This window comes from Kinneretia sp. DJ1R-11 (assembly GCF_025717595.1).
GTDB lineage: Bacteria > Pseudomonadota > Gammaproteobacteria > Burkholderiales > Burkholderiaceae_C > Paucibacter_A.
This window is the reverse complement of the sequence record NZ_JAJIRR010000008.1, coordinates 113,370-170,785: the sequence shown is the minus strand read 5'-3', so window position 1 is coordinate 170,785 and position 57,416 is coordinate 113,370. Positions and strand designations below refer to the sequence as shown.

Sequence of the window (57,416 nt, the reverse complement as noted above, 5' to 3'; positions counted from 1 at the left end):
CAGCTCGTCGGAGCTGCACAGCGCTTGCGCAGGGATCGGGGTCTTCGGGTCAGTCATATCGGGCCCAGGCTTTCGATTCAGGCGGTTGCAAGCAGCCACTGCTGCAAATCGGCCACGTCATGAGCGATATGCAGGGGCTTGAACTCGGCAAAACTGTGGTGATGATGCGCGCCGTAGCTGACGCCCACACTGGCGCAGCCGGCGTTCAGCGCCAGCTGCAGGTCATGGCTGGTGTCGCCGATCATCAAGGTGCGCTCGGGCTCAGCCCCGAACTCGCGCATCAACTCCAGCAACATCTGCGGGTGCGGCTTGCCTTGGGTTTCGTCAGCCGTGCGGCTGCCGTCAAACACCCGGTCCAAGCCTACGGCTTGCAAAGCTTCGTCCAGGCCGCGCCGGCTCTTGCCGGTGGCGACCGTCAGCCAGTGATGGCGGGCCTTGAGGGCAGCCAGCATCTCGACCACGCCAGCAAACAGAATCACCTCATGCTGGGCTGCCAGGTAATGGTGACGAAAGCGCTCGCCCATCTCGGCAAAGCGCGCCTCGGGCAGCGCCGGCACGGCATGGGCCATGGCGGCTTGCAAGCCCATGCCGATCACATAACTGGCTTGCGCCTCACTGGGCCGCGGAAGGCCCAAGTCCACCGCTGCGTTCTGGATGCTTCGCGTGATCAGCGCTGTGGAATCGAACAAGGTGCCGTCCCAGTCAAAAGCGATCAAATCGAAACGCTGAGGACGGCTCATTTTGAGCCCTTGCTTGGCTGCAAGGCCGCGACCAGGCGCTGGCATTCCTCGGGCAGAGGTGCCAGCAGTTCGATCTCCTCGCCCTCACGCGCCGGGTGCGCAAAGCGCAGGCGCTGGGCATGGAGGAACATGCGCTCGAAGCGGTGCTCGCCACGCGCCAAGGCACGGTTGGCTTCGAAATCGCCGTACTTGGGGTCGCCGACGATGGCGTGGCCGCCATGGGCCAGGTGCACACGGATCTGGTGCGTGCGCCCGGTCTTGATGGTCACGTCCAACAGGCTGTAGCCATTCAAGGCCTGCGCCACCTTGACCAGGCTGATCGAACGTTTGGCCTGCTCGGCCTGAGGATCATGCGAATTCGTCACCACCCTCACCCAACGCTCGCCGTCGCTGCCGACGAACTTGAGCAGCGGCACATCGATCACCTTCAAATTGGCCGGCCAGACCCCAGCCACCAGGGCGGCGTAGGTCTTGCCGGTCTCACGTTCGCGGAACTGGTCCTGCAGCGCGACCAAGGCGCTGCGCTTCTTGGCGATCAGCAGCAGGCCCGAGGTTTCCCGGTCCAGGCGATGCACCAGCTCCAGGAACTTGGCCTGCGGCCGAGCTTGGCGCAACTGCTCGATGACACCGAAGCTGACGCCCGACCCGCCATGCACGGCCACACCGGCCGGCTTGTTGATGGCCAGGAGGTGATCGTCTTCGTAGACGATGGGGAACTCGCGCGCGGGCACATATTCGGTACTGCTTTGGGCCCGCTCAGGCAGGCGCACCGGTGGAATGCGCACCTCGTCGCCCAGTTCCAGGCGCGTGTCGGCCTGCGCCCTGCCCTTGTTGACCCGCACCTCACCGGCGCGAATGACGCGGTAAACATGGGTCTTGGGCACGCCTTTGAGTTCGCGCAGCAAGAAGTTGTCCAAGCGCTGCCCTTCGGAGCCTTCGTCCACCAGGACGCGACGAACCTGGGCTGTTGCTGCCTCTGCGGGGGCCGAAGGCGCAGCTGGCACCGCGGCGGTTCGCGCCAACGGGCGACTCTTGGCCGGCGCAACAGGCACCCGCTCGCCCAGCAAGGGCCCTTTGTGACGCCCTGGCCGGGCCGGCTGGCCGCTGGCCTTGGCCCCCGGTCGCCCTGCAGCCTTGACAGGCGAACGGGCGCCCGATTTGGGGCCTGACTTCCGGGTTTCTGTGGCGGCCGGTGCTCTGGCTTTAGCCCTTATAATGTTGCTCACCACGTTACTGCCGTAAGTATTTGATTTTTCTGATTTTACCTGGGCTCAGGCCCACGCAGGATCGGGCAGGAATCAAGGCCAGACAAAGGTCATGCCGGCGGCAGCAAGGTGGCGATGGGGCTTGATGCCCGTCAAGCACGAAGCCTTGAACCCCATCAAACAACCGGTGATGCAACACAAACGCCCGGCGGCGGGCCCTGTCCCCAAGTGACACGGCGGCCACTGTGTGTGTGTGGCAGAGCGATGTAGAACGAACCACGCCGAATGCGCGCCATCCATGCCTTGTGCAAGGAGCTGCATTGGGTAGCAGACAAGGTATTCCACGGCGGTAGGCCGGTCGACCCATGGTCTGACCGCCTGCTGCCCGCGTCCAACAGTCCTCGCGGATGATTTCCCTCACTCCCCCCACCCCCCACCGCTTTGCATGCAGCCCCGGCCCCGCGCCGGTGAGGCTGGCGCGCCGCCGTGGCCGGGCCGCGCAGCACCCTCGGGCCTTTGCCGCCCGCGCTGCGCGTTCATGGGAGCGGGCCTCCGCGCCGCCTGTTGCGCCGCACGCGCCAACGCTGGCCAGCTGAGCGCCCACCCCTCCAGGTGGCGCAAACACTGACAGTCCAGGGCGATTCCTTCCTCGGTTCCTCCGCATTGCCCGTGCATCGATGAGTCGCCGCCCGGCCAGGGTCTTCAAGACCCCGGCTGTCGCAGCGACGTGATGTGTGTGCGCACGGGCCGCTCGGGCCAGAAACCCGACGACCGCGCGCGAGGAGTGATGTCAATGAAACGCATGCTGATCAATGCGACGCAGCCGGAAGAGCGGCGCCTCGCCATCGTCGACGGCCAGAAGCTGCTCGACTTCGAGACCGAGATCGAAGGCCGCGAACAGCGCAAGGGCAATATCTACAAGGCCGTCGTGACCCGAGTCGAGCCTTCGCTCGAGGCCTGCTTTGTCGACTACGGCGAAGACCGCCACGGTTTCCTGCCCTTCAAGGAAATCGCCCGCCAGTATTTCCGTGAAGGCGTGGACGTGCGCTCGGCGCGCATCCAGGACTGCATCAAGGAAGGCCAGGAACTGCTGGTCCAGGTCGAAAAAGAAGAGCGCGGCAACAAGGGCGCTGCCCTGACCACCTTCGTATCGCTGGCCGGCCGCTACCTGGTGCTGATGCCCAACAACCCGCGCGGCGGTGGCGTGAGCCGCCGCATCGAGGGCGAAGACCGCGAAGAGCTCAAGGAAAACCTCGACCAGCTCGAGTACCCCAAGGGCATGAGCCTGATCGCCCGCACCGCCGGCATCGGCCGTTCCGCCGCCGAGCTGCAGTGGGACCTGAACTACATGCTCAAGCTCTGGACCGCCATCGACGATGCGGCCAAGGGTGGCAAGGGCGCCTACCTGATCTACCAGGAATCCAGCCTGGTGATCCGCGCGATCCGCGATTACTTCACCGCCGATGTCGGTGAAATCCTGATCGACACCGACGACCTGTTCGAACAGGCGCACCAGTTCATGAACCACGTGATGCCCGACCAGGGCCATCGCGTGAAGCGCTACCGCGACGACGCGCCGCTGTTCAGCCGTTTCCAGATCGAGCACCAGATCGAAACCGCCCACAGCCGCACGGTCAACCTGCCCTCGGGCGGCGCCATCGTGATCGACCACACCGAAGCGCTGGTGTCGGTGGACGTCAACTCGGCCCGCTCGACCCGCGGCGGCGACATCGAAGAGACCGCCACCCGCACCAACCTCGAAGCCGCCGATGAAATCGCGCGCCAGATGCGTCTGCGCGACCTGGGCGGCCTGATCGTGGTCGACTTCATCGACATGGAAGAGTCGAAGAACCGCCGCGAAGTCGAGCAGCGTCTGCGCGACGCCCTGCGCAATGACCGCGCTCGCGTGCAGTTCGCCTCGATCAGCAAGTTCGGCCTGCTGGAAATGAGCCGCCAGCGCCTGCGCCCGGCACTCAGCGAAGGCAACCACATCACCTGCCCGCGCTGCAATGGCACCGGCCACATCCGCGACACCGAGTCCTCGGCGCTGCAGATCCTGCGCATGGTCCAGGAAGAGGCGATGAAGGACAACACCGCCGCCGTGCACGTGCAAGTGCCGGTGGAAGTGACCTCCTTCCTGCTGAACGAGAAGCGCACCGAGATCACCAAGATCGAACTGAAGCAGCGCGTCACCGTGCTGCTGGTGCCCAATAAGCACCTCGACACGCCCAACTACAAGCTGGAACGCCTGCGCCACGACGACCCACGTCTGGAAAACTTGCAAGCCAGCTACACCATGATCGAGGAACCGACCGACGAGGTGGGCATCACCCGTCGTGGCGACAGCGACAAGGGCCGCAGCAAGCAAGAGCCGGTGATCAAGGGCATCCTGCCCGAGCAACCCGCGCCCATGCCCACGGCACCGGCCCCCAAGGCCGAACCGGCTGGACGCACGGCCTCGGCCGCTGCCGCACCGGTGGCAGCAGCCCCGGCCGCTGGCGGTGGTTTCTTCGGCTGGATCAAGAGCCTGTTCGGTGGCCCGGTGGAAGCCCCGGCACCCGCACCGGCAGCCGCCAAACCGGCCGCGGCCGGCGGTGAACGCAAGCGTGAAGGTGGACGCGAAGGCGGCCGCGAAGGTGGCCGTGACGGCGCTCGCGGTGGCCGTGGTGGCCGTGCCGAGCGTGGTGGCGAGCGCGCCGAACGCGGCTCTGAACGCAATGGCAGCAAGCGCGAAGGCGCCGGCCGCGGGGAAGCACGTGGAGAAGCACGTGGCGAGGGCCGCAATGAAGCACGCACCGAAGGTCGCCCAGAGCGTGCCGAGCGCCCGGAACGCGCCCGTCGCCCGGAACGCGCCGAAGGTGGCGAAGCCCGCAGCGAGCGTGCAGAGCGTCCGGAACGCGCCGAGCGCCCTGAGCGCAGTGCCGATCGCCCGGAGCGCAGCGAGCGCCCCGAAGGTGGCCGTCGCCCGCGCGGTGAACGTGGTGAGCCGCGTGCCGACCGTGGTGAGCGCAACGAGCGCAGCGAGCGCAACGGCGAACAAGCCGCAGCCGCCCTGCCCGCCAGCCTGAACGAGCAGCAAGACTTCGTCGACACCCAGCCGGAAGGCGTGGCAGCGATCGGCCAGGTGCAAGGCGAAGCTTCGGCCGATGGCGAGCAAGGCCAGGGTAGCGAAGAGCGCCAAGGTCGCGGCCGTCGCCGCCGCCGCGGTGGTCGTGACCGTGAAGACGGTCGCAGCACCGAAGCCGGCGACAACGCCAGCGCCGCCGAAGGCAGCAGCGAAGCCAAGGACAGCGCCAGCGCCAGCGACAACGCAGCCGAGGCCACTGGCACTGCACCGGCCGAAGGTGCCGAGCCCAACGAAGGTGGCGAAGGCCGCCGTCGCCGTGGTGGCCGTGACCGCGTCCGCCGTGAACGCCGCGATGACGCCGGCGAGGCAGGAAGCAGCATTAGCAACGAAGCCAGTGCCGAAGGCGCCGCAACTGAAGGCGTGAGCGAGGCCACAGCCGCGCCCACCGCCGTGGCGTCCGAAGCTCCGGCAGCGCCTGTGCAGCTGGATCTGGCCGCCGAGGCTGTTACCAGCGCGCCGGTTCCGGCAGCAGTACCCGCCGCAGCACCTGCTGTTGCGGTTGCCGCACCGGTAGCCGCTTTGCCCGCCTTCGAGCTGCCCATGGACGACCTGCAGGCGCTTGCCGCCTCCAGCGGTCTGCAATGGGTGAACTCGGATGCCGACAAGATCCGTGCCGTCCAGGAAGCCATCGCCGCCGAGCCGAAGCCGGTCCATGTGCCGCGTGAACGCGCGCCGGTGGTCAGCATCGACGAAGGCCCGCTGGTGCTGGTCGAGACCCGCAAGGACCTCTCGCAGTTCAAGCTGCCTTTCGAGCAGTAAGAAGCCGACTTGGGGCCGCCGGCCCCGGTCGGGCGCTCTCGCCCTTTGGAGGGCTGGGCAGACGCCCAAACCCCACCGACAATGCCGCCTCGCTGCACCGTCAGCCAGGCGGCATTTTTTCGTCCGCACGCCCGACTTACTGCTCATTCGGGGCGTTAGCGGCCAGCGAGCCCCCCCATCTCACGCACATCACACGCACTCGAGGGAGTCCTTGTTCATCATGTCCCAGCACCTCAAATCCATGGGCCTGACTCGCGGCCTCGCCGCCCTGCTTCTGCTCAGCGCCGGCCTGCTGCCTGCCAGCCAGGCGGCAACGCCCAAGGCCAAGGTCGCCGCCGCGGCAGCGGCCACGGATGAAGTCGAACTGCGCTTCTTCCCCCTGCCGCAGCAACGCCACCAGATCCGTTCCGTGATGACCATGAAGATGGACATGCGCATGGAGCCGCTCGAGGGCATGAGCGACGACGAGCGCGCCAAGATGGAGCAGGCCATGCAGGCCGCCAAAATGCCCATGACCATGCGCAGCGAGTTCGATCAGCGGATGACGACCACGACCGCCGACAAGGAAGGCAACTTCCAGTTGCAACTGCGCGGCAAGAGCCTGCCCATGGAAATGAGCAACGCCGCCGGTGAGCGCGTGGGGCCCGCAAAGTCCACCATTGACATCAAGATTGACGCCAAGCTGAATCAGAAGACCGGTAGTTTCGAGGCCATGAAAGTGGCGGGCCTGGACGCTGCAGCCAGCGGCATGTCCGAGGGCTTGCTGAAACAGCTGTTGATGAGCATGCGTGGCCTGGAAGGCCGTCGCCTCAAGGTCGGCGAGTCGGCCGAGATGCCCTTGGACATGGCCTTGCCGATCCCAAAGGGTCCTGGCATGAATCTGAAGATGGTCGGCCGCTACACCCTGCTCAAGCTCGAGCAAGGCGTCGCCGACTTTGATGTGGGCGTGAGCATCAGCATGGACATGGATGGCAGTACTGTCGATCCGGCGTCGAGTGCTGCACTGGCGTCATCGAGCCCAGCCGCCGACTCCGCCGCCAGCGCGCCGGCCGCCGCGGATCCCAAGAATCAGACCCTGCCCTCCATGAAAGCCTCCGGCCAGGGCAAAGGCCGCATGAGCTTACGCCTGGCCGACCGCCTGATGCTGACGCAGCAAATGGAAATGACCATGAGCATGCGCATCGAGGCTGCCGGCAAGCCTGCCATGAATATGAACATGGACATGCAGATGGAAGCCAGCGGCAAGAACCTCAAGCGCTGAATTCGGACGGATGCTTCTGGCAGCCGCGGGTCAGAGGGCCTGAGGCTGTTGCGCCTCCCAGGCGCGTAAAGCCTGGCGGTACTGGTCCATGGCCAGGTCATGCAGATCGAAGATGCAGGGATCACAGCCATTGCCGCAGCAGGCATCCAGATCAGGCGCCAGGGGCGGCTCAGGCCTGGGATCGGGCGAGACAAGCTCAGTCATGGCGAGGCAGGCCTTTGCAATTCAAGGCAGGCTTTGCAAAGCCTGGTGGTAGGCCGGGTCGTGCATCAGCTCGTCCCAGGTCAGCGGCGCTGACTGTGGCAGCAGGCCGGCTCGGCGGGCCTCGCTCTCGGCGCTGGGCTGCCAGTCGCCTTGAGCCTGGGCGGCGAGCAGGCCATCCAGAAACTCATCCAGCGCACGGCCGCCCTCGACGTTCGACTGATTGCACAAGAGCACCAGATCGCAACCGGCTTGCAGCGCCGCCAGCGCGGCCTCCACATAACCGATGGCGCGGCCTTCCAGCACGCGGGCGCCGGCCATGCCCAGGTCGTCACTGAAGATGGCGCCGCCAAAGCCCAGGCGCTCGCGCAGAATCTCCTGCAACCAGCGCGCACTGAATCCGGCCGGGCGGGCATCGACCTTGGGGTAGATCACATGGGCCGGCATCACCGCGCCGGTGCTCATGACCAGCCATTCAAACGGTTTCGCATCCTCGGCCAGGATAGCCTTGAGGCTGCGCCGGTCCACCGGCACCTCGGTGTGAGAGTCGGCCTTCACGTAGCCATGGCCGGGGAAATGCTTGGCGCAACTGGCCATGCCGGCCAGCAACAAGCCATGCTGCAAGCTCTTGGTCAGCAAGGCCACCACGCGCGGGTCGCGGTGAAAGCTGCGGGTGCCAATCACAGAACTCTCGCCATAGTCGAGATCCAGCACTGGAGCGAAGCTGAAATCCACGCCACAGGCGCGCAGCTCGGCCGCCAGCACAAAGCCCGCAGCCGTGGCCGCCGCGGTGGCCTGCAGCGCATCCTCCATCCATAACTCGCCCAGCCGACGCATTGCCGGCAGGTGGGTGAAGCCATCGGTCTGGAAACGCTGCACGCGGCCGCCTTCGTGATCCACACAGATCAGCACATCCGGCCGGATGGATTTGATCTCGGCCGTCAGCGCCAACAGCTGGGCGCGGCTCTCGAAATTGCGAGCAAACAGGATCAGGCCGCCGACCAAGGGGTGGCGCAGGCGTGCACGCTCGGCATCGCTCAGGCTCAGGCCGGCGACATCAAGCACCACGGGGGCGTGTTGCAGGTCTTCCATCGTCTTTGTCCGTCTCTCTAGGGCTTTCAGGCCAGGGTTTCGACCACCACAAAGCTGGTCGCGTAATCGGTTTCGTCGCTGACGCTGACCAGGGCGCGCAGGCCCTGAGCGTCGAACCAGCGGGCCAACTCACCATGCAGGCGGATCTCAGGTTTGCCGCTGGGCGCGTTGAGGATCTCGCAATCGCGCCAGTTCATGGGCATGCGCATGCCCAGCCCGATCGCCTTGGAGAAGGCCTCTTTGGCCGAAAAGCGGGTAGCCAAAAAGCTCAGGCCCCGGCTCTCGGCGCGCGCACGGCGGGCGCGAAAGACCTCCAGCTCCTGCGGGCCCAGCACTTTTTCCGCGAAGCGCTCGCCGCGCCGCGCCAGGGTCTCGCGCATGCGGCGGATGTCGCAGACATCAGTGCCGATGCCGTAAATCACGCCTCGGGCTCCAGCGGTGCCCAGCCCAGCAACTCGTTGCGGTGCTGCTGGCCGCCCAGTTCAAACCAGGCCTCGCCCCAGAGGCTGGCGCCCTCGCGGCGGTAGAAGCGCAAAGCGCCTTCGTTGCCGACCCAGGCGCTCAGCCAGAGCGAACGCTCGGGCCAGGACTGGCGCGCCTGGTGCAGCAGTTTGAGACCCAGGCCTTGGCTCTGGCTGTGTGGCGCCACGTAGAGGCGCTTGAGCTCCACCGCGGGGCCCGCCACGGCCACCGGGCAGACCGCGCTGTCGTCGAGGTGGGCCCAGGCCAGCAAGGTGTCGCCGCGCTCAATCACCCAGTGACGGTTCAGATCGACGGACTGGCGCAGCAGCTGTTCGTCGAAGTCGCGTTTCAGGTACTCGGCCACGGTGCTGTTGACGCCGCCCTCGGCGGCATAGCGGTCCAGCCAGACCCAGCGCGCCAAGGCTGCGATGCGCAAGGCGTCGTCGGGCTGGGCCGGGCGCAGATCGAGAAAAGCGGGCTTCGTGCTCATATCGGTGTTCAGGGCGCGTAAATCAGGGCGCGTAAATCAGGGCGAGTAAGCGCGCTGGATGCAGCGCTGGTACTCGCGAACGGTTTCGGTGTAACCCAGCTCCAAGGCGTCGGCGATCAAGGCGTGGCCGATGGACACCTCCTGCACGCCGGGCACGGCGCGCAAGAACAGGCTCAGGTTGTCGCGATTGAGGTCATGGCCGGCGTTGATGCCCAGGCCGACGGCCAAAGCGGCCTCGGCCGTGCGGGTGAAGCCCGCCAGCACCTCGGCCTCGCTGACGGTGCCGAAGTTGCTGGCGAAAGTTTCGGTGTAGAGCTCGATGCGCTCGGCGCCCAGCGCGGCCACCTGGGCCATGGCCTCAGGCAGCGGGTCCATGAAGAGGCTGACGCGCACGCCCAGGCTCTGGCATTCCGCAATCAGCGGCGCCAAGCGATCATGATCGGCCGGCAGGTTCCAACCGTGATCGGAAGTGAACTGGTCCTCGCTGTCGGGCACAAAGGTCACCTGGTGCGGACGCAGCTCACGCACATAGTCCATCAGGTTCTGGGTCGGGTTGCCCTCGATGTTGTACTCGGCATGCGGCCATTGCTTCATCAGCGCGGCCAGCTCGCGCACATCGGCCGGGCGGACATGGCGCTCGTCGGGACGCGGGTGTACGGTGATGCCCTGGGCCCCGGCCAGCAGACAAGCCTCGGCTGCGCGCAGCACGCTGGGAATGCCCAGGTGGCGGGTGTTGCGCAACAAGGCCACCTTGTTGACATTGACCGACAGGGCGCAGCGCTGGCCATGCGCAAAGGCCGCAGAGGCTTCGGGAGCAAGCAAAGGGTTCATGGCGTTCTTCGTTTCTACAGTCCGGTAAGACAGGCGGTGCGCCGTTCAGTCCAGCAATTTCTGCACATCCAGCATCACCTGACGGGTGCGCAAGGGCTTGCCGCCCAGATGATAGTGAAGCAGGCCGCGCAGTGCCGACTTGAGCTGCGGCAAGACCGGGGCGCAGGCCTGCTGCAGCGCCGCCATGCTGCCGTGCAACAGCGCGGCCTGCAAATGGATCAGGGTGGCGCCGTCTAGGCCGCCCGCCTCGGCCGGCGCTGGCTGCACGCCGGCCTCGGCGGACAGGCCATAGCTGCGTTCCAGCTCCAGGGGAGCCTGCGTCAGCGTCACGACGCTGAGGTCGGGCAGCAGGCCAGTTTCCACCAGCAGACGCAGCTCGAATGCCCGTAGCGCCGCCTGCGACTGCGCATCCTCGTTGGCATGCAGCTGCGGCAGGGTCTGGGCATAAGCATCAAACAGCTGGGGGTGAGCATCCTGGCGGGCCAGCAGCTTAAGCAGCAGCTCGTTGAGGTAATAACCTGAAAACAGCGCGGCACCGGCCGGCAAGGTGCTGCCTCCGGCCCATTCGGCCGCACGCAGGGTGACGACCTCGGCCGGGTTGCCATCCGTGGACTTGGCCGGTTTGGACAGGGTCACCTGGATGCGCTGAAACGGCAGCAGCACCGCGCGCAGCTGCGAGTACGGCCGCTTGGCGCCCTTGGCCACGACAGCGAGACGCCCTTGCTCACGGGTGAACAGGTCCAGGATGAGACTGGACTCGCTCCAGTCGTACTGGTGCAGGACGAAGGCCTGCTGAACCGCAGGCGTGCGAGTGCTACGAGCCATCAGCGAAGGCGACGGCAGCGGGCATTCACTCGTAGCCGTAGGTGCGCAAGTGTTCTTCGCTGTCGGCCCAGCCCGAACGCACCTTGACCCAGAGCTCCAGGAAGACGCGGCCATCCATCAGATGCTCCAGCTCCTGGCGGGCCTCAGAGCCGATACGCTTGAGGCGCTCGCCGCCCTGGCCAATGATCATGCCCTTGTGGGCATCGCGCTCGACCACGATGGAGGCCGAGATGCGACGCAGCTCGCCCTCGTCTTCCCATTTGTCGATGATCACGGTCGAGGTGTAGGGCAGCTCGTCACCGGTCAGGCGGAACAGCTTCTCGCGGATGATTTCGCTGGCCAGGAACTTCTCGCTGCGGTCGGTCAGCGCGTCGCCGTCATAGAACCAGCCCTGCTCGGGCAGGTAGGGCTTGAGGATCTTGAAGAGGCGCTGGACATCGGCGTCCTTCTTGGCAGAGAGGGGCACGAACTCTGAAAAAGAGCGCCGCTCCTGCATGCTCTTGAGCCAGGGGGCCAGGTCGGCCCGGCGCTGCACAGCGTCCAGCTTGTTGGCGATCATCACCACCGGCTTGTCCTGCGGCAGCAGGGACAGCACCTTGGCGTCGTCCAGGCCGAAGCGCCCGGCTTCCAGCACATAGAGCACCAGATCCACGTCGCCGAGCACGCCGTGCACGGTCCGGTTCAGATTGCGGTTGAGCGCCGCGTTGTACTTCATCTGGAAGCCAGGCGTGTCCACGAAAACGAACTGTGCCTCGTCCACGGTGCGCATGCCGGTGATGCGGTGGCGCGTGGTCTGGGCCTTGTCCGAGGTGATGCTGACCTTCTGGCCGACCAGGGCGTTGAGCAGAGTCGATTTGCCGACATTGGGCCGGCCGACGATGGCGATCAAGCCGCAGCGCTGCGGCGTGCCATCGGCCATCTTGCCGTTGTTGGCACTGGCAGCAGCGGCCTCGGGCGACAAGGAAGTCGCGCCCGAGCCTGCCGCGGGAATGGGCGGCAGCGCATAGGTCACGACAGGGGCCGGCGCGGGAGCAGAAGCAGAGCCAGAAGCAGCAGCGGAGCCTTCGGGCGAAGCGTCGTCCGGCGTGGTGGGGGTGTGGGTCATGGGGTGTCGGCGCGCGGCCGCTCCTTTTCGCGCAAGCCAGAACTTGGCTTGTCGAGGGCAATCAGTTCGTCGAGCAGGCGACGGGCGGCTTCTTGTTCGGCGATGCGGCGGGAACGACCCTCGCCTCGCGTGGCCAGGCTCAGCGCAGGCACGGCGCACTCGACCTCGAAGGTCTGGGCATGGGCCTGGCCGCGCGTGTCGGTGATGCGGTAATTGGGCACAGGCAAACGGCGCGCCTGCAGCATTTCCTGCAGCGCCGTCTTGGCGTCCTTGGCCCAGCGGTCGGTGGCCGCGCCGGCCAACAAATCGCCGAGCATCTTGCGCACCACCTCGAGCGCGGCCGGATAGCCCGCGTCGACAAAGGTCGCACCGATGATGGCTTCGAGCGCATCGGCCAAGATCGACGGGCGCTGCGCGCCACCGCCCTTGGCCTCACCGTCGGAAAGACGCAGCACGGCAGGCAGGCCCAAATCCAGGGCCAGGCGGTGCAGGCTGTCCTCGCGCACCAGATGGGCGCGGATGCGGGTCAGGTCACCCTCGTCCGAGCCGGCAAAGCGCTCGTACAAGAGGCTGGACACGGCCAAGCTGAGCACCGCGTCGCCGAGGAACTCCAGGCGCTCGTAATGATCGCTGCTGAAGCTGCGATGTGTGATGGCGCGGCTCAGCAACTCGGGGCGAGCAAAGCGATGCCCCAGGCGCTGCTGCAGGGCTTGTAGTGGCGCGTTCATGCGAAGCTGTGGCCGATGCGTGTTGGAAAGGCTTGGGTCGCAGGAATTAGCCGGGCCAAGGCCGACTTCAACGCGACTTGCCTTCGTACTTGATCAGCAAGTAAACCGGGCCGGCCAGGTCGACCTGCTTGTCGTAGGCAAAGCTGATCTGCAGCTTGTCGTTCTCTTTGCTGACCACCAGGTCCTGGCTGCGGATGCTGACCATGGAGTACTCGACCTGCTGGGCGGTTTCGAAGGCCGCACGCACGGCGGGCACCGTGCTCGGGTTGGAGGCGGCGATCCGGTCGACGACGCGCTGGATGGTGTAGAACTCCAGCACGGTAGGAATCACCCGCGCGACCACCACGCCGCCGAATGCCAGCACAACGGCCCAGAACAGCAGCCCGAACAGACTGACCCCACGTTGGCCGCGCTGCAGGCGCTGATCTCGCCCATGGGCCAGGCCACGATTTGACTGAGGACGACGCATCGAGAAACCCTCTCCCTGATTTTCAAAACGCTGAGCCAAGACGGCGGTGCCCGCAGGCCGAATCGGCCTCAATTGAAAGGGCCGATGCGCTTGAGATTACCGAAATTCATCCAAACAAAGAAGGCCCGGCCGACGATGTTTTCATCAGGCACAAAGCCCCAGAAACGCGAATCGCCCGAGTTGTCTCGGTTGTCGCCGATCATGTAGTAGTAGCCCGCTGGCACGGTGCAGCGCACGCCTTCGATGGTGTATTTGCACTGATCCTGATACGGGAACGGGCCGTCCGGACGGTTGGGCTGGAACACCGGCTGAGCCTGCGGATTGACCAGCATCTGATGCTGCTTTTCGCCGAGCTTTTCCAGGAAGCGCGGACGGTAGGTCATCGAGCTTTCGTCGTAGAAGTCACCCTGGGGTTGGACTTCAGTCGGCTTGCCGTTGACGTAGAGCTTCTGGTTCAGATAGGCCACCTCATCACCGGGCACGGCCGCCACACGCTTGATGAAGTCGATGCTGGTGTCCACCGGCCAGCGGAACACCATCACGTCGCCACGCTTGACCTCGTTGTTGGAAATGATCTTCTTGTTGATGACCGGCAGGCGCACGCCGTAGTGGAACTTGTTCACCAGGATCAGGTCGCCCACGAGCAGGGTCGGCACCATCGAACCCGAGGGGATCTTGAACGGTTCGAACAGGAAGGAACGCAGCACGAACACGGCCAGGATGACAGGGAACAGCCCGGCGGTCCAATCGAGCCACCAGGGCTGCTGCAGGATCTGCTGACGCGCCGATTCGACATCCCCGTCAACGCGGCTGATGCCCTGAGCGGCCAAGGCCTGACGACGCTGCGCGTCGGCTTCCAACAAGGCCTGCGCCGCGCGGGCACGGGCGGGCTGGAAATGGAAGCGCTCGGCCAGCCAGTAGGCCAGCGTGAACAAGGTCAGGACGAACAGCAGCAGCGAAAAATTGCCGGTCCAATAGCCGGTGTACCAGCCACCCAGGTAAGCGACGAGAGCCGCATAGAGAATTCCGGTCAGTGCACTCATCAATCGATCACTTGGGTTTGGAGAGGGGTTAGTCGTCAACTTGCAGAATCGCCAGGAAGGCTTCCTGAGGCACTTCAACCGAGCCGATCTGCTTCATGCGCTTCTTGCCGGCCTTCTGCTTTTCCAGCAGCTTGCGCTTGCGGGAAATGTCACCGCCATAGCATTTTGCCAGCACGTTTTTGCGCATCGCCTTGATGTTCTCGCGGGCGATGATGTTGGAGCCGATGGCAGCCTGAATCACCACGTCATACATCTGACGGGGAATGTGCTCGCGCATCTTGGCCGCCACACCGCGGCCGCGAAACTGGCTCTGCACGCGGTGGACGATGATGGACAAGGCATCGACCTTGTCGCCGTTGATCAGGATGTCGACCTTGACCACATCGGAGGCGCGGTACTCCTTGAACTCATAGTCCATGGACGCGTAGCCGCGAGAAACTGATTTCAGCTTGTCGAAGAAGTCCAGCACGATCTCGGCCAGAGGCATCTCATAGGTCAGCATGACCTGGCGGCCGTGGTAGGCCATATTGATCTGGTTGCCGCGCTTCTGGTTGGCCAGCGTCATCACCGGGCCGACATAGTCCTGCGGCATGTAGAGGTGGACCGTGACGATGGGCTCCCGGATCTCCTGCAGCAAGCCCAGCTCCGGCATCTTGGACGGGTTCTCGACCTCGATCACCTTGCCGTCGTTGAGCAGCACCTCGTAGACCACGCTGGGCGCGGTGGTGATCAGATCCTGATCGAACTCGCGCTCCAAGCGCTCCTGCACGATCTCCATGTGCAGCAGGCCCAGGAAGCCGCAGCGGAAGCCGAAGCCAAGCGCCTGCGAGACTTCCGGCTCATAGCGCAGCGAGGAGTCGTTGAGCTTGAGCTTCTCGAGCGCATCGCGCAGCTGGTCGTATTCGCTGGCCTCGGTCGGGTACAGGCCCGCAAACACCTGGGGCTGAATTTCCTTGAAGCCGGGCAGCGCCTCTTCGGCCGGGCCCAGATTGTTGGGCAGCTTCTTTTCCAGGGTGATGGTGTCGCCGACCTTGGCCGCCTGCAGCTCCTTGATGCCGGCAATGACGAAACCCACTTCTCCGGCATTGAGCTGCTCACGCTTCTCGGACTTGGGCGCAAACACGCCCAGATGCTCGGCCGGGTAGATGGCGTTGGAGGCCATCATGCGGATGCGCTCGCCGCGCTTCAAAGTGCCGTCGACCACGCGCACCAACATGACCACGCCCACATAGGCGTCGTACCAGCTGTCGATGATCATGGCGCGCAGCGGCGCCTCGACCACGCCCTTGGGCGGCGGCATGCGGGCGATCACGGCCTCGATGATTTCGTCGATGCCCATGCCGGTCTTGGCACTGCAAGGAATCGCGTCGGTGGCGTCAATGCCGATCACATCTTCGATCTCGGCCTTGGCGTTGTCCGGGTCAGCGCTGGGCAGGTCCATCTTGTTCAGCACCGGCACCACTTCCACGCCCAGGTCCAGCGCGGTGTAGCAGTTGGCCACGGTCTGTGCTTCCACACCCTGGCTGGCGTCCACCACCAGCAGCGCACCCTCGCAGGCCGACAGCGAGCGGCTGACTTCATAAGAGAAGTCCACATGCCCTGGCGTGTCGATCAGGTTGAGGTTGTAGGTCTTGCCGTCCTTGGCCGTGTATTGCAGAGAGGCCGTCTGCGCCTTGATGGTGATGCCGCGCTCGCGCTCGATGTCCATCGAGTCCAGCACCTGCGCTTCCATTTCGCGATCCGACAGGCCACCACAGCGCTGGATGATGCGGTCTGCCAAGGTGCTTTTGCCGTGGTCGATGTGGGCGATGATGGAGAAATTGCGGATGTGATTCATGCTGTTCTTAAATGCGCCGTGCCCTAGGACACAACGGCGAGGCCGTTGCAGCGCAAGCTCTCAATCGCGTAGCGATATCGGGGCGCGGAGCGCCGTGCTGAAGCTAAAAAAAAGGCACGTCGAAACGGTGACGCGCCTTCCAACAAAAGGTATGGCAACTGCTTGTTGGGCTTCCATTGTAGCCAAAAGGCCTTCACTGGAAACCGCGGCGCGACCGGACTGCCCGTCGTTGCGGCCCGCCAACATGGATTTTATCCACAACTTATTCACAGACTTATTCGGGGATTTGAAAAACCAGAACAAGCCGGCCAACTGCCTGCAGCGGCCCGACATTGAGCTCATCGCCCAATACAAACTGACCTTGTGCGGTCGCCATTCTAGCCGACAGCACAAGGAATCGATGTTCAGGCGACGGCCGCCCTGTCCCGCCGCGAATAGCAACCTTCCATGATGTGAAAAGACCCGGCCGCCAGCTATGGCATACCGGGTCACTCTTGGCTTCAGCAGCCGGGCTTCAACGCGCCGGGCGCAGCAAGACGAAACTGGTCAAATCACCGCGGCGCACCAACAAATTGATGACCTTGGCCTTTTCGAGCTTGGTCAATATCGCCTGAACCTGCTTGACGCTGCTGACATCGTTGTTGTCCACCGAGAGGATGACATCGCCCTCGCGCAGACCTGCACGCGCCGCCACACCAATGGCTGCCTCGACACGAACGCCGGACTTGAGCTTGAGATCGCGCTTTTGCGCCTCGCTCAGCTCACCCAACTGCAAGCCCAGGGCGCTGGCGGGGCCAGCCGATGGCTTGCCTTCCCCATCGGCACCGGCGACGCCACGCGCCTCTTCATTGGGCATCTCGGCGACGGTGATGTTGAGGTCCTTGTACGCGCCACGGCGGAAGACCTGGACCACGGCCTTGCTGTTCGGCTTCAGCCCGGCCACCACACGGCGCAGATCGCTGACCTTCTCGATGGTCTTGCCGTCGAATTTGGTGATCACATCGCCGCCTTCGATGCCAGCCTTGTCGGCTGCGCCGCCCGCGACCACGCTGCGGATCACGGCGCCATGTGGCTTGCCCAGGCCGATGGCTTCGGCCACATCCTTGCTCACATCCTCCAAGGTCACGCCGATGAAGCCGCGCACCACCTTGCCCTGGCTGCGCAGTTGCTCGGACACGCGGATGGCCTCATCGATCGGGATCGAGAAGGAGATGCCCATGAAGCCGCCCGACTGGCTGTAGATCTGCGAGTTGATGCCGACCACCTCGCCGCGCATATTGAGCAGCGGGCCACCCGAGTTGCCCGGATTGATGGCCACATCGGTCTGAATGAAGGGCAGGAAATCACCGGTGTCGCGCGCCTTGGCGCTGACAATGCCGGCAGTCACGCTGTTGTCAAAGCCAAAGGGCGAGCCGATGGCCATGACCCATTCGCCGACCTTGAGGCGACTGACATCGCCGATCTTGACCGCGGGCAATCCGGTGGCCTCAATCTTGAGCACCGCCACATCGGTGCGGCGGTCGGCACCGACCAACTTGGCCTTGAACTCGCGCTTGTCGGTCAGAGTGACGTAGACCTCGTCGGCATCCTGCACCACATGAGCATTGGTCATCACATAGCCATCGGCGCTGAGCACAAAGCCCGAGCCGACACCGCGGCGCTGCGGCGCATCGTCGTTGCTATCACCTCCACGCGGCGCACCGCGACGCTGGTTGGGCGCCGGCATGCCGAAACGACGCAGAAATTCCAGCATCTGCTCGTCCATTTCCGGCATGCCTTGGGCATTGGCCTTGAGACGCTCAGAGGTGCGGATGTTCACCACTGCCGGGCCGACCTTTTCGACCAACTCGGTGAAATCAGGCAACTCTCGCGCTTGCGCATGCCCGAGATCGGGCAAGAGGCTGAGACTCAAGGAAAGGGCACCGGCCGACAAGAGAGCACGCGACCAGCGCGACAGAAGTGGACGTGCGGCAGACAGGGAGGACAGAGAGGGCATGGTTGGACTCGTAGTGTTCACTGGAGAAAAACCGACCAACGCGAACAAGGCGTTGAACCTGAAACAACAGCAGGCGATTTTGGGACCGGCTGTGGCGATTTCAAGAGCGGGCGAATGCAAAGAACGACGAAGAAAATACAAGGGATGAGGCCCTGGCCCTGCCGGCAGGGCGAGCATCAGTCCCGCGTCATGATGATGGCAGGCGCCGTGTTGGCCTAGCGAAAGTCACAGCCCGGCAGCGGCAGGCAGTCAGCGGAAGTGCTGTTTGCCGCGCCTCAGGGCGGCGCGCCCTGAGCTGCGCGCCCAGCAAACAAGGTGGCCCGCAGGGCCGGCCAGACACTGGCCTGGCGCCGGCGACTCAGAGGCAGGTAAACCGGCAGAGCCCAGTGATGCAGGCGCCGCCACCAGGGTGCAGCGGGTTCCTTGAGACGGGCGCGCAGCAGTAGCCAGTGGTCAAGATCGAATACCGGACGCAATTGAATTTCCTGCGCGGCACCGTGCAGGGTGCCTGCCGCGTCAAGCGACTGCAATTGCCAACACTGCCCATCCCACAACAGGAGTCGGGGGCGCACACGGGCGCCACGCCAAGCCAGCAGCGCGGCAAGCGGCACAGCAGCCAAGCCAAATCCATGGAGGTCGGCTTGATGGGCGGACAGGGCCGCGAGCAAGGCTGCAACAGCAAGCTCCGCCAGAAACAGCACAGCCAGCTGCAAAGCTGGCTGTGGCACCACCTCGACCCGCAAGGCTGGCGCATGTCGCTGGGCTGCGCTCATATCGAGCTCGGCGGCGGCTAATTCAGCTCAGTCCCGCACATCAACGGGCGCCGACAACTCAGATCCGCTTGAAGATCAGCGTGCCATTGGTGCCGCCGAATCCGAAGTTATTCTTGGCGGCGTACTCAATGTTCATCTGCCGCGCCTCATTGGCGCAGTAGTCCAGGTCGCACTCGGGGTCCTGGTTGAAGATATTGATGGTCGGCGGCGCCACCTGATGGTGCACCGCCAACACCGTGAACACCGACTCGATGCCGCCCGCGCCACCGAGCAAGTGGCCGGTCATGGACTTGGTCGAGCTGACAACCAGCTTCTTGGCGTGGTCACCGAAAGCCAGCTTGATGGCGTTCGTCTCGTTCACATCACCCAGCGGCGTCGAAGTGCCGTGGGCGTTCATGTATTGCACTTGATCGGCGTTCAGGCCTGCGTTGCGCAGTGCGGCTCGCATCGACCGTTTGGGACCGTCCACATTGGGCGCGGTCATGTGATACGCATCGGCACCCATGCCAAAGCCCGAGAGCTCGGCGTAGATCTTGGCGCCACGCTTCTTGGCATGCTCGTACTCTTCGAGCACCAGCACACCACCGCCCTCACCCAGCACAAAGCCGTCACGGTCCTTGTCCCAGGGTCGGGAAGCAGTCTTGGGATCGTCGTTGCGCGTGGACAGCGCCCGCGCCGAGGCAAAGCCTCCAATACCCAAGGGCGACACGGTCGATTCCGCGCCGCCGGCAATCATCACATCGGCATCGCCGTACTCAATCAATCGACCAGCCTGGCCAATGGCATGCAAGCCCGTGGTACAGGCTGTCACGATGGCCAAGTTCGGGCCTTGAAAGCCAAACTTGATCGAGACGTGTCCCGAGATCATGTTGATGATCGAGGCCGGCACAAAGAACGGCGAAATCCGACGCGGGCCGCGCGCAACGTACTCACCGTGGGTTTCTTCGATCAGCGGCAAGCCGCCGATGCCGGAACCCACGAGAACGCCGATGCGCTCGGCCTGTTCTTCCGTCAACTGATCGCCGGTCGGCAGACCGGCATCACGCACCGCTTGAATGGACGCCGCCAATCCGTAATGGATGAAGGTGTCCATGGTCCGCGCCTCTTTGCTGGACATGTAGTCGGCGACATCGAAGCCCTTCACCTCGCCGGCGAACTGACAGGCAAATGCTGTCGGATCGAAACGGGTGATGCGATCAATGCCGGACTGTCCGGCCAGGATGTTGGCCCAGCCTTCAGCAACCGTGTTTCCCACGGGGCTGATCAGACCAAGTCCAGTAACTACGACGCGACGACGGCTCATGCGGTACGGAATTCAGTTGAACAAAGGATCAAGCGCGCAGCGCTCAGGCCTTTTGGTGCTTGACGGCGTAGTCAATCGCCAGCTGCACGCTGGTGATCTTCTCGGCTTCTTCATCGGGGATTTCGATGCCGAACTCGTCTTCGAGTGCCATCACCAATTCCACGGTGTCGAGCGAGTCAGCGCCCAGGTCGGCCACGAAGGCCTTTTCGTTGGTCACATCGGACTCAGGCACGCCGAGTTGCTCGGCGATGATTTTTTTGACACGTGCTTCGATATCGCTCATGACTCCTCCAGGAGGGGTTTGCTAGGAACAGCCCGGGATTCTAAGGCCTCTAGGGAGTCGCGCCTAAAACTAGGTGTTGCGACGTATCAGAGGACCTTCACCGGCCGGGCAAATCCGGTGGATGGCGGCGGAACTGCCGCCATCGCAAATCGATCAGTTCATGAACATGCCGCCGTTGACGTGCAGTTCACTGCCGGTAATGTAGGCGGCCTTCGGTGACGCCAGGAAGGCAACTGCCTCCGCAATTTCCCGCGGCTCGCCGAGGCGACCGACAGGAATCTGTGCCAGCAGCGCCGCTTTCTGGGCTTCGGGCAGCACTTCGGTCATGTCGGTGGCGATGAAACCCGGCGCCACACAATTGACCGTGATGCCGCGGCTGCCCAGCTCGCGCGCCAGCGAACGGGTCATGCCGGCCACACCGGCCTTTGCTGCTGCATAGTTGGCCTGGCCTGGGTTGCCCGAGGCGCCGACCACCGAGGTGATGCTGATGATGCGGCCATAACGCTGCTTCATCATGGTGCGCATGACGGCGCGGCTCATGCGGAACACGGCCTTCAAATTGGTGTCCAACACGGCATCCCAATCGTCATCCTTCATGCGCATGGCCAGGGTGTCGCGGGTGATACCGGCATTGTTGACCAGCACATGCAGGCCGCCATGGGCCTTGACGATGCCATCGACGGCTGCATCAACCGCAGCCGCGTCATTGACATTGAGCACCAGCCCCGATCCACCCAGAGGCGCCAGGGCTTCGCCGATGGCGGCGGCGCCGGCTTCGCTGGTGGCAGTGCCGATCACCTTGTAGCCTTGCTCGGCCAGGGTCATGGCAATGGAGCGGCCGATGCCGCGGCTGGCACCGGTGACCAGGGCGACTTGTGGGGTGCTGCTGCTTGTCGTGTCAGTCATGATCTTCTTGCGGGTTCATTGAAGTATGCAGGCGGGGCAGCGCTCAACCCAGCAGGGCGCGTGCTTCGGTCAGGCTGGCCGGATCCAGCACGGTGGCGCTGATCAGCTCGGCATCGACACGCTTGGCCAGGCCAGCCAGGACCTTGCCCGGGCCGCATTCCAGCACATGCTGAATGCCTTGCGCCTTGAGTGCTTGCACGACCTCCACCCAACGCACCGGGCCGAAGGCCTGGCGGAACAAGGCATCACGCAGGCCTGCGGCGTCGCCGACGGCGGCCACATCGATGTTGTTGATGACCGGGAACTGGAGCGCAGCGAACTCGGTTGTCGCCAGACGAGCTTGCAAGGCCAGGGCTGCAGGTTTCATCAGGCTGGAATGGAACGGCGCCGACACCGGCAGCAACAGCGCCCGCTTGGCACCGGCCGCCTTGAGCAGCTCGCAGGCCTTGTCGACGCCGGCCTTGGTGCCGGCGATCACGGTCTGCTTGGGATCATTGAAATTGGCAGCCTCCACCGCTTCACCGGTGACAGCGGCAGCGGCAGCGCAGCCCTCGATCACGGCCGCGCTGTCCAGACCCAGGATGGCCGCCATGGCGCCCACACCCACAGGCACCGCCTGCTGCATGGCCTGCGCCCGGAAACGCACCAGAGGCAGGGCTTCGGCCAGGCTTAGGGCGCCGGCCGCCACCAGGGCGGTGTACTCGCCGAGCGAGTGACCGGCCGCGGCCGCGGGAACCAAGCCTGTTTCGGCCATCCAGGCACGGTAGCAGGCGATACCCGCCGTCAGCATGACGGGCTGGGTGTTGGTGGTCAGGTCCAACTGCTCTTTCGGGCCGACCTTGATCAGGGCGCCAATGTCTTCGCCTAAGGCTTCGGAAGCCTCGACCAGGGTGCGGACGACTTCCGGGTGATCACCCCAGGCGTCCAGCATGCCCACGGTTTGCGAGCCCTGGCCCGGAAAGACGAATGCGAACTTTGCGCTCATGATCGTATGTAGAAAGAAGAAATAACTCGGGAATGGAGCGGAGGCAAGACGGCGATGCAAGACCTGCCGAATCAGAAGTCCAGCAGGACGGCGCCCCAGGTGAAACCGCCACCCACGCCTTCCAGCATCACAGTGTCACCGGCCTTGACGCGGCCGTCGCGCACCGCCACATCCAGCGCCAGCGGGATAGAGGCGGCCGAGGTGTTGCCATGCTGATCCACCGTAACCACCACCTTGTCCAGCGGCAGCTTCAGCTTCTTGGCCGTGCCTTGCATGATGCGGATATTGGCTTGGTGGGGAATCAGCCAATCGATGTTTTCCTCGCTGCGGCCTGCTTTCTCCAGCACCGAGCGCGCCACCTTCTCCAGTACACCCACGGCCAGCTTGAACACGGCCTGGCCATCCATCTTCAGCAGCGGGTCGCCACTGACCTTGCCGCCCGACACATGGCCCGGCACGCAGAGAATGCCCGAGTGCTTGCCGTCGGCATGCAGCTCGGTAGCGAGGATGCCAGGCGTGTCGCTGGCGCTCAGCACCACCGCTCCGGCGCCGTCACCAAACAGAACGCAGGTGGTTCGGTCCTTGAAATCAAGTATGCGCGAGAACACTTCCGCGCCTACGACCAAGGCCTTGCTGGCCGCACCGGTGCGGATCATCGAGTCGGCCACCGTCAGCGCATAGACGAATCCGGAGCAGACGGCCTGGACGTCGAAGGCCGCGCCGCCGGCAATGCCCAGTTTGTGTTGCAGCAAGCAGGCGGTGGACGGGAACACCATGTCCGGCGTGGACGTGGCGACGATGATCAGATCGATCTCAGCAGCGGCAATGCCTGCCGCTGCGATGGCCGCCTGGGCTGCCGGCAAAGCCAAATCGCTGGCTGTCACACCGTCGTCCGCAAAATGACGGGCATGGATGCCGGTGCGCTCGACGATCCATTCATCCGAGGTTTCGATGCCATCGGCTGCCAGCTGGGCGGCCAGTTCTGCATTGCTCAAGCGCCGGGGCGGCAAATAGCTGCCGGTGCCGATGATGCGGGCGAAGCGTGCAGCCGAGGGCACAGAAGCAGAAGCGAGGGTATTCGTGGCGCTGGGGATGATGGTCATGCAGCTTGGGCGACCGAGGCCGCCTTGTCTCCTGAGTCGCCAGCTCTGCTGCCCACAACGTCGGCATCAGGGCCGGGCGCGGCTTGCAGGGTGGCAATGATTCGGTCGTGAACCCGGTCGAGCAGCCGGTTGCGGGCGGCATCATACGCCCGGTTCAAAGCGGTCTCGAAGGCGAAGGCGTCGGCTGAGCCGTGGCTCTTGAAGACCAGCCCACGCAAACCCAGCAGGGCCGCGCCATTGAAACGGCGGTGGTCCACCCGGCCCTTGAAGCGCTTGAGCACGGGCATGGCCAGGGCCGCAGCAGCCTTGCTGAGCCAGCTGCGACCGAACTCCTCACGGATGATGGTGATGATCATGGTGGCCAGGCCTTCGGCCGTCTTGAGGGCCACATTGCCGACGAAACCGTCGCAGACCACCAGGTCGACCGTGCCCTTGAAAATGTCATTGCCTTCCACATTGCCGTAGAAGTTCAGCTGACCGGCCGCCGCCGATGCGCGCAGCAACTCGCCGGCTCGCTTGATGGTCTCGCTGCCCTTGATGACTTCTTCGCCGATATTGAGCAGGCCAACACGGGGCTCAGGCTTGCCGTCCACCGCCGCCACCAGGGCGCTACCCATCAGAGCAAACTGCAGCAGATGCTCGGCCGAACAATCCACATTGGCACCGAGGTCCAGCATGGTGGTGTAGCCGCCCAGCTGATTGGGCATGACCGAGGCGATGGCCGGGCGATCAATGCCGTCCAGAGTCTTCAGCAAATAGCGAGACACCGCCATCAGCGCGCCGGTATTGCCGGCCGAGACACAGACGTCGGCCTGCGGCAGGCCACCATCGGCTGACTTCAGCTGATTGATGGCCACACGCATGGACGAGTCCTTCTTGCGGCGCAGAGCCACTTCGACGGGGTCGTCCATGGCCACCACCTCACTGGCTGGCACGATGCGGCAGCGCGGCCACTGCGCAGCTTCTGCCAGCGCTTCGGGCAACCCGACCAGCAACAACTCTGCCTGCGGATGCTTGGCGAGAAAGGCCTGGCAGGCCGGCAAGGTGATCGAGGGGCCATGATCACCCCCCATGCAATCGATGGCCAAGCGCACCACAGCCAAGGGCTGAGCCGGCGGCGAAGGCTGAGTGGGCAGACGGGAATCGACAGAAGACATCACAGCAACCCAGGTGAAGGCCGGACAAGCGAACTCAGCCTGACAGGAAAACTCAGGCCCGGCGGCGCGCACGCGCCCGCCCAGCCGAGTGGATCAAGCCAATATGTCAGGCCATGCGGCACCGAGCAGTCGACAAACACGCCAAACAACAAGGCACGCAGAAAACACAAAAACCCGGCACTGCAACAAGGCACAGGCCGGGAATTCGTGATCACAGCAGATCGTTGGATCAACGCGCCACCCAAAGGCTGGCGCGCCAGTCGGGGTCGATCAGGCGTCAGCCTTGGTCTTCAGGACCTTGCGGCCGCGGTAGAAACCGGTGGGGCTGATGTGGTGACGCAGATGCACTTCGCCGGTGGTCGGCTCGATGGCAGTACCCGGGGTAACCAGGGCATTGTGCGAACGGTGCATGCCACGCTTGGAAGGCGACTTCTTGTTTTGCTGAACGGCCATGAAATTCTCCTAAGGCTCCGGTGATTGAGGCGCTGTGGCCTGGAAACGAGTTGAACCGAAGCGATCAACCCACGCAGACCTGCGACCTGCACACCCCGGGCGCCGCGATTGCTGTGTACACAAGCGTCGCGAGCATCAAGCGCACCATGCGCGAGCGGTTTGCAAGCACGTTGACCAGCACTATGGACTGGCTCGCACTCACGGCACGCTACTTTGATTCTCGGACCGGGGAAAGCCCGCGATTGTAGCACCGATGAAGAAGACACTCAATCCGCTTTCAGCAAGCGAGGCCCCAAATCACTTCTTCTTGAGTGCCGCCAGCGCCGCGAAGGGGTTGGGGCGCTCGGATGCAGCGGCCTCTTGATCGCTCAGCTCGGCCACATCGGCAGGCACATGCAAGGGCTGCGGACATTGCTCATGCCGCGGCACCAAGGGCAGAGACAAGAGCAACTCGTCCTCGACCAATTCCTGCACATCGAGGCTACGCGTCAAGGCCAAGACCTCTTCCTCGCTGTCGATATCGAGCTCGGCCGCTTCCTTTTCGTCGCGCACAAAGCGATAAGAACGCGCCAAGCTCATGGCCTCGCGCACCGGCTGCAGGCAACGTTGGCAAGTCAGACTGATCTCGGCGGAGGCTTCGAGGTGAAGCCAGGTTTGAGGTGTCGACCCACTCTCTTCACGCCGCTCACCCTGAAGCGACCATTGCACAGCCGGCCAGCTGCCGACCGGCGTTTCCGGGGCCGCCGACTCGGCCAAGCGGCTCAGCTGCGCAGCCGGCCACTCCCCTTGCAGAAGGCCCGCGTCGCGAGCAAAGGCCGGGACGTCCAGTTTTCGAGAATCAAATTCATGCGCTTTCATGCCCTCAAGTGTACGAGCCGGACCGCACGCCGACCGACCCTAGCCCCGCCAGTGACACGCAGGGTGCGAAAATCAAAACATGCACACAAGCCCTCCTGCCTTCACACCACCCCGCCAACTGATTCTGGCTTCCACGTCGCGCTACCGTCGCGAACTGCTGGAGCGCCTGCGCCTGCCCTTCGAGCAGCGGTCGCCCGAGGTCGATGAAACCCCTCTGCCCGGCGAAGCCCCGGCGGCCTTGGCAACCCGCCTGTCCCTGGCCAAGGCCCAGGCGGTGGCGCGCCTGCACCCTCAAGCGATCGTGATCGGCTCGGACCAAGTGGCCGACCTGAACGGCGAGTCGATCGGCAAGCCCGGTACCCATGAACGCGCTTGTGAACAACTGCGACGCATGAGCGGGCACCGCATCGTGTTTCAAACCGGTGTGGCGGTCGTCTGCGAGGCCACCGGATTCAGCCAGCAAGACCTGGCCCCCGTGCACGTGGTGTTTCGTGATCTCAATGAAGCCGAGATCGAAAGCTATCTGCGCGCCGAGCAGCCCTATGACTGCGCAGGCAGCGCCAAATCGGAAGGCTTGGGCATCAGCCTGCTTGCCGCCATCGAATCGGATGACCCCACAGCATTGATCGGCCTGCCTCTGATTCGCACCAGCCAGCTGCTGCGCGCGGCCGGCCTGGACCCTTTGCAAGCCCTGTCCGCCGCGGGAGTGAAGGCATGAAAAAAGGTCGCCTCTATCTGGTCCCCAACACCTTGGACTTCGGCGTCGAGGGTGCAGCCGTAGCGCTGCAGGAAGTCTTGCCGCAGCATGTGATCGAAACTGCCGCTCGCCTCGGTTTCTGGGCCGCGGAAAGCGCCAAGACCACCCGAGCCTTTCTAAAGCGAGTTGATGAAGTGGTGCCGCTCGCCCAAGCACTGCAAAGCATGGAGATCAAGGAGTTGCCGCGCCCACCCAAGGGCCGTGGCGGCGACCTGGTCAACCAGAACCAAGCCTGGCAAGCCTTGTTGGCCCCGGCCCTGGCCGGCCACGATATGGGCTTGATTTCCGAGGCTGGCCTGCCGGCCGTGGCCGACCCGGGCGCCTTGCTGGTTGCCGCAGCCCACGATGCCGATATCGAGGTGCTGCCACTGAGTGGCCCCAGCGCTTTGCTGATGGCTCTGTCGGCCAGCGGCCTGAACGGTCAGAGTTTTGCCTTTGTCGGCTACCTGCCCGTGGAAGCCCCCGCCCGCGCCATCCGCATCAAGGAACTGGAGAGCCTTTCCGCGCGCCAACAGCAAACCCAGCTGATGATCGAGACGCCGTATCGCAACACTGCGCTGCTGCAGGCCCTGCTGCTCAATCTGCGCCCGCAAACACGCTTGTCCATCAGCTGCGGCCTGAGCCTGGCGCAAGGCTGGACGCGCAGCGCCACAGTGGCGGACTGGCGCAGCTCGGGCGAAAGCATGCCCGACAAGGTGCCAGCCGTATTTGCCCTGCTCGCCTGACCCGCCCATGAAAAACGCCGCCGAAGCATGCGTATAGGCATGCTTCGACGGCGCAGTCCTTGTGCAGCTCAGGATTCGACTGATTCGGCCGGAGCCTTGGCGCCGAACAAAGCCGCCACCCGCTTCTTGGGCTTGATATTGCTGGACAAGGCACGCGGCGTTGCCGGTGTGCCCTTGTCCCAGGCCGGCGGCTCATCTCGGCTGCTGGCCTCGTAAGGCTTGTCAAAAAATGCATCGCGCGCCGGCGCCGGCGGACGATAGGCCGGCCGCGGCGCGGCCACAGACGCAGCGGCCTCGGCTTGCGGCTCGAATTCGCGGCGCGGGCGAGCCGGGCGCTCAGCACGCTCCCCACGTTCACCTTGACGATCCGAACGCGGACCACGCTCATCTTGAAGCTCGAAGGCTTGCAGGTCCAAGGTGCGCTTGAGCAACTTTTCGATATCACCCACCAGACGCGCATCAGACCGGGTCACCAGGGTCACCGCAACGCCGGAAGCACCCGCCCGGCCAGTACGGCCGATGCGGTGAACGTAGTCTTCGGCGTTGAAAGGCACGTCAAAATTAAACACAGCCGGCAGATCGGCAATATCCAAGCCGCGCGCAGCCACATCGGTGGCCACCAGCAGATCCACTTCACCACGCTTGAAGGCTTCGAGCGACTTCAGACGTTCATCCTGCGATTTGTCGCCATGCAGCGCCGCCGTGCGAAGGCCATCACGCTCGAAAGAACGCGCCAGACGCGCCGCGCCGAGCTTGGAGTTGACGAACACAATGGCTTGGCCGATCTCGCGCTGCTTGAGCACCTGCCGCACCACGGCACGCTTGTCGTCATCGGTCACGCTGTAGAACAGCTGCTCCACATTGGTGGCCGTGGCATTGGGGCGCGCCACCTCGACCAGCACGGGCTCTTGCAGATAGCTTTGCGACAAGCGTTTGATCTCCGGCGAGAACGTGGCGGAGAACAACAAGGTCTGACGGGTCTTGGGCAGGTAGCTGAGGATGCGCTGCAGATCGGGCAGAAAGCCGATGTCCAGCATGCGGTCGGCCTCATCGAGAACCACGTACTCAACCTGGTTCAAGACGCAATTCTTGGCTTCGATGTGATCGAGCAAGCGTCCGGGCGTGGCGATCAACACTTCAACACCGCCCTTGAGCACCAGGGTCTGCGGCTTCATGTCGATGCCGCCGAACACGCAGGTCACACGCAGATTGGTGTGCTTGGCATAGGCCTTGATGTTGTTGGCGACCTGGTCGGCCAACTCCCGCGTGGGCGCCAGCACCAGCGCACGTACCGGATGGCGAGCCGGCGAAGCGCTCGCGTTCTCATGCTTGAGCATGCGCTGCAGCAGAGGAATGGAAAAGGCGGCGGTCTTGCCAGTGCCCGTCTGGGCGGCCCCCATCACATCGCGACCATCCAGCACGATCGGGATCGCTTTGGCCTGGATGGGCGTCATCAAGGCATAGCCGGAATCCGCCACAGCACGCAAAAGCTTGGCGTCGAGCGGCAGCGTGTCGAAGCGAGCAGGCGTGGGATCAGGGATGGCGGTTTCGATGATTTGGGGTTCGGTCATTCCCAGATTATCCGACATCCGAGCGCATTACTCGGATTTACCGCCCGTTCGCTGCGGCGAGCGCCCCATCACATCCCCTTTGAACACCAGCCACTTGGGCGTACGAAAACGGACGATGCGCCAGTACAGCGCCACATAGGTCACGCCGAAAACCAGCATGCACGCAGCCAGCATCAGGGTGGAATCCCAGAACAACAGCGCCGGCACCAGGGACGACACACACAACATCCACAGATAGGGCGCCGTCATGGAATTGCGACGCGTCATCGCACGCGCATCCCGAGCGCCAACGGCCCAGCGCATCAGGCGGCGATAGATCAGCGAATGCAAATGGATGCCGTCCGGCAGGCCCGGGGGGGTGGCCCGGATGAAGCGGCGTCGATAAATAGAGAACACCGTCTCAAAGACTGGGTAGACACAGACCATCAAGGGAAACAAGGGAGAAACCTGGCTGTGACGTGCGATCAGCAGTATGCCCACCTCAGCCAGCAAGAAGCCCATGAAATAAGCACCACCGTCACCGAGAAAAATCAGGCCGGCTGGAAAATTCCAGACAAAGAAACCCAGAACAGCCCCGATGCCCGCCAAGGCCCACAAAGCCAGCTCAGGGTCTCCCACTTGGTAGGCCACATAGGCAAATGTCAACAGCATCAAACTGACGCACATCGACGACAGTCCATTGAAGCCGTCGATGATGTTGATGGCATTGGCCACGCCGGCCACGGTGAAAACCGTAGCCACCAGCGCGCCGAGGGTGCTGCTGACGATCCAGTCAAGGCCTGGCACATCGGTATGGCTGATGCGGGCTTCCAAAAGCCAAAAGGCCAAGCCCGCAGACACAGCCGTTGCGAGCAAACGCTTGGCCGGCGACACACTCTTGGTGACATCTTCGATCAAACCCGCGGCGAAAGCGGGCAAGCCACAGAGCAGCAAGAGCAAACCCAGGCGGGCATCCGACTCACTGCCCACCTTCCAGGTCAACAGTGCCAAGACAGCCATGCCCAAGAAGATGCCGACACCACCAATACGCGGCACCGGTCGTGCGTGAAATTTCTGGGGGCCACTCAAGTCCGTATCGGCTGAGAAGTGCCCATGCGTACGGGCCGATCGAATGACCAAGAGCGTGATCAGGCAGGAGATGAAAAATGGGACAAACAGATGCGACATGGGAACAAGTGTAGCGAGGGTCTTCCCAGCAACGCCCCCTGCGAGGGCAGCCGGAACGCAACAGTGCTACCGCTAGAATGCGCGCCAACCCCGCCTTCGGCCACCTTGCGAAGGCCTGCCAACCAACGTCTGTGAGAGCTCATGACATTCAGCGCAATTTGGAGCCGGCACTCAAGGAGCTTCTCTGCTTTGACCCCGAATATGAGCACCCTTCACTTACTGCCAACATGCGACAGCCGGGCGGCCCGGTTCACCACAATTGCCGCTCTGATTCTTGGCTTGGCGTCGCAGAACGCGGTCGCCATCGATGCGCAACAAGCCGCACAAACGCAAGAAGATGGCGCACCGGTTCGACTTAGGGCCGACGCTCGCAGTGAGCGCGAAGAACCCTCGACGGCGCCGACCTTGGTGGCCAAGCCCGCGCCTTACGTACCCAGTGAATTCGAGCGTTACGTGCAGCGCGCCGTGACAGGTGAGGTCACCGGCGATCCTGAACGTGATTTCAAGATCCGTCGCTTCGGCGCCGAATTGATGGAACCTGGCAAACGCACGGGGTTGGCCAACGAATCCAACGGCCAGATTCCGTCGGACTATGTGATCAGCGTCGGAGATGAAATCCAACTCACCTTGTGGGGGTCCGTTGACGCGGACTTGCGTCTGACCGTAGACCGCAGCGGGCGAATCACCATTCCACGCGTCGGACCTGTGCTGGTCGCAGGACGTCGTTACGCTGACCTGACCTCGGCCATAGACCAACGTGTCGGACAAGTGTTTAGAAACTACAAGGTGTCGGCCTCCTTGGGTCGCCTGCGTAGCATCCGGATCTACGTCACGGGCTTCACGACTCGACCAGGCGCCTATACGGTCAGCAGCCTGTCGACCTTGGTCAATGCCTTGATGCAAGCCGGAGGCCCCTCGTCCGCTGGAAGTTTCCGCAGCATCGAGCTGCGACGCGCCGGCAAGGCCATCAGCAACTTCGACTTTTACCAACTGCTCCTCAAGGGCGACAAGAGTGCCGACTTCGTCCTGCAGGCTGAAGACGTCATTCACATCGGGCCCGTCGGCAGCCAGGTCGCGCTGGTGGGCAGCGTCAACCGGCCCGCAATCTTTGAACTCAAAGCGCAGGAAACGCTGGACGATGTGCTGAAGATGGCCGGCGGATTTACAGCCGTGGCGGACCGCAGCCGCTTGACCGTGGAGCACCTCGATACACGCAACGACGCTCGCATCAGTGAGCTGGCTTTGCCTCAAAGTGCCAAGTTGCAGCCGCGTAGCGGTGATCTGCTGCGCGCATTCAGCGCAGTCGACGTCACCTTGCCGCAACACAAGCAGAGCAAACGGGTCAAAGTGGAGGGCGAAGTCCAGCGCCCTGGCGAATTCATCTTGCCCGCCAACAGCAGCATTGCTGACGCGATCAAGGCTGCGGGAGGATTGACCTCTGCGGCTTACCTCTATGGTGCTGACTTCAGCCGTGAGAGCGTTCGTATTGCTCAGCAAGAAAACTATGAGCGGGCCCTGCGGGACCTGGAGACCGAGTTCACCCGCGCGACCACCACCCAGAAAGCGGTCAGCGCTGATGAAGCGGCGGCTCAGGCCAGCCGCTCGCAAGGATCGACGAAGCTGATTGAGCGCCTGCGCGCGGTCAGGCCGACCGGCCGAATCGTGCTGCAACTGAACCCCAAGACCAGCAGTTTGCCGGACCTGGCTCTGGAGGACGGTGATCGACTGATGATTCCGGCTCGGCCGACAACGGTTGGCGTGTTCGGCAGCGTGTTCAATGGCGGCAGCTATTTGCTGCGCGATGACGCCAGCATCGAAGATGTCTTGCGTTTGGCTGGCGGCCCGACCCGCGGCGCGGATGCTTCGAGTGCCTTCGTGGTTCGCGCCAACGGCAGCGTGATCAGCGCTCGCCAGAACAGTGGCGGCTGGCTCAGTTTTGGCGCTGGTTTCAGCAGCATCCCAGCACTTCCAGGCGATACCGTCTTCGTGCCGGAAGAATTGAACAAGACCACCTTCATCCAAGAAGCGAAAGAGTGGACGCAGATCCTCTATCAATTCGGCTTGGGCGCTGCGGCTCTGAAGACCATCAAGAACTAAGACCTGGCGACCGCACTGGACATTCGACGTGACAGACACATACAACAACGGTCCCGATCAAGCATCAGCCGCAGAAGGTGCCAGCCTCATTCAGCATGTGGCGGTGCTTTTGCCACACTGGAAAGCCATAGCGGCAAGTGCAATGCTCTCAGGGCTGATCGGCTTGGGTGTGAGCTTCATCATCCCCCCGACTTTCACTGCGCGCACAAGCTTTCTGAGCCCACAGACACAGCAAAACTCGGCAGCATCGGCCTTGGCTTCTCTGGGTGCGCTGTCCGGGCTGGCAGGCGCGGCGGCTGGGATCAAAAGCCCAGCAGACCAGTACATCGCCTTGTTGCTGAGCGAGCGAATCTCCAATCGGATCATCGAACGCTTCGATCTGGTGGCCGTGTACGAGTCGAAGTTCAAAGTGGACGCTCGCCGTGAACTTGCGAAGAATGTGCGCGTAGGTGCAGGCAAGAAAGACAATTTGCTGGCGGTCGAAGTAGACGACCACGACCCGAAGCGAGCCGCCGAAATGGCCAATGCCTATGTGCAGGAGTTGAAGGCCCTGACCAATGGCCTGGCCATGACCGAAGCGCAGCAAAGACGCGCCTTTTTTGAACAGCAACTGGCGCAGTCACGGGACAAGCTATCCCGCGCCCAGATCGCGCTGCAAAAGTCCGGCATCAACCCCGGCCTGATGAAAAGCGAACCCAAGGCAGCTGCAGAGGCCTACTCACGCCTCAAGGCAGACATCGCTGGAACGGAGATTCGTCTGATCTCGATGAAGGGTCGCCTCGCCGATGGCGCGCCCGAAATTCGCCAGCTCGAATCGACTTTGGCCGCGCAGAAGTCCCAACTCGCCAAGCTTGAGAAACCACTCGAGAACGTGGGCTCGGAAGACTACGTCAGCGCTTACCGCGAGTTCAAGTACCAAGAAGCCTTGTTCGACATCTTCTCGCGCCAATTTGAAGTGGCCAAAGTGGATGAGAGCCGGGAAGGCACCTTGATTCAGGTCATTGATGAAGCCAGCCCACCGGAACGCAAGAGCAAGCCCAAACGCTTGTTCATCGCGGCCGGCGGCGCCGGACTCGGGCTCGTGTTGAGCTGTTTCTGGCTGTGGCGTCGGCAGATGCGCCGGGGCGCCGCATCACTCATTCGCTGATCGTGGAGTCCGCCGGCTGACAGGCTTGGAGAGTTCCAAGCCAGCCGGCGCTCGTCACCTCAACACCTGAGCGACGCGACTTTATTTAGCATCTAAGGCTTCAGCCCTGATTGGGCGAGCGTGTGGTTCGAGCTTGGGCATTTCAATTCATCCCAGATGAATTGCAGCCAGCAAGATCAACGAGCAATATAGGAAGGAAGTTCATGAAAGTCCTCATCACCGGCGGCGCCGGTTTCATCGGTTCGTGGTTGGTTGAATCGCTCCTGAAGGCAGGCCATGACATCACGGTGATCGACAATCTGAGCCCACAAATCCATGGCGCCTTGCCGCGCCCGGACGCTGCATGGCTGCAGGATGGAAGTGAGGTCAAGTTCATCCGCGCTGACATTCGCAACTCGGCCGCGATGGACGAGGCACTGGCTCAGGTGGAAGCGGTGGTGCATCTGGCCGCTGAGACCGGAACCGGTCAGTCCATGTATCAGATCGCCCATTACTACGACGTGAATCAACAGGCAACCGCTGCCCTGTTTGAGGCCATCGCCACCCGACATCGACAGGTCAAACGAGTTGTGCTGGCCTCGAGTCGGTCGATCTACGGCGAAGGTGCCTATGAGCTCGACGGACAACTGCATGTCCCCAACTCGCGCAACGTGGACAGGCTCAAGCGCGGCGAGTTCGAGCCGGTCGGCCCCAAAGGGCAAACGCTCAAACTGATCGCAACGCCCGAGCATTCCACCCCGGCGCCTGCGTCGGTCTATGCAGCCACCAAGCTGGCCAATGAATCCTTGGGACGCGTCTTCTCTGAGGCCTACGGCACCCAGGTTTTGGCACTTCGCTTCCAGAATGTGTACGGGGAGCGCCAATCCCTTCGCAACCCCTACACCGGCATCCTGTCCATCTTCTCGAATCGGATGCGACAAGGCTTGCCCATCAACATCTTTGAAGATGGACTGGAAAGCCGGGACTTCGTGCATGTCAGTGACGTGGTGCGGGCCATCACACTCGGCCTTGAAAAAGACTTGGGCGGCTTCCACGCACTCAATGTCGGTGCGGGCGTGCCGACCACCGTGATGGAGATGGCGCAAGCCCTGGGTCGGCTGCTGAAATCCAGCTCAAGCTTGCAGACCAGCGGTGACTTCCGGGCTGGCGACATCCGACATTGCTATGCGGACTTGAGCAAGGCGCGTGAAGTACTGGGCTTCGAGCCCTTGGTCACGACTGAGCAAGGGCTGAGTCGTTTCTGCGAGTGGGTGCAGACCCAGGCAGTGCTGGAAGACCGTTCGGCTCAAGCCATGGCTGAGCTCACCAAGCTGGGTCTGGGCAACAGCAAGGGCTGAAACCGGCTGCGGCAAGGGCACCCCTGCGTGCCCACCGGCAAAGCCAGCGGAAGATGATGAAGCAGACACTGAAAAACTGGCTGAGGGCCCTACTCTACCGCCCCAAATCCGTGCAGATGGGCCCGGGCTCCATGGTCCGCTGGCCGCGCTGGTTTCACAACGGTCAGCGCATACGCATGGGGCGCAGTTGCACCATTGGTCGGCACTGCGTCTTCCATCCGTTGAAGGCCTATGGGCCAACGCCACTGGCGGGCGAGATCATCCTCGGGGACGAGGTCTACATCGGCGGCTATTGCCAATTACATGCCATGCAGACCTTGCGCATAGGCAGCGGCTGTGTGCTCAGCGAGCATGTCTATATTTCGGACATCGCCCACGGCCTGGACCCTGCCGGACCGGCCATCATGGCGCAGCCGCTTGAATCTCGGGGGCCTGTCACCCTGGGCGAGCGTGTCTTTGTCGGCTATGGCAGCTCCATCCTTCCGGGCGTGGCCCTGGGCGACCATTGCGTGGTGGGCACCCGGTCCGTGGTGACCCGCAGCTTTCCCGCCTACTCCATGGTGGCCGGCATACCTGCCCGGTTGATCAAGACCTACAACCCCGCGACCGGGCAGTGGGAAGCCGCAGCAGCGGCAGCGGAGCCAAGCCATGGCACGAAGTGAGCGGCAGCGCCGGGCTGACTCGAACAGGTTGAGTCCGTGACCGAGGTGGTTCGGCGCTGGGCCTCGAACTCGGCCATGAACGTGATCGGCGGCCTGAGTGCGGCCGCCTTCAACCTCCTCGTGCCCGGCATCATTTCTCGGCACCTGCCTACGGAGCAGTTCGCGGTCTGGAGCCTGTCGCTGCAGATCGTGGCCTATGTCAATCTGCTCGGGCTCGGACTGCAGACCGCCGCGGCACGCTTCATCGCCCAGGCCCATGAACGCCAAGACAGCCGGAGGCTGCAGCAAACCGTGCGCGCCTGCCAGACCATCAGCCGTTTCACGGCCGGCTTGGGCCTTCTGCTCGCTCTGGCTCTGGCCCTGCTCTATCCGCAGGCCTTTCCCGATCTGCCGCCCGGTCTGGTTGGTGACTTCCAGTGGGCGGTGTTTTTCGTCGGAGCATCCTCAGCGCTGCAACTGCTGGCCATGGTTCCGATGGGTGTCTATCAAGGACTGCACAGCAATCGCTCCTTCGTCTCGGTCCAGATTCTGGTGCGAGCTCTCACTCTGATCCTGATCGCCATCGGAGCCCGGGCCAGCTTCGGACTGCTCGCCCTGACCGCCCTGTTTTCGCTCGGCAACCTGCTGTTGCCCCTGCTCCTGGCACTGCGCCTGACGCGTCAGTTCGATTGGGTGCGGGGCTTGGCCTCCGTGAAGCTGGACCGGGCCTTGCTGCGCGAACTGCTCAGCTACTGTGGCACCCTCTCGGTCTGGAGCATCTCCATGCTGCTGGTGAACTCGGTCGGCACTTTGGTGGTCGGACGAATTGCCTTTCACATGACCGGTGCCTATTCGATCGCTCTGGTTGCGGCCACCGTGTTGGCCGGCCTGCTGGGCGCGCTGCTGGCGCCCCTGCTGACCACGGCTGCGGCCATGCATTCGCAAGAGTCTCAGCGCGCTGGCCTGCCCGCGCTGTTGAACCGCGCGACGGTGTTCTCCAGTGTGCTGCTGCACGGCCTCTTCCTTTGCACCCTGCTGTTTCATGGCTGGGTACTGCAGCGATGGGTAGGCGCCAGCTACGGTGCTCAGGCCGGCGATCTGCTGCTGATCCTGGTTGGCGCACACTGCCTGCGCAATATGGCCGCGCCCTATGCTCTGATGCTGCTGGCCACCGGCCTGAACCGACGCGCGCTGTGGACCGGCGTTGCCGAGGGCCTGGCCAATCTACTGGCCACGCTGGCGCTCGGCCTGTGGCTGGGCGTGAGCGGTGTCGCGCTCGGCACGCTCGTGGGTGCCGTGGTCGGCATCCTCGGCAGCCTGCTCTTGAATGCGCGCAAGACCGAGGAATTGACACCAAGGCCCGGCACTTTCACTTTCCAGGGCTTTGTCGCCCCGGCTCTCGCCTTCCTTCCCCTGCACCTGGCTGCGGCCTGGTACGCCGGCTTGATTAAACTCTGACCCCGCAGCCCGCGAGCTCCCTCACCGACTTCACGCCCCAGCGGGTCTCAATGCCCCGTGCCGCCCAACCAAGCCATGACGCCAATCGCCCCGACTCTTCCATTCATTGGCATCGTGACCGTGCTGTTCAACAGCGACGACTTGCTGGACGACTTCTTCAAGAGCCTCGCCAGCCAGACCTTCAAGAATTTCCGCCTGTATGTGCTGGACAACAGCGCCAGCGACAGCGGCTCGGAGATCGCCCGCAGGCTGGCTCTGCAACACGGCATCGTTGCCAAAGTCGTTTTCAACAATGCCAACCTCGGCGTGGCCAAGGGCAACAACCAGGGCATCGCGCTGGCTCTGGCGGATGGCTGCAGCCATGTGCTGCTGGCCAACAACGACACCGAGTTCGGCAGTCAGACCTTGGCCGAGCTGATCGGCGCGCTGGATGGAAAGAGCGAACTCGCCGCCACCGCCAAGATCATGTATCACGACGCGCCGGAAACACTCTGGTACGGCGGCGGGCGGATCACGCCCTGGACCCTGCTGACGCCTCACTACGGTATCGACACCATCGACCGGGGCCAGTTCGACCAGCAAGAGCATGTCGGCTATGCGCCCACTTGTTTCATGTTGATTGATGCGAGTGTCTTCAGCAGCGTCGGCATGATGGATGAGCAGTACTTTGTCTACTACGACGACACCGACTTCATCTGGCGCATGGGCCGCCAAGGCATCCGCATTCGCTTCGTCGCCAGCGCCGTGGTGCTGCACAAGGTCAGCTCGTCGACCGGCGGAGGCCATTCCCCCTTCAGCGTCTACTACACCAATCGAAACCGGGTCTATTTCATCCGCAAGAACCTCCAGGGTTTGCGACGAATGGTGGCCCTGGGCTATTTCTTGCTGACCCGCATTCCCCGCCTCGGTACGCTGGCACCGTCGCTGGCGCGACGTGGCTGGCGCGGCCTGGCCGACGGCTTCCGAATGGTCCCTCCACCGCTTCGATGACCGAGCCATGGTTCAAACCCAATCGCTCGCCGTTGTTCCTCGCTCATCCGCACTGCCTGAGTTTCTCAAGCTTTTGCTGCTGATCGCCATTCCGGCTCCGCTGCTGGCCTATTTCTCCTGGGCGTCTTCCTATTCGGTCGGTGTCATGCTGAGTTGCATCGGCCTCCTGGTCTATGGCGCCACCGCCATGCGCGGCAGGCGAAGCCCTCTGCCCGCGGCCCTGCCCGGCTTGCTCTGCGGCCTTGCCGTGATTGCCCTGCACCTGCTCATTTCTTCCTTTCTGGGGCCGGTGGATTGGGGCCGCGGCCTGGGTTCGCTGGTGATGCTGGCCATCTTCGTCGCCGGTGCCCTGGTGCTGAAGCAGGCTCTGCTGTGTCTAGCCCCGCAAGACCTGCTCAAGGGCGCTCGTTATGGCCTCTATGGGCTCGCCTTCATTTCACTGCTGGGCATTCTGGACTGGCTGCAACCTGACAAAGCAACCTGGCCGAAGTCGCTGTTCCCATTCTCCGAGCCTTCGCATCTGGCGCTGTTCCTCGCCCCCATTCTGATCTTCAACTGCATCACCGCCCAGCCTCGAGCTCGCCTGCTGATCCTGGCCGCGGCATTGACGGCAACGGCCATCCTCCAGAATGTGACCCTGGCCACCATCTGCCTGATGACAGCCGTGCTATGCCTGAGTCCCCGCTATTTGCTGCTGCTGGCCGTGACCGTGGTGCCTGCCGTGCTGCTGCTAGACCTTGAGTACTACCTGGTGCGTCTGGATTTCAGTGGTGAGTCAGACAATTTGACCAATCTGGTGTTTTTCCAGGGCTGGCAATTGATTCTTGAAGCACTGGAACGCAGCCATGGTTTCGGGCTGGGTTTTCAACAGTTGGGCGTATTCGGCACCGATTCGGATGCGGCAGAACTGATTCGATTCATCATGGGTGAATACCTCAATCTGCTGGATGGCGGTTTCAATCTTGCCAAGTTCATCGGCGAGTTTGGTGTCTTCGGAATGATGCTGCTGGCGGCCTTCCTGTATCAACTCGGCGTGGCCATCAAATTGCTGCGGAGAACGGCGACACGGGGCCAAGCGATTCCGCTCTCGCATGTGTTCGCCGCCAGCTGCATGATGGGCTACACCGTGGAGTTGTTTCTGCGAGGGGTTGGGTATTTCTCGCCCAGCGGACTGTTGCTCTTGAGTGCTGCGCTGATTTGGCTGGACCGAAAGCCCAACTCAGCGAGCACCGTCGCACGGCCGCCATGTCCTACGGGCATCTCACAGCAAGCCCGTTGAACCCCTTGTTCAGTCGACCCATGAACTGACAGGCGCCCGCTCACAACAAACCATCAAGCCGGCCCTGCCGGCTGACGCGGCCAGGCACCGAGGCCACACCAATCAACACCCCGCCGCAAGCTTCGCCCAGCGGCTCCGCCTACGGCAGCACTCTTCTGACATGACTTCACTCGAATTTGATGATGTGATCTACAGCCTGCAACGATTTGGAGGCGCAAGTTCCTACTGGAGCGAAGTCACCAGCCGGGTCGTCCGTGATCGTCGCTTCCAGGTACGCCGTGGCCAGCCTCCGGCCATCAGCCGCTTGCTTCCCAGCCTGACTCAAGCCGACGTCTTCCATTCATCGCATTTCAGGGTTCCGCTGCGACGGAGTCGCACACGGGTGATATCCACCGTGCATGACATGAACTTTGAACTCGGCTTCGTCAAGTCTGGCATCGGCGCGGTCTTCAATACGCAGGAGCGCCGACGTTCCTACTTCACATCCGATGCCCTGATCTGCATTTCGGAAAGCACGCGAACCGAACTCCTGTCGGTCTATCCGCAGTTGCAAGGCCGTTGCGAAATTCGAGTGATTCATCATGGCCTGAGTCGACTGCCAGGCGGCGGCGTACTACCCGAACCAGTGAGCCCTCAGCCGGGCTACGTGCTCTTTGTGGGCGGACGAGGCGGCTACAAGAGATTCCAAGATGCCTTACATGGCTTCATGTTGTCTCAGCTTCACCGCCAAGGATTCCAACTGATTTGCACCGGCCAGGCATTCACCGAAACCGAACAGGCCGAGATCCAGAGCCTGGGACTCGCAACACATGTGCAGGCGGTTGGCAATGTCGCGCCTGCAACTCTCGCCGCACTCTATCGCCAGGCTCATTGCTTGCTGTATCCGTCCATCCATGAAGGCTTCGGATTGCCACTGATCGAGGCCATGGACTGCGCTTGCCCGGTGGTTTGTTGCAACATTTCCTGCATGCCGGAGATCGCCGGCGATGCCGCCCTGCTGGTAGCGGCCGAGGCGCCGGATGCAATCGCCAAAGCCTTGAACCAGCTGCTGGAGCCCGAGGTCCGAACCAGCAAGATCGCTCAGGGCCTGACTCGGTCCGCGCAGTTTTCCTGGGACACCTCCGCCGAGCGTCATATGAAGCTCTATCTGGGCGAAGCTGACTGAACCGTACACCATGCCCGCATTGATTTCCCTGCTTAAAGCCGATTTGCTGCGTCTGCAGGCCCCGTCCGACACAGAGCCCGGTCGCTTGCGCTTGCTCCGATCCGCCTTCAACCCCCGCTTTGCGCCGGTGCTGCTGATCCGATTGGCACATGCCTGCAGCCACGTCTGGGTTCTGCGTCCGCTGGCCCATGTATTCACTTGGCTCAATGTGCTGGCATTCGGCATCGAGTGCACGCCGCGTTGCGAGATCGGCCCGGGACTGCTGATTCCACACTCGAGCGGGACTGTCATTGGCGCGTCTCGCATCGGCTGCCATGCCACCATCTTCCAGGGCGTCACCTTGGGCGCTATCGAAGTCGACCTGATCTACGACCCGAGCACCCGGCCCGTGCTGGAGGATCATGTGACTGTAGGTGCAGGTGCCAAGGTGCTGGGCCACGTTCGGCTCGGCAAGGGCGCCAAGGTCGGCGCCAATGCGGTGGTGCTGCAATCGGTGCCGGCTGGCCATGTAGCGGTCGGCGTGCCCGCTCGGGTACTGGATCAAGGCCCTAAGCCATGAACGCGATGAACTTGAAACAATCCCGGATTCTGCTGATCGCGCCTTACTTCTTCGGCTACGAGCTGGAAATCCAACGGGAACTTGAGCAGGCCGGCGCCGTGGTCGACTTCCTTCCCGACCGCCCCTACAACTCATCCCTTATGAAGGCGGTAACCCGCTGGAAGCGCGAGCTGGTTCTTGGCCACGCCGACCGCTTTTACCGCTCGGCACTGGAAAAACTCGGACGCAGCAGCTACTCACATATCCTGGTGATCCAGGGCGAAGGCGTCTCTCCGACCTTGCTCAAGCACTTGCGAAGCAGTTATCCGGCTGCCCAGCTGGGCTTGTACATGTGGGACTCATTCCGCAACAAGCGCGCACTGATCCCCAACCTTCCGCATTTCGACTACTGCCTCAGCTTTGATCCTGACGATGCGCGGCAGCATGGCATGCAGTTCCGCCCCCTGTTCTTCACTCGCGGCTTTGAAGGTGGGGCAGCGACGCCTGCGCGCTATGACATCAGCTTCATCGGTACTGCGCATTCGGACCGATACCGCATCGTGCACGAACTGCAAGCCGCCTTACCGGCACAGACGCGCGGCTACTGGTACCTGTTCCTGCAGGCGCCTTGGATGTTCTGGTACCACAAGCTCAGCAACCCGGCCTTCGCAGGCGCACGGCTGGGCGATTTTCACTATCAGTCGCTGGGAAAAGAAGTGGTGCACCGCACTTTCCAGGAGTCGCGGGCCATTCTGGACATCGAGCATCCCGCGCAGAACGGCCTGACCATGCGCAGCTTCGAAGCCTTGGGGGCACGCAAGAAGCTACTCACCACCAATGCCCGGATCGCCGACTACGACTTCTACGACCCCAGAAACATTCAGATCATCAGCCGCGAGGGCCGCACGCGGATCCCGGACGATTTCTTCAGCAGCGGCTATGCTGAACTGCCCGCCGAGCTGTACGAAAAGTACTCGCTGCGCGGCTGGCTGCGCGACACCATGCGCATCGCAACGGCCACGCCGGCCACGACTGGGGCCGACTGAGCCGGGCGTCCAGCCGAATTCAGCCGAAGCGAATCAGCCAGGCTCGGAAGTCTTGCGCCAGACCCGGCGATTCACAAAGTCGGTATAGCTCAGAATGATGCGCAAAACCTTGTCGGACACATTGTCAGCCGCATAGTCGGCCACCATGTCCAGGCTGCGCTTGGAACCGCGCGGCTGGTCCTCCAGCACGCGCAAAGCGTCAAGCACACGTTCCGGATTCAGCCCGACCATCATCACCGCCGCCTCCTCGAATCCTTCCGGTCGCTCATGCACTTCGCGGAGGTTCAGGGCCGGAAAATTCAGGATGGACGCCTCCTCGGTGATGGTGCCGCTGTCCGAGAGCACGGCCCGGGCTTCCAGTTGCAGCCGGATGTAGTCGGGAAAGCCAAAAGGCTTCATGAACTGCAAGAGGGGATGCATGGGGGTCTGGTTCGCCAGGGCCTCTATGCGCTTGCGAGTGCGCGGATGGGTGGACACCACCAAGGGAAGCCCCTTGGCTTCGGCCAGCCGATTGAACAAAGCCAGCAAGCGCTGCAGTTCCCGGGGAGAGTCCACGTTCTCCTCGCGGTGCGCGCTGAGCAGGAAATACTCGCCAGTTTTCAAGCCGAGACGTTCCAGCACCGTCGAAGCAGCAATCGCCGGCTGATAGTGTTGCAACACTTCGCGCAAGGGGCTGCCGGTACAGATCACCTGGTCGGGCGGCAGGTTCTCGCGCAGCAGATAGTCGCGGGCGATCTGGCTGTAGGTCAAATTGATGTCGGCGATGTGATCAACGATGCGCCGGTTGATCTCTTCGGGCACGCGGAAGTCGAAGCAGCGATTGCCCGCTTCCATATGGAAGATCGGGATCTTGCGCCGCTTGGCTGCGATCGCGGCCAGGCTGCTGTTGGTGTCCCCCAGGATCAAGATCGCATCAGGCGCTTCACTGGCCAGGACGACATCGATGTTCATGATCACGCGGGCCATGGTTTCGGCCGGCGTGGCGCCCGCAGCCGCCAGGAAATGATCGGGCCTGCGAATCGCCAATTCCTGGAAAAAGACTTCGTTGAGTTCGAAATCGAAGTTCTGACCTGTGTGAACCAGCACATGCTGGCAGTAGCGGTCCAGCTTGTCGATCACGCGGGACAAACGGATGATCTCCGGCCGGGTTCCCACCACGGTCATCACCTTAAGCATCGTGGCGCACCCCAAACAGGCCCAGCTGCTGCAGCAGTTGCTGGACTTCGGGCACGCTCAGGCGCCGGGTGTTGTGAGATGAATAGTCGTCAAAAGCTGACATGCCAGTCTGGCCCTCGACGAAGTACTTGTTGTAGTTCAGGTCGCGCGAGTCAGCGGGAATCCTGAAGTAACTGCCCAGGTCCTCGGCGCGCGCCATTTCCTCGCGCGACACCAGGGTCTCGTACAGCTTCTCGCCATGCCGGGTACCGATGATCTTGATCTCATGACCGGGACTGATCCACTGGCGCATGGCCTCGGCCAGATCGCCAACGGTGGAGGCCGGCGCCTTCTGCACAAAGATGTCGCCGGGCCGGGCATGCTCAAAGGCATACAGGACCAGATCGACCGAATCGGCCAGCGACATCAGGAAGCGCGTCATCGACGGGTCGGTCAGGGTCAGCGGCAGACCTTCGCGCAGCTGCTTCAGAAACAATGGAATCACCGAACCATTGGAAGCCATCACATTGCCATAGCGGGTGGCCGACAGAATGGTCTTGCTGGGGTCGCATAGGCGCGCCTTGGCGACCATCACCTTCTCCATCATGGCCTTGGACATGCCCATGGCATTGATGGGATAAACGGCCTTGTCGGTCGACAAGACCACCACCCGCTTGACGCCCTGGTTCATGGCGGCGCGCATCACATTCTCAGCGCCCAACACATTGGTCTTGACCGCCTCCATGGGATAGAACTCGCAAGACGGCACCTGTTTCAAGGCCGCCGCATGGAAGACATAGTCGACCCCATTGAGCGCATCGTGGATGCTGTCGTAGTCGCGCACATCACCGATGTAGTACTTGACCTTGTCGCTGTTCAGCGCGACCCGCATGTCCTCCTGCTTCTTCTCGTCTCGGCTGAAGACTCGAATCTCCGCCAGGTTCGATTGCAGGAAGCGGCTCAGCACGGCATTGCCGAAGCTCCCGGTTCCGCCGGTGATCAACAAGACCTTGTCTTCAAACATCGTGCGCTGCTTTGAGTCGTTAGGTGGCTGAGCCTCAGCCGAATTCACGCATTTCAGCCAGCATCTCGGTCCAAGCCGGTGCGGCATAGCCGGTGGCGGCGAGGAACTTGCTAGCGTCCAACGAGCGATCGAGATGCACCTGGTCGTCAGGCTTGATCTCGATGGCATGGCCATAGACCGTCGCCAGCAGGCCCAGCAACTCGTACTTGCTGAGGCTGGAACTGGCAACATGATAAAGGCCGCTCAGCTCCGGATTGGGCAAGACGTGGCGTTCAATCAGCTTGGCCAGCTCCAGGGTGCTGAGGCCGGAAAAACGGGCGCGGCGATAGCCCTTGACCGCCTGCTTCTGGCTCAGGAACCAGGCCAGCAGACCGTGGCAAGAATCCAGCTCTGGGCCGATGATGGAGGTGCGCAGTGTCAGGGCATGCGGCGCCACCACTTCTCCCATCAGCTTGCTGCGCCCATAGACATCCTCGGCATCGGCGGCATCGCCTTCCCTGTAATTGCCCCCGCGACCGGAAAACACGCAGTCGGTGCTGATGTGGATCAGGCGCGCACCGACCAGGCCGCAGATGGCGCTCAGGCGATGCGGCAACATAGCATTCACCGGCAAGGCGATCAGCGGATCCTGAGCATCAGCCAGCTGCTTGACCAAGCCGATGCAATTGATCACCCAGGTCGGTCGGACCTGAGCAAACAATCGGTGCAGCTCGTCCGGATTGTCGGCATTGACACCGGCCAGCAACTGCGCCGTCGGTGCCAGCGCTTGCAGGCGCCGGGCCGCGGAGGCTTGCCGGGTGCTGCCAAACACCTGGATGCCAGGGTCACGAGCGAACCAGCGCAGGACCGTGTGGCCCAGCATGCCGCTGGCACCCAGGATCAGCAAACGCGGCGGTATCGAGCTCACAAGAGACTGCAGAACGGTGGCCATGGATCGAGGCAGGAAAAAGAGTGTGAAACCGCGGCCGGCACCGGCCGGCCGTGTCGCCGGGTCCAGGCCCGGAGGACATCCATCAGGGTTGGCTGGCGCGGGTGGCGCCCTTGAGCCGGAAAAAGCTGCGGCGCACAAAGCCGACCAGCAACTGCCGCCAGGTGCCCAATTCCAGTGCCAGCGGCGGACACAGGCGCAAGGCCTGAAGAAAACGTTTCAGGGACTGCAGGACTCGCCCCGACTGCGCATGATGCTTGGACGCGATCGCCATGGCGCGAGCCAAAGAGCGCACGGACGCGCCATGGCTGCTCGCTTCACGTCCGGACCAGAAGGCGGTCATCACGCCCACGATTTCTTCGGCGCGCGCCTGAGTGATCACTGCGAAGGAAGCCTGGCCTTCATGGATTCGGTATTCAGCCAGCTGACGCGGCAGGCGGGCAAACGGCCCGCAGCGAACCGCACGCAACCAGAACTCGAAATCAGGAACCTGGCGCAAATGGGTCTGCCAGCCGCCAGCCGATTCGAACACGGAGCGGCGGAAAAAGGCGCCCGGACCCGGCTGGCAGATCAGGTCCACGCACAAGCGCTGCTCGCTGAAATCCTCGGTCTGAACCTCGCGCAGACGCCGCCCCTTGGCATCGATCAGACAGAAGTCGCAATAGACCACCGTGACTTCGGGGCGGGCCTGCAGCAAGTCGACCAGGCTGGTGACTGCACCCGGGCAGAGGCGGTCATCCGAACTGAGGTAGGCCAGGATCTCACCTTTTGCCAGAGACCAGCCGTGATTCAAGGTGGCCGCTTGGCCGGCATTGGCCTGAGTCAGTACGGTCAGGCGCCCCGGATGCTCGGCCTCCAAGCGCCTGGCCACGGCCAGGGAGTCATCATCCGAGCCATCATCGATGACGATGTACTCCAGGCCTGGGTAGTCCTGGGCGAGCACGCTTTCAATCGTGGCGGCGAGAAACTCAGCCTGGTTGTAGACCGGCGTGACGATGCTGACGAGGGGACGTACGTTCATGGAGCGGGGACAGATTCTTTCACGTCACGACGGAATTGGTTCGTCATTGTCACAGCAAGTCCCAGGACCGCGATGAGGGCAAACAAGCGGCCGGCCGTTGACGGCAGCCAGATCAGAGCGAAGGAGGCAAAAACCAGGCCGACCGCGGCCATCTGCCGCCAAGAGGGGACGGTGCGAGAGGGCTTCGGCGCTTGCTGCAAAGCCAGCAGAAACAGGGCAAGCGTGTCCACGACGATGCGCAGCAGCCAGGCCCAGGCCGCGCCCATCAGTCCGTAGCGACCGCACAGCAGCCATAGCGCCAGCAGGAACAAGGGCAATTCAAGGCAATACAGGTAAGCCGTGGCACGGAACCGGCCGGCCGCATGCAGCCAAGTCAAGGGCAGATGGGCCATGCAATTGATCAGGGTGCCAAAGGCAAACAATTGCAGCACCAGGGTGCTGCGCAGTGCGAACTCCCGGCCCAGCCAGGCTGCCAACAAATCATGAGCGAACAAAGCCAGGCCCAGGGTCAAGGGCCACATCCCGTAGAGCAGCAGCCCGAGTGATTGCTGGAACAAGCGCCAAGCCTCTTGGCCTTGTTGGACCATACGTGCAGCAAAGCTGGGCAACAAGACCGCAGTGAGCGCACTCGGCACGATCCAGAGCTTGGTGACGATCTCCTGAGGCGCCACATAAAAGGTCACCGCGGCGCTGGACACCAAAGCGCCAAGTATGAAACGGTCGACATAGCCCATGAAGGGACTGACCAGATTGCCCACCGTCAGCCAACCGCCAGAGACCAGCAGTTGCGGCACGACCCGCGCGTCCCAGCGCCAATGTTCGCGCAGCTGCGGCAGCAGCAGCAAGACAGCCATGCCGTGGATCAGCAGGCCGAGCACCCGACCGGCGGCCAAGACCCAGGCAATCATCACCAGATCAGGGCCTTGCAGCCACACCACCAGCCAAGGGCCGGCGAAAGTCCAGATGCCCATGGGCAGGCGAATCAGATTCAGCCAGGCAAAGGCATGGCGAGCCTCCAAGATGCCGCGCAGGCCGGCTGTCAGGACCACAAAGGGAATCGCGACCGCCATCACCATGCCCGACCGGACGGCCTCGGCCGGATCCGGCAGTTCCCGCAAATGGCCGACGCCCCACGGCGCCAGACATGCCAGCAGCAAGCCACCGGCCAGGCCGAGGCCCGTCATGAGGCCCAGTGCCGTGGTACAGACCGAGCCAGCGCTGTACCAATCACCACGCTCCAAGGAAGGCGCCACTTGTTGGGTCAATGCCCGCCCGAGCCCGAGATCGAAGAGGCTGAAGTAACTGGTCACTGCCCAAATCAGGGCGAGCAGGCCAAAACGCTCCGGGCCCAATGCCTGCAACAAGGCCGGGATGGAACCGACCGCGATCAGCAGTGGCGCACCGAGGCCCAGCAGATTGAACAGCGTATGTCTGACGAGTTTCAAAGGTAGGGGGTGCGACAAGGCCGGGGCGAAACGACGATTGTATGAGCCGCCCCTTCCTGCACCACTGGCCACCGGGGCGCCGGAACGCCAGAGCCGGAGCGCGCACAGGAGCTTGCGCGGTCCCAGTCGAGGAGCGGGGAAAAGAACGGCGCCTGTTAACATTCCGCCCCACTCTCTCCTCGGACGACAGCCGGACCTGGATGCCGGTTTGAAGGCCTTGGTCTCCGGCTTTGCTGCGCTTCATGTCTATGTACCCCATTCGTCTGATCTGTTCGGTGCTGCTTGTCTTGCTGGGTACGACAGGAAGCGCGCATGCCTATATCGATGGCGGATCAGCGCATCTGTTGATCCAGGGCCTGGTGGCAGCCGCCGTCGGCTTGATCTACTACCTGCGCAATCCCAAGGAAATCTGGCTGGCCATCAAGCGACGCTTCAAGCGCGACCGCAGCTGATGAGCCGAAGCTTTCGTGACCCTGACGGTTTTGTGCAGGACGAGGGCGGTCAGATTCGCCGACATGTGCATGCGCGGGCGGTGGCGGCCACGCTGGAATTCCTGGCCAGCCCGCTCTACGAGCAACTGACAAGCACCGGCGACCTGATTGCAGCCGGCACCCCTCGGCAGCTGCCAGACGGCAGCCTGGAGCTGAGCCATGAGCGCATTCCGGTGCCCAGCTATGCCTTTGAATGGACGCCGGCCATGCTGGCCGACGCGGCCCAACTGACTCTGCGCATCCAGCAGCAAGCTTGGTCGGCAGGCTGGACCCTGAAAGATGCGGCGGCCAGCAATGTGCTGTTCGAACATGGGCAGCCGCGCTTCTGCGATCTGCTGTCTTTTCGCAAGCGCCAGCCCGGCGATGATCAGGGCTGGCCCGCCTACGGGCAATTTATCCGCAACTTCATCCTGCCCTTGCTGGTCGTACGTCAGCTCGGACGGACGCCACGCGACATCTTCTTGGCCTCGAGGGATGGCCTGAGAGCGGCTGAAACCGCACCCTTCCTGCCCTGGCATGCCATTTTCGGCCTGTCCATGCTCCTTCATGTTTGGCTGCCCGCATGGCTTGAGAGGCGACGCATCCGCAAGCCGCAGAGCCTGGCGGCCCATGCCGGCCAGATTGCGCACGCAAAACCAGACACGACTGCGCCGGCCGCCGCAAGTACATCGAACCGTTCACGTGACGATGCGGCCCTTTGGATGCTGCGAGATTTGCAGCGTCTGGTCACACGCTTGGCCCGACCGGCCACGCAACAGACCTCCTGGAGCCACTACACCCACAACCGGGAGCATTACGGCAATCGTGAACTGGACAGCAAGCATCGAGCGGTGCAGTCGGTCCTGGCTTCGGGCCGCTACCGACATGTGCTCGATATCGGCGCCAACAGCGGTGAGTTTTCCCGTATGGCTTTGGAGGCAGGCGCATCGGTGCTTGCCTTGGACGATGACTTGGGTGCCCTGGATCATTTGCACCGGCAAGCCAGTCAGGAAAAACTTGCCATTCAATGTCTGCATGCCAATTTCGCACGACCCAGCCCGGCCACAGGGTGGTGCAACAGCGAAACCTTGAGCTTGAGCCAGCGCTTGGCGTCTCGCTTTGACCTCGTCCTGATGCTGGCCGTGATTCACCATCTGGTGGTCACGGAACGACTGCCATTGAGCCAGGTCTTCGAACAGGTTGCAGCGCTGTGCACGGACTGTCTCCTGATCGAGTTCGTACCGGTGAACGATCCCCGCTTTGTTGAGATCGCTGGTACGAACCTCGATCTGTATCAAGACTGGAACCTCCACAATTTTCTGATGGCAGCCCAAACTTGGTTTGAACTGCGCCAGACCTACAGTCTTGACGGTGGAAGCGAGCGGCAGCTGTTGCTGCTCGGCCGGCGCTCATGAATTCGTCCCCGCCATCCGGCCCGGCTCAGCGGCTGCGAGCGGGCCTGCGCTATGCCTGCATTGCGGCGGTCAGCCTGATAGCAATTGCGCTCAGCGAAAGCATTCTGCAAAACACGGCAACCTTGTACCTGGCCTACCAGCCTCAGGTCTTCCTGCGCGAGTTCTGGTTTGTCCTGAACTTCGTCGCCGCGTTCGGACTCGCCGGTGCGGTCTTGGAGTCCGACAAAGAACAGCCTGGAAAGTGGACGCGGCTGTTGCGCGCAGCCGCACTGCTGCTGCTGTTGATCGGCATCTTCCAGGTATTCCGCCGTTCCTTCAGCGGCGGTGTCGCGCTGACTGCAGTATGGAAGTTGAGCATCATCAGTGCCTGCGTGGCCGGCTCGGTGCTTGGGACCATCTTCATGTCCGCACAAGGCTTGCGCCGGTTGATGACCGCCTGCATGGTCAGCCTCTTGGCCATGTTCGCCCTTCAACCGGGCATGCCCAGCTATCTCTTGAGCTTGCCACGCCCATCCGCGGAATCAGCAAGCACATTGACTTCGACAAACGCCAGCCCGCATCAAACGCAGCGGCCGAGCCGGCGCACTGTGGTCGTGACCTTGGATGAGTGGGACTACGAAGTCGCGGTCAGGGAGGGCTTCTTCGACAGCCCCATCATGCGCGGCCTGCTGGCAGGGGCCTACAACTCCAGCCAAGCACGTCCGGGCGGCCCCAACACCCTGAGTTCGATCCCCAGCATGCTGCGAGGTCAGCCGTTTGGCCCTGTGCAGCAAGGCAGCCCCGGTCTGCTGATTTCCCGGAGCGGCGAGCGCTGGGAAGCGGGTCAAGCTTCGCTGTTTCAAGACCTGGAACATGCCGGTGAACCCTATGCCATCGTCGGCTTCTACCATGACTATTGCGGCCTGTTCCGTGCCGCCAAGAGCTGTTACGCGGAGCCCTTGCACTTCTTCCCCGGCTGGTGGTCTGCCATGAGCCGAGTGGCGCGCAAGGGCAATGATTTCGACAACGCCTACTCGGATTTTCTGCTGCAGTGGACCGGCACCTACCAGCGACTCCATGATGCAAGCCTGCGCGCCATTGCCGCTCAAGACCAGGGGCTTGTCTGGCTGCACTTGAACCTGCCGCACCCGCCGGCTGCAGTTCGAGGCGGTCAACCCCATTCCTTGCAAGAAGACTACCGCGGCAATCTGCTTCTGGCGCAGCAGTTCGTGACGGAGCTGGTGGCCCTACTCAAGCAGCGTGGGCCCGATTTCGCCCTGGTCCTGACTTCGGACCACTGGCTCCGAGAGAAGGAGCTCTGGCGCGACATCTATGTGCGCCAACTGGGCCCAGGCGCAGGCGATGCAGGAAAAACTGACGATCAGCGCGTTCCCTTTGTCGTGCATTTCGGGCAAGTCGCTGCCGGCTCCCAGCAAAGTGATGACCGAGCCATCTCGACCACGGCCATTCGTCGATTGGTGCCGCAACTGATGCATCGTGAGGTCAATACACCGGCAGACGTGGCGCAGTTTTTCCGCAATGAGCCGGCGCTTGCGCCCCTGAGCCCAGCGGCAAGCAGCGCCGGTGATCACTGACTTTGCAGCGGGACCCGCACGCATCGGCAGCCAAGGGCACTGACGTGGGCTCCTTGGCGCACGCTTGCTCTAGAGCGCTCCGCTGTTCACGCTGGTGATCACCATCATCACGGACACCATCAGCACACCGATCACGCCACCGATCAACAAAATGGCAGCGGGCTCGATCAAAGCCATGGCCTGCTTTTGACGCTCTCGCGCTGCATCGGTCTGCATTTGCCCCAGGGACAAGAGCATCGTATCCAAGGTACCGGACCGCTCGCCCACCTTGATCAGGTTCAAGCGTGCCGGCGGAATCCAGTTCGAGTGTCGCAAGCAATCGTAGAGCGTGCGCCCCTGCTCCAGCTCGCGCGCCGCAGAGCCCACAACTTGGGCGAACATCTTCAGCCCGATCGCCCCCTGGGACAATTTCAAAGCCTCGAGCAAAGGCACTCGATTGCGCAACATGGTGCCCATCAACGAAGACCATCGCCCGACCTCAGCGTCGCGCAGCCAAGGCCCCAAAATCGGTGCGGCAGCCAAGCGATCCATGATCAATTGCCGCACCCCCGGCCGGGACAACAAGACCGCCAGCGTCATCCCGAGCGCGGCCGCGATCATTTCAAGGGCCAGGACATTCGTCTTCAAGAAGACCGCGGTTTCAATGACCCAGCGCGAAAACTCAGGCACATCGCCCCGGGCACTCTTCAAAATCGGCGCGAACTTGGGAATCACACCAATGAAAATAAACAGCACGGCGGCCAAGCCGACCGTCACCAGCACGGTGGGGTAGATCAAGGCACTGCGCAAGTCCTGCGTCGTCTTGCGCATGGCCTCCAATTGTTCCGCGGCATCCTGCAGCGCTTCTGGAAGCTGGCCGCTGGCCTCACCCACCTTGACCAAGGTCAGCAGATGCAAAGGCAGTCCAAGCCCGCAACTCTGCAAGGCCTCGAACAAAGAAAGCCCGGCACGCACGGATTGCAGCGCTCGCGCCATGCTGACGCCCATGCCACCGTCGCGATGGCCACTGGCCAGCGACTCCAAGGCCTCATCCAAAGGCACGCCGGCATGCAAGAGCGTCGCCAGTTCCCGCATCCCGACGACACGATCAGCGGTACTGATGGACTGCGTGCGGCGACCGACCGTCGCGGCGCGCAGCGGACTCACTGGCGCATCACTCTGCAAGGACAGCGGTCGCAGACCTTGAGCGATCAAGTCGCGCGCGGCCGCAGCCTCGCTGTCAGCCTCAAGCTGGCCAGCCAATTCCCGGCCTGTGCTGTCATGAGCCCGGTACTTGAACGTCTGCGTCATGACTCGTCCTGTGAGCTCGCGGCACGCATCACCTCATCGAGTGTGGTGAGGCCATGGGCACTCTTGATCAAGCCATCTTCGACCATGGAGCGTCGACCATCCAACGTGGCCAGGCGAACGAGCTCTTCAATCGCAGCACCTTGCGCGATCTCATGCTGCAAGGGCGCCGTCACCGTCACCAGCTCGTAGATGCCGACGCGCCCCTTGTATCCCGAGCCCGAGCAGTCAGGGCAACCCTTGGCGGCACGCCAGTCCGGCCGATCAGGGAGCTGCGCCTCGACCGAGGCACGCGCACGCAACTGCGTCCAACGGGCTTCCAACAGATCCGGATCCGGATGCGCCACGGCGCAGCTGGGGCAGAGGCGCCGGACCAGACGTTGCGCCATCACCGCCCGCAGGGCTGCCGCAACCAGATAGGACTCGATGCCCATATCGACCAAGCGATTGACGGCGGACAAGGCGTCGTTGGTGTGCAGAGTGGCCAAGACCAAATGGCCCGTCAATGCGGCCTGAATGGCGATTTCCGCGGTTTCCCGGTCGCGAATCTCACCGACCATGATGACGTCAGGATCATGACGCAGGATCGAACGCAAAGCTCTCGCAAAGGTGTAGCCGATATCGGCCTGCGTCTGAATCTGCACCACGCCGGGCAGGCGCAGCTCCACCGGATCCTCGACCGTGATCAGCTTGCGCACGCCATCGTTGATCTGGGAGAGCGCGCTGTAAAGCGTGGTGCTCTTGCCGGAACCTGTCGGCCCGGTCACCAGTACCAGACCGTTCGGCCATTGCAGCCAGTCCTGGAACTTCTGCTTGTGGTCGGACTCCATTCCGATCCGGTGCATTCCGATGTCGCCACGCTCCTTTGGCAAGAGCCGCAGGACCAGGGATTCGCCATGGACCGCGGGAATGGAGGAGATACGCACATCCACTTCCCGTCCGGCCACACGGGTACCGATCCGGCCATCTTGAGGCAAGCGACGCTCGGCAATGTCCAAGCCGCCGATCAACTTGATACGCGAGGCAATGGCCGGATACCGATCCATGGGCAGATGGCTGCGGGTCTGCAGCACACCATCCACCCGGAACCGCACCGTGCATTCGCGTTCGCCGGGCTCGACGTGAATGTCGGAGGCGCGAGACTCGAGTGCCTGGGCCAAGGTGTTGTTGACAAAAGCCACGACGGGCGCGTCTTCCGCCAATTCACGCAGGGCGCGGGCATCCAGGTTTCCTGGCCTGCTGTCATGACGCAAGCGCTGTGTCCAGGCTTCCACATCGGCCGGCAGCATCAGATGCCAGCATGGATGTTGGGCCAGAGCTTCGGCCGCCAGAGCCTCGCGCACATCCATATCCAGAGGATCTGCACTCGCCACTTGCAGGCTGTCCCCCTCGTTCCAAAACAAAACGCCTCGGTCCAACCACCAGGAAGCTGGCATGCGGAACTGACTCAAGGCCTCGCGAACCCGAGTCTCATCAATCGCATCCGCAGCGATCACGGGCAAGTCCAGTTGTTCAGCCAGACCCGCATACAGGGCCGTGGTGGAGATGGCCCCCAATCGCACCAGGACCTCGCCCAAACGCCCCCCTTGCAAGCTTTGCAAAGACAGCGCCTTGTCAATTTCCGCCGCCTTGACCATGCCATTGGCCAGCAGCAACTCACCCAGCAACACAGGCTTCATGGCGATACTTACTGACGAGGCTGCGAACTCGCAGGCAAGTCGGGAGCAAGCGCCGGAGGCAGAGGGCTTTCGTTGCGGGTCGCCGGCTCCTCACTCCCCTTCTTGCCGGACTCGGGTCGAACCGGAGCCGCACCCGGTCCGACGGGCTTGATGGCTTCCGCCCAGGGGCCCAGAACCTTGCGGAAAGCCTCGGTCATGGTTTCCGCATCATGGCTGTCATTCAAGATGTAGGGCGTGATCAAAATGACCAGTTCGCGGCGATCGCTGGTCACCGACTGGTTGCCAAACAAGGCGCCAAGCACAGGGATGTCCTTCAACCACGGCAGGCCACCATTGCCGCGCGTGGCGTTGTCGGTGATCAAGCCGCCCATCAACACCGTGCTGCCATTGCGCAGGGTCAGCTTGGTCTCCAGACGCCGTGTGCTGAAAGTGGGCGTGCTGTTGACACCGGTCTCGGTCTTGTCGGCGCTGCTGACTTCTTGTTGGACTTCCAAATCAATCTGGTCACTCGAATGAATCACCGGCTTGACTTTCAGGATCACACCCGAGGTGCGGTACTGAATGGTCTGCATGGTCGAAGTCGTCGGCACGATCCCGCCACCGGTCGGCGTGGTCACCGAGCTGGTGATGATGGGCACCTCATTGCCGACCTGAATGAGAGCCTGCTCGCCGTTGCGCGCCTGCACACGCGGGTTGGAAAGAATGGTCGCCCGGTTGCTGGCCGCCAAGGCATTGATCGCCAGCTTGAGACTGCCTGCGCCGTTGAGAATCTTGAAATTGAAAGGCGAGCTGGTCGAGGCTCCCGCGGCAAGCCCGACCGACGCGACTTCGCCACCGCCAATGGCTCGGTTGTAGAGCCACTGGATCCCGGAGCTGTCCTCGCCCGTCACCTTCAACTCCGCGACCGTCACCTCGATCAAGGCGCCCTTCGCTGGGCGATCCAGGGTCTGCAACAAGGCACTCAACTGCGAATAGTCCTCAGGCTCCGTCTGAAAGATGAGCATATTGCTGGACTGATCCACCACCACCGAACTCAAGCGTGCCGCCGAGGAGCCGCCAGAAGTGGCCGCCGTCGTAGTCGCCGGGCGGCTTTTGCTCCCGGAAAGCAGCTGATCCAAGGTTTTCGCCAGCTCTGCCGCATCCTTGTGCTTGACCTGGTAGGTGAAAAAATTCTTGCCGATGCCGCGCTCACTCGGGCGATCCAAATTCCGCGCCCAATTGACCACGTGATTGAGGACGGCCTCGCTGGTGGCGAACACATAGACAGAATTCACACCGACCACCGGCAGCAGCACGATGGGGTAGCGCACGCCGCCCTGCATCGAAGCCTGCCCCAGAGGCGCCACTGCGTATCCTTCGGCGATCAAGACTTCGGTCAGGCGCCGTGCCAGATCATCGGCTGACCAATAGGCAGGGGCCAGAGCCACGCTCTTGCGGCCATTCATCAAGGGCTGATCAAGCACCCGGATGGCTTCCAAGGCTGCCTGCATATTGTCGGGAGTACCGCTCAACAACAAGGCATTGCGACTCAAGTCTTCCTGGATCTTGACCCGGTCGCCAAAAAGGGTCTTCAGCCAGTTGGCCACATCATTCTGGCGCACCGATTTCATGTCCACCATTTGGTACACAGGCCGCAATGGCAGGGGCGTGTCGGGCGAGACTTCAGTCCGGCGAATCTCGGGCAGATTGCCCAGTTGAACGTTGTCGGGAACGATACGGAGCAGCCCACCCGCGTCGATCACAGCCAAGCCATAGCTCTTGAGGAGCAAACGCACCGCTTGGTCGAGATCCGCGGAGGACTGGGTAGCTCCGGTGCGAAACGTCACCAGCTCCTTACGGGTCAGAACAGCTGGATCGACATTGACATTGCGCTTCAAGATCTCGGCATACACCAGCTGCACAAAAGTCGGCAGCGGCACCTGTTGCAGATTCAGCTCGGCAACTTCACCAGAGCTGCTCGCAGCGGCATTTGCCAGCTGACCCTGCTCACGAGCGTCACGCGTTTTGGCGTACTGCGTCGCCTGATCTTTTGGCGGCTGCGGCAAGGTCGTGACCGTCAATTCAGGCGGAACCTTCGCCTTCTGCCCTTGGCCGCTACCGTCCTGCGCTGCGGAGGCAGGCAAGACCAAAGCCGGCGGCATGATGGACTTGTCTTTCACAAACTGAAACGGCGCGCAACCCGACAGCAGTCCTGCCGTCACGACCCAGACAATCGACTGTTGACGACGGCGCTTCAAGGAAACGTTCTGGCTCATCTTTGCTGGCCATGTGGATAGAGAAAGCATCGGCACCTTCAACTGCGGGTATTCATTCACGTCGTTCCACTCCCATTCGGTAGCGCTTTTTGCCGATCCAGATACAGATCTGGTTGCCATCCACAGCGTCGATCACATGGCCGCTGGGCAGCTTGTCGCCTACAGCCAATCGCAGCGCTGGCTTGCTTTCGTCTGCGAACAAAACCAGCACCCCCCCTTGTTTGCCCGCTCCGTAAACACCCGCCAAACGCCAGCGCGTGTTCGCCACCGGCGCCGCACTCTCGCTCAATGGCTTGGGTTCAGGCCCCCAGAACGCCGCGCTGGACACCAAGAGGGATTGAGAACCCGGAGTCGCAGGGACCAACAGTTCTGGCAGCTCCCAAACGTCACGGCGTGGCTGCACCAGGCCGGGCGCTGGCACCTCCGCAGGCACGGCATACCATCCCAGCAGAACCGCCAAGAGAAGGAGAGCGAGTACACGCCGCCCCTCCATCATTGCCAGCAAACTCATGGTCTGCGCTCCTCGATTCGAACCAGAACGCCCAGATCCAGTTCCGCTCGCATATTCTGGCCTTGGGGTCGGAGCTTCAAGGTCTCCACGGCCAGGACACGTGGGCTGGCGGCCAACTCCCCGAGCAGCGTCATCGTGCTCTGCTTGGAGCCGTCCAACACCAGATGCGCGCGCAGTTGCAGGGTCTGCGCATCCTTCAGTGCATCGGCACTTGAGCCAAGCCCAATACTGAGGTCCCGCACCATGAGGCCGGTCTTCTCAGCCAGGACCCGCAGATGGTCCTGAAGGGCTGCCTCGGCGGCTCCACGGCTGCTCGCCGGCCATTGCAAGGCCTTTGCAGCTTCCAGATGTTTCCGTGCTTCTTCAGCTCTCTGCGGCCACTGGGTGCTGCCGCGCAGGGGGCGCAGTCGTTCAAGTTGCAGACGAGCCTCTTCGGCCTCGGCAGACCATGCCTTGGCTTGATCCAATGCCAGCAAATTCAGCCAAAGGCCCAAAATGGCCAGCAACAGCAACAGCCCCATGCGCAAGCGGACATTGCCTCGCAGCTCTGCCCGCATTGCGTTCCAGGCACTCACGCTCGAATCCATCATTTCCATGACATCACCTCAGCTGAGGCTGCTTGCGACTGCCGGAGCCTGCCGCACCGGCGTCCGGGTTCACACCGTTCAAACTGTCTCGGTCCGCAGACGCTTTGAGCCCGGATTCCTTGATGGAACGCAACGGCGCCTTTGGGCTGGCGAGC

54 protein-coding genes (2 of these 54 cut by a window edge) are annotated in these 57,416 nt (G+C 62.9%); 18 read left to right on the top strand and 36 right to left on the bottom strand.

Going from position 1 to position 57,416, the window contains the following annotated elements; translation table 11 throughout:
- The 3 genes in view from LNV23_RS14890 to LNV23_RS14880 are tightly spaced (at most 20 nt apart) and all read right to left on the bottom strand, a layout consistent with a single transcriptional unit that may run on beyond the window.
- On the bottom strand, positions 1–57 hold the 5' end (the start) of the coding sequence (locus tag LNV23_RS14890; RefSeq protein WP_263563677.1) for a Rieske (2Fe-2S) protein. Its footprint begins 345 nt before the window's first position; the window shows 57 of its 402 coding nt (coding positions 1–57); its start codon is at positions 55–57; the stop codon falls past the left edge of the window.
- A gap of 20 nt (positions 58–77) precedes the next feature.
- On the bottom strand, positions 78–740 hold the full coding sequence (locus tag LNV23_RS14885; RefSeq protein ID WP_263563676.1) for an HAD family hydrolase: 663 nt from the start codon (positions 738–740) through the stop codon (positions 78–80).
- A complete protein-coding gene (locus tag LNV23_RS14880; protein WP_411910584.1) occupies positions 737–1,762 on the bottom strand; it encodes an RluA family pseudouridine synthase in 1,026 nt (341 codons plus the stop codon). Before LNV23_RS14880 ends, LNV23_RS14885 begins: the two co-directional genes overlap by 4 nt.
- 976 nt (positions 1,763–2,738) lie before the next feature.
- Here LNV23_RS14880 and LNV23_RS14875 point away from each other — a divergent pair.
- The gene (locus LNV23_RS14875) at positions 2,739–5,831 is read left to right on the top strand and encodes an Rne/Rng family ribonuclease (protein ID WP_263563675.1); all 3,093 of its coding nucleotides are present in this window, start codon (positions 2,739–2,741) and stop codon (positions 5,829–5,831) included.
- 220 nt (positions 5,832–6,051) lie between these two features.
- Entirely contained in the window at positions 6,052–7,092 is a 1,041-nt protein-coding gene (locus LNV23_RS14870) for a hypothetical protein (protein ID WP_263563674.1), read from the top strand.
- 30 nt (positions 7,093–7,122) lie between these two features.
- On the opposite strand, the gene LNV23_RS14865 is transcribed toward LNV23_RS14870, so the two are convergent.
- The 12 genes from LNV23_RS14865 to LNV23_RS14810 form a co-directional block, all read right to left on the bottom strand.
- On the bottom strand, positions 7,123–7,296 hold the full coding sequence (locus tag LNV23_RS14865; protein WP_263563673.1) for an oxidoreductase-like domain-containing protein: 174 nt from the start codon (positions 7,294–7,296) through the stop codon (positions 7,123–7,125).
- Between the two features lie 21 nt (positions 7,297–7,317).
- Complete coding sequence (gene nagZ / locus LNV23_RS14860) at positions 7,318–8,385, bottom strand: beta-N-acetylhexosaminidase (protein WP_263563672.1); 1,068 nt, start codon at positions 8,383–8,385, stop codon at positions 7,318–7,320.
- Positions 8,386–8,411: 26 nt separating this feature from the next.
- Positions 8,412–8,807: a holo-ACP synthase gene (gene acpS, locus LNV23_RS14855; RefSeq protein ID WP_263563671.1), complete on the bottom strand. Its 396-nt coding sequence runs from the start codon at positions 8,805–8,807 to the stop codon at positions 8,412–8,414.
- Positions 8,804–9,337: a GNAT family N-acetyltransferase gene (locus LNV23_RS14850; RefSeq protein ID WP_263520303.1), complete on the bottom strand. Its 534-nt coding sequence runs from the start codon at positions 9,335–9,337 to the stop codon at positions 8,804–8,806. Before LNV23_RS14850 ends, acpS begins: the two co-directional genes overlap by 4 nt.
- Positions 9,338–9,373: 36 nt before the next feature.
- Complete coding sequence (locus tag LNV23_RS14845; RefSeq protein ID WP_263563670.1) at positions 9,374–10,168, bottom strand: pyridoxine 5'-phosphate synthase; 795 nt, start codon at positions 10,166–10,168, stop codon at positions 9,374–9,376.
- A 45-nt stretch (positions 10,169–10,213) separates the two neighbouring features.
- The gene (gene recO, locus LNV23_RS14840) at positions 10,214–10,993 is read right to left on the bottom strand and encodes a DNA repair protein RecO (RefSeq protein ID WP_263563669.1); all 780 of its coding nucleotides are present in this window, start codon (positions 10,991–10,993) and stop codon (positions 10,214–10,216) included.
- 25 nt (positions 10,994–11,018) lie between these two features.
- The gene (era, locus tag LNV23_RS14835) at positions 11,019–12,098 is read right to left on the bottom strand and encodes a GTPase Era (RefSeq protein WP_411910583.1); all 1,080 of its coding nucleotides are present in this window, start codon (positions 12,096–12,098) and stop codon (positions 11,019–11,021) included.
- Positions 12,095–12,826 carry a ribonuclease III gene (gene rnc / locus LNV23_RS14830; RefSeq protein ID WP_263563668.1) on the bottom strand — a complete coding sequence of 244 codons (732 nt, stop codon included), beginning with the start codon at positions 12,824–12,826 and terminating at the stop codon, positions 12,095–12,097. The genes era and rnc overlap by 4 nt, the downstream gene beginning before the upstream one ends.
- A gap of 67 nt (positions 12,827–12,893) precedes the next feature.
- Positions 12,894–13,295 carry a DUF4845 domain-containing protein gene (locus LNV23_RS14825; RefSeq protein ID WP_263563667.1) on the bottom strand — a complete coding sequence of 134 codons (402 nt, stop codon included), beginning with the start codon at positions 13,293–13,295 and terminating at the stop codon, positions 12,894–12,896.
- Positions 13,296–13,363: 68 nt separating this feature from the next.
- Positions 13,364–14,338: a signal peptidase I gene (gene lepB, locus LNV23_RS14820; protein WP_263520308.1), complete on the bottom strand. Its 975-nt coding sequence runs from the start codon at positions 14,336–14,338 to the stop codon at positions 13,364–13,366.
- Between the two features lie 28 nt (positions 14,339–14,366).
- Complete coding sequence (lepA, locus tag LNV23_RS14815; RefSeq protein ID WP_263520309.1) at positions 14,367–16,175, bottom strand: translation elongation factor 4; 1,809 nt, start codon at positions 16,173–16,175, stop codon at positions 14,367–14,369.
- 514 nt (positions 16,176–16,689) lie between these two features.
- Positions 16,690–18,171 (bottom strand): DegQ family serine endoprotease, encoded by a 1,482-nt coding sequence (locus LNV23_RS14810; protein WP_263563666.1) that lies wholly within the window; start codon positions 18,169–18,171, stop codon positions 16,690–16,692.
- A gap of 449 nt (positions 18,172–18,620) precedes the next feature.
- Between LNV23_RS14810 and LNV23_RS14805 the strand changes: the two genes are divergently transcribed.
- A complete protein-coding gene (locus tag LNV23_RS14805; RefSeq protein ID WP_263563665.1) occupies positions 18,621–18,965 on the top strand; it encodes a hypothetical protein in 345 nt (114 codons plus the stop codon).
- A 37-nt stretch (positions 18,966–19,002) separates the two neighbouring features.
- Here the strand turns inward: LNV23_RS14805 and fabF are convergent, their stop codons facing one another.
- The 8 genes from fabF to LNV23_RS14765 form a co-directional block, all read right to left on the bottom strand.
- Positions 19,003–20,247 (bottom strand): beta-ketoacyl-ACP synthase II, encoded by a 1,245-nt coding sequence (gene fabF / locus LNV23_RS14800; protein ID WP_263520313.1) that lies wholly within the window; start codon positions 20,245–20,247, stop codon positions 19,003–19,005.
- Positions 20,248–20,290: 43 nt separating this feature from the next.
- Positions 20,291–20,530 (bottom strand): acyl carrier protein, encoded by a 240-nt coding sequence (gene acpP / locus LNV23_RS14795; RefSeq protein ID WP_102767677.1) that lies wholly within the window; start codon positions 20,528–20,530, stop codon positions 20,291–20,293.
- A 153-nt stretch (positions 20,531–20,683) separates the two neighbouring features.
- A complete protein-coding gene (gene fabG / locus LNV23_RS14790) occupies positions 20,684–21,436 on the bottom strand; it encodes a 3-oxoacyl-ACP reductase FabG (protein ID WP_263520314.1) in 753 nt (250 codons plus the stop codon).
- 43 nt (positions 21,437–21,479) lie between these two features.
- Positions 21,480–22,421 carry an ACP S-malonyltransferase gene (gene fabD / locus LNV23_RS14785; RefSeq protein ID WP_263563664.1) on the bottom strand — a complete coding sequence of 314 codons (942 nt, stop codon included), beginning with the start codon at positions 22,419–22,421 and terminating at the stop codon, positions 21,480–21,482.
- 71 nt (positions 22,422–22,492) lie between these two features.
- Entirely contained in the window at positions 22,493–23,524 is a 1,032-nt protein-coding gene (locus tag LNV23_RS14780; RefSeq protein ID WP_263563663.1) for a beta-ketoacyl-ACP synthase III, read from the bottom strand.
- Complete coding sequence (gene plsX, locus LNV23_RS14775) at positions 23,521–24,621, bottom strand: phosphate acyltransferase PlsX (protein WP_411910588.1); 1,101 nt, start codon at positions 24,619–24,621, stop codon at positions 23,521–23,523. Before plsX ends, LNV23_RS14780 begins: the two co-directional genes overlap by 4 nt.
- Before the next feature lie 330 nt (positions 24,622–24,951).
- Positions 24,952–25,134, bottom strand: a complete 183-nt coding sequence (gene rpmF, locus LNV23_RS14770; protein ID WP_009552540.1) for a 50S ribosomal protein L32 — start codon at positions 25,132–25,134, stop codon at positions 24,952–24,954.
- Positions 25,135–25,431: 297 nt separating this feature from the next.
- Positions 25,432–25,992: a YceD family protein gene (locus LNV23_RS14765; RefSeq protein ID WP_263563661.1), complete on the bottom strand. Its 561-nt coding sequence runs from the start codon at positions 25,990–25,992 to the stop codon at positions 25,432–25,434.
- A 79-nt stretch (positions 25,993–26,071) separates the two neighbouring features.
- Between LNV23_RS14765 and LNV23_RS14760 the strand changes: the two genes are divergently transcribed.
- Together LNV23_RS14760 and LNV23_RS14755 are read left to right on the top strand one after the other, a co-directional pair.
- Positions 26,072–26,710, top strand: coding sequence for a Maf family nucleotide pyrophosphatase (locus LNV23_RS14760; protein ID WP_263563660.1), 639 nt, complete (start codon positions 26,072–26,074; stop codon positions 26,708–26,710).
- The gene (locus tag LNV23_RS14755) at positions 26,707–27,474 is read left to right on the top strand and encodes an SAM-dependent methyltransferase (protein ID WP_263563659.1); all 768 of its coding nucleotides are present in this window, start codon (positions 26,707–26,709) and stop codon (positions 27,472–27,474) included. Before LNV23_RS14760 ends, LNV23_RS14755 begins: the two co-directional genes overlap by 4 nt.
- Positions 27,475–27,542: 68 nt before the next feature.
- Here LNV23_RS14755 and LNV23_RS14750 read toward each other — a convergent pair whose 3' ends face one another.
- Positions 27,543–29,045 (bottom strand): DEAD/DEAH box helicase, encoded by a 1,503-nt coding sequence (locus LNV23_RS14750; RefSeq protein WP_263563658.1) that lies wholly within the window; start codon positions 29,043–29,045, stop codon positions 27,543–27,545.
- A gap of 27 nt (positions 29,046–29,072) precedes the next feature.
- Positions 29,073–30,212 carry an MraY family glycosyltransferase gene (locus tag LNV23_RS14745; protein ID WP_263563657.1) on the bottom strand — a complete coding sequence of 380 codons (1,140 nt, stop codon included), beginning with the start codon at positions 30,210–30,212 and terminating at the stop codon, positions 29,073–29,075.
- Positions 30,213–30,491: 279 nt separating this feature from the next.
- Here LNV23_RS14745 and LNV23_RS14740 point away from each other — a divergent pair, with 279 nt between their 5' ends.
- The 10 genes from LNV23_RS14740 (at position 30,492) to LNV23_RS14695 (ending at position 41,910) form a co-directional block, all read left to right on the top strand.
- Entirely contained in the window at positions 30,492–32,309 is a 1,818-nt protein-coding gene (locus tag LNV23_RS14740) for an SLBB domain-containing protein (RefSeq protein WP_263563656.1), read from the top strand.
- Positions 32,310–32,337: 28 nt separating this feature from the next.
- On the top strand, positions 32,338–33,456 hold the full coding sequence (locus tag LNV23_RS14735; protein WP_263563655.1) for a GumC family protein: 1,119 nt from the start codon (positions 32,338–32,340) through the stop codon (positions 33,454–33,456).
- A 203-nt stretch (positions 33,457–33,659) separates the two neighbouring features.
- The gene (locus tag LNV23_RS14730; protein ID WP_263563654.1) at positions 33,660–34,793 is read left to right on the top strand and encodes an NAD-dependent epimerase/dehydratase family protein; all 1,134 of its coding nucleotides are present in this window, start codon (positions 33,660–33,662) and stop codon (positions 34,791–34,793) included.
- Positions 34,794–34,846: 53 nt separating this feature from the next.
- On the top strand, positions 34,847–35,455 hold the full coding sequence (locus LNV23_RS14725; protein WP_263563653.1) for an acyltransferase: 609 nt from the start codon (positions 34,847–34,849) through the stop codon (positions 35,453–35,455).
- A 36-nt stretch (positions 35,456–35,491) separates the two neighbouring features.
- Positions 35,492–36,892 carry a lipopolysaccharide biosynthesis protein gene (locus LNV23_RS14720; RefSeq protein WP_263563652.1) on the top strand — a complete coding sequence of 467 codons (1,401 nt, stop codon included), beginning with the start codon at positions 35,492–35,494 and terminating at the stop codon, positions 36,890–36,892.
- A gap of 75 nt (positions 36,893–36,967) precedes the next feature.
- On the top strand, positions 36,968–37,882 hold the full coding sequence (locus tag LNV23_RS14715) for a glycosyltransferase family 2 protein (RefSeq protein WP_263563651.1): 915 nt from the start codon (positions 36,968–36,970) through the stop codon (positions 37,880–37,882).
- Between the two features lie 322 nt (positions 37,883–38,204).
- On the top strand, positions 38,205–39,161 hold the full coding sequence (locus tag LNV23_RS14710; RefSeq protein WP_263563650.1) for a hypothetical protein: 957 nt from the start codon (positions 38,205–38,207) through the stop codon (positions 39,159–39,161).
- Positions 39,162–39,186: 25 nt separating this feature from the next.
- Complete coding sequence (locus LNV23_RS14705; protein ID WP_318023244.1) at positions 39,187–40,326, top strand: glycosyltransferase family 4 protein; 1,140 nt, start codon at positions 39,187–39,189, stop codon at positions 40,324–40,326.
- Between the two features lie 10 nt (positions 40,327–40,336).
- A complete protein-coding gene (locus LNV23_RS14700; protein WP_263563649.1) occupies positions 40,337–40,885 on the top strand; it encodes a serine O-acetyltransferase in 549 nt (182 codons plus the stop codon).
- Complete coding sequence (locus tag LNV23_RS14695) at positions 40,882–41,910, top strand: WaaS/CpsH family glycosyltransferase (protein WP_263563648.1); 1,029 nt, start codon at positions 40,882–40,884, stop codon at positions 41,908–41,910. The genes LNV23_RS14700 and LNV23_RS14695 overlap by 4 nt, the downstream gene beginning before the upstream one ends.
- A 33-nt stretch (positions 41,911–41,943) precedes the next feature.
- Here the strand turns inward: LNV23_RS14695 and wecB are convergent, their stop codons facing one another.
- From wecB to LNV23_RS14670, 5 genes are all read right to left on the bottom strand, one after another.
- On the bottom strand, positions 41,944–43,074 hold the full coding sequence (wecB, locus tag LNV23_RS14690; RefSeq protein ID WP_263563647.1) for a non-hydrolyzing UDP-N-acetylglucosamine 2-epimerase: 1,131 nt from the start codon (positions 43,072–43,074) through the stop codon (positions 41,944–41,946).
- Positions 43,075–43,078: 4 nt separating this feature from the next.
- The gene (locus LNV23_RS14685; protein ID WP_263563646.1) at positions 43,079–44,089 is read right to left on the bottom strand and encodes a polysaccharide biosynthesis protein; all 1,011 of its coding nucleotides are present in this window, start codon (positions 44,087–44,089) and stop codon (positions 43,079–43,081) included.
- 34 nt (positions 44,090–44,123) lie between these two features.
- A complete protein-coding gene (locus tag LNV23_RS14680) occupies positions 44,124–45,020 on the bottom strand; it encodes a dTDP-4-dehydrorhamnose reductase family protein (RefSeq protein WP_263563645.1) in 897 nt (298 codons plus the stop codon).
- Positions 45,021–45,102: 82 nt separating this feature from the next.
- Complete coding sequence (locus tag LNV23_RS14675; protein WP_263563644.1) at positions 45,103–46,038, bottom strand: glycosyltransferase family 2 protein; 936 nt, start codon at positions 46,036–46,038, stop codon at positions 45,103–45,105.
- Positions 46,035–47,483: a flippase gene (locus LNV23_RS14670; RefSeq protein ID WP_263563643.1), complete on the bottom strand. Its 1,449-nt coding sequence runs from the start codon at positions 47,481–47,483 to the stop codon at positions 46,035–46,037. The genes LNV23_RS14675 and LNV23_RS14670 overlap by 4 nt, the downstream gene beginning before the upstream one ends.
- Positions 47,484–47,725: 242 nt before the next feature.
- Between LNV23_RS14670 and LNV23_RS14665 the strand changes: the two genes are divergently transcribed.
- From LNV23_RS14665 to LNV23_RS14655, 3 genes are read left to right on the top strand one after another with little or no spacing between them, the layout of a single operon-like run.
- Complete coding sequence (locus tag LNV23_RS14665; protein ID WP_263563642.1) at positions 47,726–47,935, top strand: hypothetical protein; 210 nt, start codon at positions 47,726–47,728, stop codon at positions 47,933–47,935.
- Positions 47,935–49,368, top strand: a complete 1,434-nt coding sequence (locus LNV23_RS14660; protein ID WP_263563641.1) for a class I SAM-dependent methyltransferase — start codon at positions 47,935–47,937, stop codon at positions 49,366–49,368. The genes LNV23_RS14665 and LNV23_RS14660 overlap by 1 nt, the downstream gene beginning before the upstream one ends.
- Positions 49,365–50,942 carry an alkaline phosphatase family protein gene (locus tag LNV23_RS14655; RefSeq protein WP_263563640.1) on the top strand — a complete coding sequence of 526 codons (1,578 nt, stop codon included), beginning with the start codon at positions 49,365–49,367 and terminating at the stop codon, positions 50,940–50,942. The genes LNV23_RS14660 and LNV23_RS14655 overlap by 4 nt, the downstream gene beginning before the upstream one ends.
- A 69-nt stretch (positions 50,943–51,011) precedes the next feature.
- Here LNV23_RS14655 and LNV23_RS14650 read toward each other — a convergent pair whose 3' ends face one another.
- The 6 genes in view from LNV23_RS14650 to LNV23_RS14625 are tightly spaced (at most 8 nt apart) and all read right to left on the bottom strand, a layout consistent with a single transcriptional unit that may run on beyond the window.
- The gene (locus LNV23_RS14650; RefSeq protein WP_505191015.1) at positions 51,012–52,232 is read right to left on the bottom strand and encodes a type II secretion system F family protein; all 1,221 of its coding nucleotides are present in this window, start codon (positions 52,230–52,232) and stop codon (positions 51,012–51,014) included.
- Entirely contained in the window at positions 52,229–53,908 is a 1,680-nt protein-coding gene (locus LNV23_RS14645) for a GspE/PulE family protein (protein WP_263563639.1), read from the bottom strand. Before LNV23_RS14645 ends, LNV23_RS14650 begins: the two co-directional genes overlap by 4 nt.
- A gap of 8 nt (positions 53,909–53,916) precedes the next feature.
- Positions 53,917–56,223, bottom strand: a complete 2,307-nt coding sequence (locus LNV23_RS14640) for a secretin GspD/PilQ domain-containing protein (protein WP_263563638.1) — start codon at positions 56,221–56,223, stop codon at positions 53,917–53,919.
- On the bottom strand, positions 56,216–56,674 hold the full coding sequence (locus LNV23_RS14635) for a hypothetical protein (RefSeq protein WP_263563637.1): 459 nt from the start codon (positions 56,672–56,674) through the stop codon (positions 56,216–56,218). Before LNV23_RS14635 ends, LNV23_RS14640 begins: the two co-directional genes overlap by 8 nt.
- Positions 56,671–57,270 (bottom strand): hypothetical protein, encoded by a 600-nt coding sequence (locus LNV23_RS14630; RefSeq protein WP_263563636.1) that lies wholly within the window; start codon positions 57,268–57,270, stop codon positions 56,671–56,673. The genes LNV23_RS14635 and LNV23_RS14630 overlap by 4 nt, the downstream gene beginning before the upstream one ends.
- Positions 57,271–57,274: 4 nt before the next feature.
- Positions 57,275–57,416 carry the 3' end of a hypothetical protein gene (locus LNV23_RS14625; RefSeq protein ID WP_263563635.1) on the bottom strand. Its footprint extends 1,010 nt past the window's final position, so only the last 142 of its 1,152 coding nucleotides appear in the window; its start codon lies beyond the right edge, outside the window — the gene reads right to left on this strand; its stop codon occupies positions 57,275–57,277.

Coding starts and splice junctions, on each gene's coding strand:
- wecB (WP_263563647.1), bottom strand. CDS start 43,074: ATGACCGTGGTGGGAACCCGGCCGGAGATCATCCGTTTGTCCCGCGTG.
- LNV23_RS14725 (WP_263563653.1), top strand. CDS start 34,847: ATGATGAAGCAGACACTGAAAAACTGGCTGAGGGCCCTACTCTACCGC.
- LNV23_RS14630 (WP_263563636.1), bottom strand. CDS start 57,270: ATGGAAATGATGGATTCGAGCGTGAGTGCCTGGAACGCAATGCGGGCA.
- LNV23_RS14780 (WP_263563663.1), bottom strand. CDS start 23,524: ATGACCATCATCCCCAGCGCCACGAATACCCTCGCTTCTGCTTCTGTG.
- LNV23_RS14645 (WP_263563639.1), bottom strand. CDS start 53,908: ATGAAGCCTGTGTTGCTGGGTGAGTTGCTGCTGGCCAATGGCATGGTC.
- rnc (WP_263563668.1), bottom strand. CDS start 12,826: ATGAACGCGCCACTACAAGCCCTGCAGCAGCGCCTGGGGCATCGCTTT.
- fabG (WP_263520314.1), bottom strand. CDS start 21,436: ATGACTGACACGACAAGCAGCAGCACCCCACAAGTCGCCCTGGTCACC.
- LNV23_RS14665 (WP_263563642.1), top strand. CDS start 47,726: ATGTCTATGTACCCCATTCGTCTGATCTGTTCGGTGCTGCTTGTCTTG.
- LNV23_RS14765 (WP_263563661.1), bottom strand. CDS start 25,992: ATGAAAGCGCATGAATTTGATTCTCGAAAACTGGACGTCCCGGCCTTT.
- LNV23_RS14685 (WP_263563646.1), bottom strand. CDS start 44,089: ATGTTTGAAGACAAGGTCTTGTTGATCACCGGCGGAACCGGGAGCTTC.
- LNV23_RS14760 (WP_263563660.1), top strand. CDS start 26,072: ATGCACACAAGCCCTCCTGCCTTCACACCACCCCGCCAACTGATTCTG.
- fabF (WP_263520313.1), bottom strand. CDS start 20,247: ATGAGCCGTCGTCGCGTCGTAGTTACTGGACTTGGTCTGATCAGCCCC.
- LNV23_RS14715 (WP_263563651.1), top strand. CDS start 36,968: ATGACGCCAATCGCCCCGACTCTTCCATTCATTGGCATCGTGACCGTG.
- LNV23_RS14655 (WP_263563640.1), top strand. CDS start 49,365: ATGAATTCGTCCCCGCCATCCGGCCCGGCTCAGCGGCTGCGAGCGGGC.
- LNV23_RS14675 (WP_263563644.1), bottom strand. CDS start 46,038: ATGAACGTACGTCCCCTCGTCAGCATCGTCACGCCGGTCTACAACCAG.
- LNV23_RS14695 (WP_263563648.1), top strand. CDS start 40,882: ATGAACGCGATGAACTTGAAACAATCCCGGATTCTGCTGATCGCGCCT.
- fabD (WP_263563664.1), bottom strand. CDS start 22,421: ATGAGCGCAAAGTTCGCATTCGTCTTTCCGGGCCAGGGCTCGCAAACC.
- LNV23_RS14750 (WP_263563658.1), bottom strand. CDS start 29,045: ATGACCGAACCCCAAATCATCGAAACCGCCATCCCTGATCCCACGCCT.
- LNV23_RS14885 (WP_263563676.1), bottom strand. CDS start 740: ATGAGCCGTCCTCAGCGTTTCGATTTGATCGCTTTTGACTGGGACGGC.
- LNV23_RS14710 (WP_263563650.1), top strand. CDS start 38,205: ATGCTGGCCATCTTCGTCGCCGGTGCCCTGGTGCTGAAGCAGGCTCTG.
- LNV23_RS14745 (WP_263563657.1), bottom strand. CDS start 30,212: ATGTCGCATCTGTTTGTCCCATTTTTCATCTCCTGCCTGATCACGCTC.
- LNV23_RS14825 (WP_263563667.1), bottom strand. CDS start 13,295: ATGCGTCGTCCTCAGTCAAATCGTGGCCTGGCCCATGGGCGAGATCAG.
- LNV23_RS14850 (WP_263520303.1), bottom strand. CDS start 9,337: ATGAGCACGAAGCCCGCTTTTCTCGATCTGCGCCCGGCCCAGCCCGAC.
- LNV23_RS14700 (WP_263563649.1), top strand. CDS start 40,337: ATGCCCGCATTGATTTCCCTGCTTAAAGCCGATTTGCTGCGTCTGCAG.
- lepB (WP_263520308.1), bottom strand. CDS start 14,338: ATGAGTGCACTGACCGGAATTCTCTATGCGGCTCTCGTCGCTTACCTG.
- nagZ (WP_263563672.1), bottom strand. CDS start 8,385: ATGGAAGACCTGCAACACGCCCCCGTGGTGCTTGATGTCGCCGGCCTG.
- LNV23_RS14650 (WP_505191015.1), bottom strand. CDS start 52,232: ATGACGCAGACGTTCAAGTACCGGGCTCATGACAGCACAGGCCGGGAA.
- LNV23_RS14845 (WP_263563670.1), bottom strand. CDS start 10,168: ATGAACCCTTTGCTTGCTCCCGAAGCCTCTGCGGCCTTTGCGCATGGC.
- LNV23_RS14875 (WP_263563675.1), top strand. CDS start 2,739: ATGAAACGCATGCTGATCAATGCGACGCAGCCGGAAGAGCGGCGCCTC.
- LNV23_RS14865 (WP_263563673.1), bottom strand. CDS start 7,296: ATGACTGAGCTTGTCTCGCCCGATCCCAGGCCTGAGCCGCCCCTGGCG.
- LNV23_RS14870 (WP_263563674.1), top strand. CDS start 6,052: ATGTCCCAGCACCTCAAATCCATGGGCCTGACTCGCGGCCTCGCCGCC.
- LNV23_RS14680 (WP_263563645.1), bottom strand. CDS start 45,020: ATGGCCACCGTTCTGCAGTCTCTTGTGAGCTCGATACCGCCGCGTTTG.
- rpmF (WP_009552540.1), bottom strand. CDS start 25,134: ATGGCCGTTCAGCAAAACAAGAAGTCGCCTTCCAAGCGTGGCATGCAC.
- LNV23_RS14660 (WP_263563641.1), top strand. CDS start 47,935: ATGAGCCGAAGCTTTCGTGACCCTGACGGTTTTGTGCAGGACGAGGGC.
- lepA (WP_263520309.1), bottom strand. CDS start 16,175: ATGAATCACATCCGCAATTTCTCCATCATCGCCCACATCGACCACGGC.
- LNV23_RS14810 (WP_263563666.1), bottom strand. CDS start 18,171: ATGCCCTCTCTGTCCTCCCTGTCTGCCGCACGTCCACTTCTGTCGCGC.
- acpP (WP_102767677.1), bottom strand. CDS start 20,530: ATGAGCGATATCGAAGCACGTGTCAAAAAAATCATCGCCGAGCAACTC.
- LNV23_RS14730 (WP_263563654.1), top strand. CDS start 33,660: ATGAAAGTCCTCATCACCGGCGGCGCCGGTTTCATCGGTTCGTGGTTG.
- recO (WP_263563669.1), bottom strand. CDS start 10,993: ATGGCTCGTAGCACTCGCACGCCTGCGGTTCAGCAGGCCTTCGTCCTG.
- LNV23_RS14755 (WP_263563659.1), top strand. CDS start 26,707: ATGAAAAAAGGTCGCCTCTATCTGGTCCCCAACACCTTGGACTTCGGC.
- era (WP_411910583.1), bottom strand. CDS start 12,098: ATGACCCACACCCCCACCACGCCGGACGACGCTTCGCCCGAAGGCTCC.
- LNV23_RS14635 (WP_263563637.1), bottom strand. CDS start 56,674: ATGAGTTTGCTGGCAATGATGGAGGGGCGGCGTGTACTCGCTCTCCTT.